Source organism: Desulfoplanes formicivorans, assembly GCF_001748225.1.
Lineage (GTDB): Bacteria > Desulfobacterota > Desulfovibrionia > Desulfovibrionales > Desulfomicrobiaceae > Desulfoplanes > Desulfoplanes formicivorans.
Map to the genome: position 1 here is coordinate 228,524 of NZ_BDFE01000004.1, position 41,370 is coordinate 269,893.

Consider the following 41,370-nt stretch of genomic DNA (forward strand, 5'->3'; position numbering starts at 1 on the left):
CACGGCCTTACGCGTACTCAGGCCAAAATTGAAATCGTCCTCAACGTCCTTGGAAAGCTTCCCGGCCAGGTCACCGAGCTCCACAGACTGGGGCGCAGTATGGCGGGGACGGACCTTCACGGTGACTTCATAGTTGCCCACGTCACCAGAGACCGCAGTCACCTCGGCCAGGGTAAAACACTTCACGTTGGGGTTCTTTTTCAGTCGCTGGAATTGGATTTCCAGTCCGCATGACGGAGGACACAATTTGGGGAAATATTTGTTCAGCTGCGAAACGCGGCCACCAAGAAAAGGGCTCTTTTCAACAAGAAACACCTCGTGACCCACTTCTGCAGCCTCCAGTGCGGCGGTAATCCCACTGAATCCCCCACCAATTACTAAAATGCTGCTTGTAGACATTATCTTCCTCCAGGGGAACAATCTTATGCATCCATAACACGAACAAAATGGCCTAGGCCGAAACTAGAACCCTGATGTCATAGCTTTGGCATAGACCATTTCATGAACATAAAATAACTGCGGGCCATAACGGCCCGCAGTTATTTAACATGCCCTATTAATCAGGGATGACCTGGTAGTAAGGCCGCTTGAAGACAACGGTCTCACCGGTAGCAGGATTGTACTTGGAGTTACAGAAGCATTTCCACTTGGCATCGTCAAGAGCCATGAAGTCTGCACGATAGTAGAAACCGGGGTAACGGGTTTCCTTACGGAACATGATGTGCTGCATGTGCAAACGAACGGTCCACAGACGATGGTAGTTTTCCCAGCAGCGCAGCAGTTCGTGCAGGTCACGAGCAGCCAGCTTCATGGAGTCTTCTTCGAGCATATCCAGAAGTTCGAAACCGGTCTTCAGGGAATTCTCGGAGCAGATGTAGTTTGTGGCGATACCTCCACCATATTCATCAGTGGCCTTGATCAGGCGCATCATGAAGTTCTTGGGGCTGATGAAGTTGGGGTTGACCACGCAGTCAGTGGAAGCACCTTCGTTCTCGGTGTAATTGTACCAGGGCTGGTAGATTTCCTTGGCCAGGTCTTCAACCTTTTCCTTGACGGTGGGCTTGAAGTCCTTGTGATCCACAACCCAGCGAACCAGCTGCTTACCGGCGATACGGCCTTCAGCGTGGGAACCGGAAGAGAACTTGTGACCGGAAGCACCAACACCATCAGCACAGGTGAACAGACCGTTAACGGTGGTCATACGGTTGTAGACCTTGCCGTTGTCGGCTTTGACCTTGTACTCGTCGGGTACCCAGTCCTCGTCAGGACCGGAAGTCCAGATACCACAACAACCGGAATGAGAACCGAGCAGGTAAGGTTCGGAAGGAGCAAGCTCGGAACCCTTCTTCTCGGGCTCGATGTTCATGGCAGCCCACAGGTTGGCCTGACCGACACACATATCCAGGAAGTCTTCCCAGGCTTCGGCTTCAAGCTGCTTCTGCTCGGGCTCGGTCATGGTGGAGAAAGTGGTCTGCAGGGCGGTGGCGGTGTCCATGTAGATGGGACCGCGGCCGTCGCGCATTTCACGAAGCATCATGTGGTTACGCAGACAGGTGGGGATGATGTTGCCCTTGGCATAACCGCGCTTCTCGTACGGAGCGAGCATGGCAGCATTCTTGACACAGTAGTCCTCACCAAAGGCGTTGGTTGCCTTGGCCTTGAACAGCAGGAACCATGCGCCAACAGGACCGTAACCGTCCTTGAAACGACAGGGGACGAAACGGTTTTCCATCATGGTCATTTCAGCGCCGACCTGAGCACACATGGTGTAGGTGGAACCGGCGTTCCATACGGGGTACCATGCACGACCAAGACCTTCACCCGTGGACCGGGGACGGTATACGTTAACAGCACCACCACAGGCTACCAGCATGGCGTTGGTCTTGAACAGAACAACCTTGTTCTCACGAACGGAGAAACCTACGGCACCGGCAATGCGGTTGGGCTCGTTGGCATCCAGGAGCAGCTTAACGATGAACATACGTTCCATGTAACGGTCTTCACCCAAAGCGTTCTTGGCTGCTTCAGCAACGATACACTTGTAGGATTCACCGTTGATCATGATCTGCCACTTACCTTCATTGACGGGGGCGTCGCCATTGCGCAGGGATTTGCCCTTGGCCTTGGCTTTGGCACCGTTGAGGATCTTACCGTCGTCGTCACGAATCCAGATGGGCAGACCCCATTCTTCGAACATCTTGACGCTGTTATCAACGTGACGGCCGACGTCAAAAATCAAGTCGTCGCGAACCAGGTGCATGAGGTCGGTACGGACCATGCGGACGTAGTCATCGGGATCGTTCTTGCCCATGTAGGTGTTGATGGCGGACAGACCCTGAGCAACAGCACCGGAGCGTTCAAGGGCAGCCTTGTCCACGAGGAAAATCTTGATGTCGCCACCGACCTTGTCGGCCCAGCGAACGGCTTCAACAGCCGCGCCACAGCAACCCATACCACCACCAACCAGCAGGATATCGACTTCCTTTTCTTCAACAGTAGGCTCAGCGAGAGCGATCCCTCTGGGCTCTTCTTTTACAGGAATACGAGGCATTTTTGCTCCTCCTTGAATGTATTAAAGATAAAACGAATTAAATTCCCCGGGCGCGACTACTTGTGAGCGGCGGAAACCCAGGTTTCGCTGAGATCGGCTTCTTCAACGTCGAACTTCTTGTTCAGAACTTCCTTGGGAGTGACAATCTCGGTCTCGTTGAACATGAGGCTGTCTTCGAGGTCACTGCCTTCGGGCTTCCCTTCATAAGGCTTGATGGAACCTTCGGGAGTGGTCCGGATGGGGAATTTGAAACGTTTTACCTGACCATTGCGGAACTGAATGGTCCACATGATGTCTTCAGCGCTCCGCATGGGGATGGAGGTACCACCCATGGGTGCGAAGTCGGCATAAGGACGAGCAGTGATCGCGCCCTGGGGACAGATCTTGACGCAGGAATAACATTCCCAGCAACCCTCGGGTTCCTGGTTGTAAGCCTTCATCTCGTCAGGATCGAGAATCATCAGATCGTTGGGGCAGACGTACATGCAGGCAGTCTTTTCGCCGCCCTTACAGCCGTCACACTTTTCCGGGTTTACATAGGTTGGCATAATTTCCTCCTACTATAGAGTTTGTTAACACATAACCACGTTGCCGCTTAGCAAGCCTTGGGTGAGTGTTAGAGACAGACTCGAAAATTTCGGCCTCCCCCTCCATTACCCTCAACTACGTTTGAAAGCGGAATTATCAAGCCGCCCATAGCGTGTCAAGGAGAAAGTGAAAAAAATCGCAAAGTAGTTTTTCCAACTCTGACAACGCTTTCAACCAGCAGCTTTTTCAATCCATGCCACCAGGTTGCCTCCCGGGAACATGGGGATTGACAAGGGGAGAGATCACCACGATCTCTCCCCATTTGTATGACATTGTTACAAGACAGTCTATTTCATGTCGGCGCCCGAGGCGGCCTTCTGCATCTTGACCTCAACCTTTTCGGTCAGGTTCTCGTAGTAATCGCGCAGAATGACCAGGACTTCGTCACGACCAAAGTGATCGGGAACATCCTTGCCTTCGGAAAGGGCCTTACGCAGCTTGGTTCCCGAAAGGATGACGCGGTCTTCCTTGGTGTGGGGGCAGGTTCTCATGGAGGCCATGCCGTCACACTTGAAGCAGTAGAACGTCCAGTCGATCTTCAGGGGCTGACACTGAAGGGCCTTGCCCGGATCCGGACAGCCGTCCTTGACATAGGGAATGCGATCGAAAATTTCCTGGGCCTCGAACAGACCGTAGAAATCGCCGACACCGGCATGGTCACGACCGATGATCATTCTGTTGACACCGTAGTTCTGACGGAAGGTAGCGTGGAGCAGGCCTTCGCGGGGACCGGCATAACGCATATCCAGAGGATAACCGCCCTGAACGATGTTGTCCTTGACAAAGTAGTTGTCGATCAAGGTGTCAATACATTTGATGCGGACTTCAGCCGGGATGTCGCCGGGCTTCAGGTTGCCGATGAGAGAGTGGATGAAAACGCCGTCACACACTTCAATGGCGATCTTGGCCAGGAATTCGTGGGAACGATGCATGGGGTTGCGCAGCTGCAAAGCGGCAACCGTGGACCAGCCGCGCTCTTCGAAAATGGCACGGGCTTCGGCAGGAGTCATGTAGCAGCCAGGGAACCTTTCGCGGTAATCGCCTTCGGAGAGAACCTTGACCGGACCGGCAATGTTGAACTCTTTCTGAGCCATGACCATCTTGACGCCGGGATGATCTTCAAGGGCAACCTTCATGAAATCGCCCTGAGAGTCTTCACCATGACCCTTGAAGACCTTTTCGCACTCGTAGAGCTTGTCGGCTTCGGTCATCTCGTATTTTTCTTCAACCTTCATGGTGGCCATCATGACATCTTTCTTGGGATCCCACAGAGCGACCTCATCGCCTTCCTTAATCTCGGCGGCGTCTTCAGCGGAAATGTCCAAGGTGATGGGAATGGGCCAGAAGGTCCCGTCAGTCAGCGTGAAATTGTCACAAACGCTCTTCCAGTCGGCTTTGTTCATGAAACCGGTCAGGGGGCTGAACCCGCCGATACCCATCATGATCAAGTCACCCTTTGCCCGGGGGGAGATGGCGATACGCTTGAGGCCTTCGGCCTTTTTCTGCTCGGCTACAAGTTCGTCACCTTCAAGAAGAGCACAAACCAAACCTTTACCACCATGTGGTGCAACCAATGCCATAATTGAACCTCCTTTCAATGTGGGACATGTGTATGTCTGTATCGACGTCAGCAAATAAAGCGACTCCTGTTTACAGCGAAAGGGAATCGATTTCAAGCATTTTGTGAATTTTTTATCATGTTCAGACTAACCATTTGAAAATACACTATTTATGCCTTCACGAGTTCCCGTTCACCATCCAGGTACCGCACCGATGTAAGCAACGCGGATGCCAGGTCATACATGGATTTAACCTGCCGGAATACCTGTGTTGGCCATCCCGGCCTTGTTCGCCTTTTCACAACTCGGCCCCTTCCATTTGACACCCTGTAAAGGAATCTGACATCTTACACGGCGACATGGCCGGAAAACCGCGTTCATGGCAACAAAACAGTTGAGTTTCGGGCTTGTTATCATTAGTATGCACATTTATCACATCCCATTTTCAGGCGGTCTCCATGAACCCTTCCCAACGAACCAATACCATGTCTCTTTCCCAAGAGATTGAACTGCTGGATGCACAAATCGCCGAGCTGGTGGGTGAACGAACCCGGCTGCTGGCCAAGGCCGCTGGATCGCGCAAGCGCAAGCGGGTTTCCGTGATTGATGCGACCCAGGAAAAACGCTTGTGGGCCATCTGGAGCAAGGCCTTTGAAAAAGAGGGCCTGGACAAGGCCAATCTGCGCAAGCTCTTCCTCATCATCAACTCCCTTGCGTACGCCCAGGCCGAACACAAGGGCGGCAAATCCCGCGGCGCCTTTTGCATGTACCCGCGCAAACAGCCCCTGCAGATCGATATCCAGGGCCCCCGGGACACCCTGCAGACGCGCATGGCCATTGCCCTGGCCGTCAATTGTTCATCATCCTTCACCCTGCGTCATTTTCAGACCAGTGACGTGAATATCGAGCTGATCAAGGCCCTCAACCAGGCCGGAGCATCCCTTGCCTGGGACCAGACGACCTTCAAGAGCCGGCCCTCCCGGGATTTCTCCATGGATGGCAAGGTCATTTTTTGTGGCAGTTCCCTGTTCAATTTCTACCTGCTGATGTGCCAGGGACTGACCAAACCCGGTCAGATCAAATTTACCGGCACCTCAAGTACCAAGCTGTTCGACTTGCGCGCCGTGCAGAAATTTCTCCCGCAGCTGGGAGCCAGGCTGACCATTATCGACCCCCATGCCAACGGGCTACCCGTGCGCTTTGAAACGGCCGGACACCTGCCCGACAGCGTGGAAGTCCCCTGGGATGTGGAATCATCCTTTATCATTGCCCTGGCCGTCAGCGCCCCCCTTTTCCCCAAGGGAATCGCCCTGACCCTCAAAAACAAGGATCTGGCCCGGGAGGTGGCCGACGCTGTTGCCCCCATCCTCGGCCAGTTCGACATCCCCCTGCATGTGGACCAAAACCGCATAGCCATCTCTCCCAAAGCGCCCCGGTGCAAAACCAACCAGGTCACCATCCCCATTGACCGATCTCTGGGAAGTTACCTGCTGGCCCTGCCCTTTTTCAGGGGCGGCAAGGCCCAATTGCGCGGACAATGGATCGAGCAGTCGGATCAGCACCTGTCCATAGCCTCCACATTCACGGAATTCGGCATTGACCTGCATACCACCGAGCAAGGGGTGGAGTCTTCCTGTGAGGGACGTCCTGCCGGGGTGTATGTAGACGTATCCAAACGCCAGTTTCTGCTTCCCCTGGTCACGGCCATGTGTCTTGGCGTGACCCAGAACGCGACCATCAAATGCGATCCCCTGACCAGTGAGCTCAACCATGTGGAAGATTTTCTCGGCTTCCTCGGGGTTGATCACACCATCACCAACGACCGCATTGATATTCGCCCCCTGTCTTCACGGACAACACCGCCGGCCGATGCCTGGGAAAGCCCATCCCCCTTGTGGACCGTGGCCTATGTCATGGCCTCCTTTGTCGTGCCGGGCATCTGTCTGGCCAATCCCGGTGAACTCACGGCCATCTGGCCGGACTTCTGGATCACATTCAACAACCTTCCCCGGCCGCAGGATGTCATGCGGTCCAAGCCAACCGGTTCTCCCAAGGTTTCCCATGAGCCCAAACGCAAACGAATCAAAATTACCAACAATTGAAGAGCTTGAAGCAGAAATAGCCGATTTGACCCAACAACAGGCCGCCTGCCAGGCCAAGGCCAGCGAGTTGATGACCAAGGAAGATCCCGCCCGCGGGATCTTCCATCATCAGGAGATATTCCAGCTCAAACAGGATGCCTTGCGCCTCAAAACCGAAATCCTGTTTCGAAAAAACAAGATTGCCCGGTTGCGTTTCGACCAATAAACGCCCACCGTTCTTGTGCAGACGCTTCCATGGCCTGTCAGATCATCCATCAGGGACATGTTCTGCCTGACCGTCCTGCATGGAATCCCTTGCACAACAAAGCGGCCAACATCAAGGAAAGGCCATGCCCCGCACATTGACCCAGAAAATCATAGCCGATCACCTGGTTGCCGGCGAGATGCGTTCCGGACAGGAGATCTCCCTTACAATCGATCAGACCCTGACCCAGGACGCCACAGGCACCATGGCCTATCTGCAGCTTGAGGCCATGGGAGTTGACCGTGTCAAGACCGACCTTTCTGTGAGCTATGTGGACCACAACACCTTGCAGATGGGCTTTAAAAACCCGGATGACCACCGGTTTCTCCAATCCGTTGCCGCCCGCTACGGGATAGTTTTCTCACCGCCTGGCACAGGCATCTGCCACCAGCTCCATCTGGAAAATTTTGCCAAACCCGGAACCACTCTTATTGGTTCCGACAGCCATACGCCAACGGCCGGGGGCATCGGCGCCCTGGCCATGGGAGCCGGAGGCCTTTCCGTTGCCCTGGCCATGGCCGGACATCCCTATACCCTGCCCATGCCCAAGGTGTTTCGCATTTATCTGCGCGGTCGCCTTCAGGGATTTGCAACAGCCAAGGACATCATCCTGCATCTTCTGGGTGAGCTCTCGGTCAAGGGAGGTGTTGGTGCGGTCATGGAATACGACGGGCCGGGCGTAGCCACCTTGAGCGTGCCCGAACGGGCCACCATCACCAACATGGGGGCAGAACTGGGTGCAACAGGCTCGGTCTTCCCTTCGGACGACAATACCCGCTCCTTTTTGCGCTCCATGGGTCGTGAACAGGATTTTGTCCCTTTGCGTGCTGATGAAGACGCCGTGTACGACCGGGAGATCATCATTGATCTTGACAAGCTGGAACCGCTCGTGGCTGCCCCCCACATGCCCGACAAGGTGGTGCCTGTACGGGAACTGGCCGGGCTCAAGGTGGATCAGGTGGCCATTGGTTCGTGCACCAATTCCTCCTACGCCGACCTGACCCAGGTGGCGACCATCTTCAGGGGCCGCATAACAGCCAAGACCACAGACGTACTCATTGCCCCGGGTTCCAGGCAGGTGCTTAAACTGCTCCTGAGAAACGGGCTGCTCGAACCGATCATTGATGCGGGCGGCCGCCTTCTGGAATGCGCCTGCGGTCCGTGCATTGGCATGGGCGGTTCTCCCTGCTCCGCCGGGGTGAGCGTTCGCACCTTTAACCGCAATTTCGAAGGCCGCAGTGCCACCCTTGATGCCCAGGTGTACCTGGCAAGCCCGGTCACGGCAGCCTACTGCGCCCTGCACGGTGCCTTCACCGATCCGGCCACATGGGGTACCGAAATCATCCGTCCCGATCTTCCCCAAGACATTCCCTCCATCAGGGACATGTTCATTTTCCCGCCGGAAAACGGTCATGAGGTTTCCATTGTTCGCGGGCCCAACATCGTGCCTTTGGAAACCTTCCCGCCTCTGCCAGATAATCTCACTCTGCCCGTGACCCTCAAGGTGGGGGACAATATCACCACGGACCACATCCTTCCGGGTGGCGCGGAAATCACCTCCCTGCGTTCCAACATCCCGGCCATCAGTGAGTTCGTGTTCTCCCGAACGGACAAGGAATTTGTCCGCCGGGCCAGAAAGGCCAAGGAGAGCATCATTGTGGGAGGAGAAAACTACGGGCAGGGCTCCAGCCGGGAACACGCGGCCCTGGCTCCCAGACACCTGGGGATTCGTCTTGTCCTTGCCAGGTCCTTTGCCCGCATTCACATGGCCAACCTGATCAATTTCGGCATTCTGCCCCTCATCTTTGCCAGGCCAGACGATTATGATCTAGTGGCCCCGGGCTCGACCATTTCGTTATCCACAGGCCACATCCAGCCGGGACAGCCCATACCCGCCCGGCTGGATACCGGGACCACGATTTCCCTGATCCACGAGTTGACCGACAAGGACATTGCCATTATCAGGGTTGGCGGCCTGCTCAACTTTGTTAAAGCATCAACCTCATAACGTGTAGCCAGCATCTTTTTGCCCGTTTCCAAGACATGGGCGTCCATGGAATGTCCAAGGATGTTCATGTCTTGGATTACATATTTTTCGACAACCGCCATTTTGGAGAAACAATGCTCGATATCATCCGTCAGCACTCGCAATCATGGGGGGTCAAGCTCCTGTTCGGACTCATCGTCTTGGTCTTCGTGTTCTGGGGCGTGGGCAGCTTCAACAATAACAGTGCCAATGTCCTGGCCAAGGTCAACGATCAGACCATCACCATCCAGGATTTTTTGCAGGAATATGAAAAGCGCCTTGAAAACCTCCGGCAGCAACGCCCCAATCTGTCCTCCGAGGACATCCGGGCCATGCATTTCAAAAAGCAGGTTTTCGACGCCATGATCAACCAGGAGCTTCTCCTGCAACTGGCCAAGCAGGAAGGGATCACGGTTTCCGACGTGGAGCTTCGCAACGCCATCATGCACATGCCGGTCTTTTTGAACGAGACCGAACAGTTCGACAAGGACCGCTACCAGTCTCTGCTGCGAGCCAACCGCATGACACCGGCCCAGTTCGAGACGGGCTTTGCCCAGGATCTCAAAACCCGCAAGGTCCAGGAGTACCTCTCCCTTGCAGGCACGGTGAGTGAACAGGAAGCCAAGGATTTCTTTTTGTTTGCCAGGGAACAGGCCCGCATTGACTACATCCTGTTCAACCAGGCCGATTATCTTGACCAGGTCAAGCCCACCGAGGAACAGATCACAACATATTATAACGCCCACAAAGATGAGTTTGCCGTTCCGGCCAAGATCAAAATCGACTATCTGCGCCTGGAACCCGAAACCCTGGCGGGCCGGGAGGATATTCCCGAATCCGCCATCAAGGCCTATTACGAGGCCCACAAAAGCGAATTCAGGCAGGAAGAACAGATCAAGGCCAGGCATATCCTCATCAAGGTTGCCCAGGATGCCGACCACAAGGACGTGGCAAAGGCCCAGGCCAAAATGGAAGACATCCTTGCCCGCTACAAAAAGGGAACTCCCTTTGCCGAGCTGGCAACCACCTTTTCCCAGGGCCCGAGCCGGGCTCAGGGAGGCGATCTGGGATGGTTTCCACGGGGACGCATGGTGCCTGCCTTTGAACAGGCCGCTTTTGCCCTGCAAAAAGGAGAAGTGAGCGAACCCGTAAGAACCCCCTTTGGCTTCCACCTGATCCAGGTGGAAGATCGCAAGCCCGAAGGGATCAGCCCCCTGGACAAAGTGCATGACGACATCCGCGTCCACCTGGCCAAGGAACAGGCTGCCGATACCATTCAGGACGTTGTGGACCAGGCCCTGGAAATGATCATCACGGGCGAGGATCTTGCGCACGTGGGCGAAGAACTGGGCTTGGCCGTCCAGACAACAGAGTTCTTCACCCAGACCACGGGTCCGGCAAGCCTCAAGCTTTCTGCCGATGCAGTGGACACCCTGTTTGGGCTCATGAAAGACGAGACAACCCAAGCGCCCATTCTGCTGGAAGACGGATATCTTCTGGCCAAAAAGGTGGCTGAAGAGCCGGCCCATACCCTGGAACTGGGCAAGGCCAAACCTCAAATCATTTCGGCCCTCAAGCAGGATGGAGCCCGGGCCATTGCCCTGGAAAAGGCCAAACAGGCCCTGGCCGACCTGCTTGCCCACCCCCACAAGGATATGGGCCACAAAGTGCAGACCAGCGAATCCTTTGGCAGGCAGGGCTTTATCCCGGGACTGGGCATGAACCCGGAGCTGGTTGAAAAGGTCTTTGCTACCACGGACACTACCTGGCTGGACACGACCTTTCCCGTGACCAATGGGGTTGTGCTGGCACGTTTGAACCAGCGCATCAAACCCGACACCGACGCCTGGGACAAGGAAGCCTCCTACTGGACCATGACCCTGGAACAGGCCCGCAAGCAGGAACTGCTCTCTGCCCTGCTCAACTCCCTGCGAGCCAAGTCACACGTTGAAATCATGAATGAACGGGTTCTTGAAAACTGATTGCACCCTGTAAGATACACTCATAAACAAACCGCGGCAGACATGGACCATGTCTGCCGCGGTTTGTTTATGAAAAGCCGAATTTTGACCGATATGCGCTCAGGCAGAAATATCGATCCAGGTAATCCGGGGAAGAGCATCAGGCACCATCTCCAGCATGGCCATGCCCGGCAACCCATCCCTAGGAGCCAGCAGGGAACCGGGATTGAGTACCAAAGGACCGTCAGGGATACTCCGCTCATCCCGTTTATGGGTATGCCCGTACAGAATGAGGTCATATCCCGGTCCAAACCAGTCAGCAACGGTCTTCCAGACAAGCTCACGTGGCCCCCACCCATGAGCAGCTCCCATCCTGCAACCTTCCAATGTCAGGGTACGGGTTGCGGGAACATCCATGGCCCACAAGCCCCCATCGCAATTGCCACGCACGCTGTAGAACCGTGGATGCTGATGGAAAAAATCAACCATCTCCTCACCCACCATATCCCCAAGATGAATAAGCACATCCGCTCCGGCCATATGCCGCCGGTACAAAGCCTCCAACCTGCTGTCAGGGGAGTGAAGATGGGTATCAGAAACGACAGCCACACGCATGGCACAATCTCCTCAAATCATGGTTCAAACAAGGATAGGACACATAACCCCGCCATATCACCCGGACACGGACATATCGTCAAGAAAAGGTTGGAATAAGTAGGCAGTACTCAGTACGCAGTGCGCAGTAAAAAGACCCCGTGGGTTTTGGGTACTCTCTGCCTTTCTTCGCGCCCTTGGCGTCCTTCGCGGTAGAAAAAATAGATTAACCGCGAAGGGTACGAAGGAACGCGAAGGAAAAATACATGAGGTGGACCCATAATATTGGAACATATTCCTCTTTGTCCCTCAGTGCATTGAGCGGTAAAAAACCGCCCAGCTCACAAGGAACGCCATGCCAGAATCCTTCACCGTTTCCAGGGCGCAGTAAAAAATTCTGTGCCTTCTTGAAAAGTTCTTGCCTTTCTTCGCGCCCTTCGCGTCCTTCGCGGTAGAAAAAAAAGATTAACCGCGAAGGGTACGAAGGAACGCGAAGGAAAAATACATGAGGTGGACCCATAACGTTGGAACATATTCCTCTTTGTCCCTCAGTGCATTGAGCGGTAAAAAACCACCCAGCTCACAAGGAACGCCATGCCAGAATCCTTCACCGTTTCCAGGGCGCAGTAAAAAATTCTGTGCTTTCCTGAAAGGGTCTTGCCTCTCTTCGCGCCCTTGGCGCTCTTCGCGGTAAAAGATAAAAAGGTAACCACGAAGGACGGCAAGGGACGCCAAGAAAAATACATATACGGCCAAGCAGTAATTTTTTTCTTTCTTCGCAGCATCGTTAATTCATGGACCATTTTGATCCCAAAGTGGTACCAATTTGGGATCAAATTGGGACTGTTTTATGGATCAAAATGGTCCCAAAATTTTTCTAAAATAAGTGGAGGTAACACTACAAGCAAAAAAGCGTTACCTCTACTATTTTGCAGTTCAAGTAACATACACAGTAGAAATTTTTTGAAATTTTTTAAAGTGAAGGTAACACATGATAAAGAGTATATTTTGTCAAGCGTTAGTTATGACAAAGGGATGAAATTTTTAAAGCATACAGTGCACCAAAAAAATTTGCGGCGTTTTTGAAAATTCTTTGCCTTTCTTCGCGCCCTTTGGTCCCTTCGCGGTGAAAAAAAGAAAGTGAACCGCCCAGCTCACCCAAAACGTCAAGAAGGACTTCTTGTCCACACCCAGCATCCAAAGCATTTTCAGTTCTCACGTTCATAGAGAAAGACATTCAGTGATTTTTTGAAAAGTTCTTGCCTTTCTTCGCGCCCTTCGAGCCCTTCGCGGTAAAAAGAAATGGAAACCACAAAGAACGCCAAGGGACGCCAAGAAAAATACATATACGGCCAAGCAGTAATTTTTCTTTCTTCGCAGCATCGTTAATTCATGGACCAATTTGGGATCAAATTGGGACTGTTTTATTGATCAAAATGGTCCCAAAATTTTTCCAAAATAAGTGGAGGTAACACTACAACCAAAAAAGCGTTACCTCTACTATTTTGTAGTTCAAGTAACATACACAGTAGAAATTTTTTGAAATTTTTTAAAGTAGAGGTAACACATGATAAAGAGTATATTTTGTCAAGTGTTAGTTATGACAAAGAAATGAAGTTTTTAAAGTACGTTAGATGAATCAGAGCAAGACCTGGACCATAGCGTTCATAACGTTTTAGCAAACAAACCATGAAGGCCTGGCAGAAATATACATCTGCCAGGCCATTTGTTTTTCATAGAAAGGGACAATGCTTACGGATGGATCTAATATTGTAAACAAGTGGTACACAATGAAAGTTAACCAGCTAATATATATCTTTAAAAAAATTGAAGCATCCCAAATGGTATGTTCATCGTATCAATAGCATTTGCCTTCCAAGAAACAGGAGAACCTGCAAGGCACTTCTGCCTAATTGAGGATGAATGCAACATTAAGAATGATCAGATGAAAAGAGTTTGAGTTTGGATTCAATAGACTGGATGCGTTTTTCAATATTCTCAAAACGAATTGTAATGTCTTCATCAGCAACCAAAGGCTTTTCGTCGTCAAAAAGATCGTGGACAGATACATCAAGAGCGTGAGCTAATTTTTCAAGAGTGGCAAGAGTGCAACGCGAAATTTCGGAATCTTTGCGTGCTTTGAGGATAGTAACATTATTAACTCCTGACCGTTGCTCCAAGGCTCTGATTGTCATGCCCTTCGCTTTCATAAGATGTTCAAGCTTGCTTTTCAGCATGGCGACTCCAAATTAATTTAGCAAAATATCATATTATAGCTTGACAAATTTGTCTTAGTTTATTATGTTCTTTTTGTTGCTACGGAAAAGGAACATTCTTCAAGGAGGAAAAAATGAGAAAAGCTTTGTCAAAGTTGGATGCGGGCTTGGAAGAGGTAAAAGCAGCACTTGTCAATATTGCCTTCAGACTCGATCGACTGCCTGCCGACATAGAAATGCCAGAGCTTTGCAAAGAACTTGACCGCACGATCATGGACATCTCAGATGCTTGCGCTCTGCTCGATGCCCAACGTGTCATCTTTTACCACCAGGCAAACGCTAGCAGAGGGTGAGTCTATGAAAAACAAGACAAAACAAACTATAAAAAGACATCCTTGTCAAAGTCAACAAATCGGGAATTTGGCCATGGCACTTTCCTGTGCCCAAAGCGCAATGGGGTTTGCTAAAAAAGATTCCGTCAATACGACATATTCGTCACGCTATTCTACCCTGGCGTCTTGCCTTGATGCCTGTCGAAAATCTCTCACAGATAATTGTCTTGCAATAGTACAAACCGTCCAGACTGACAACGATGGAAGAGTTCATCTTTTTACCCGGCTCATTCATGGCCGAAGCGGAGAATGGATTGAAAGCGACTATCCCATTGAGTGTTCGATGAAAAATCCTCAAACTTTCGGCTCTGCGCTAACGTATGCACGACGTTATTCTTTGTGCGCAATGATAGGTATAGCGTCAGAAGACGATGACGGAGAACAAGCAACCCATTACAATGATACAGTTGAAAAGAAAGGAGGTGAATGCACAACGCGCAAAAACGAAATAAAAAACGGCAAATGCAATGAAAAAGGAGAAGATATTGCAACAAAAAAGCAAATTGAAACCATTGAACAAATGGCTCGGGAACGAAATTTGGATGTACTTGAAGTTATGAAAAAAATTTTTGATCCGAGTATAAACAAAATTGAACGCTTATCAAAAATACAAGCGTCAAAGCTGATCAGTTGGATGTCCCAGTACCAAGGCAAGGATTCCCTGGAAAAGGCAGTTTAATTTGTTCACATTAACAGAAGAGGTTAAAGTAATGCAAGATATCAATAGATATAGTACACGTCGAACTTTTGAATATCAGAACAATGAAGATTTGAACGAATTCAAACGAAAGATGCAGCAGGAGACAAAAAATATATCTCAAAAATCCAAGATCACGATCGACTTGATGGACTTGAATCAACTGTTGGAAAAAATCAACAAGAACAATATAGTATACAGGATTGTCATGACTCCCAACCACGCAAGGAAGCACGCTTGGGGTTGTATGGATCTGATGGACCACATGAAATCGATCGAAGAAAAATACATGGCTTGCCGTTTCTTCCATCTTGTAGAAACGGGCGCTCAACAGTGGCCGCAACTTAAACTATTCGCCAAGGCTTTTTTTAACAAATCGGAATCTACCAAAACACTAACAACTACAAAAAATTGATAATTCAATGCATCAAGAGCTTATAAAACCTCAAACCACATCAGGAACGTTATGAAAAAGAAAAGACCTCGAATTGCCCCTGAAGTAAGGTATGATGCCGTTATGGACCTTATCCGCAACAAGGACACCCTGAAAAATGTCGCAAGACGGAACAATATGTCTACATCAAGCCTTTGGAATTACTACACTGATGTAGATGCGGCCATCAAAAAAGTAGTTGGACTGGATGATTGCGATTCTTCATGTAAAACAAGTCGAAACATGAAGTCTACAAACAATATCGAGAGGAATAAAGTAAAATTAAATACAGCTACTACAATACAACAAAAGGCACCAAACGAGATCATTATCCGTATTAATATTTGCCAATCTGATCAGTAAATATATCAGATTGACCAAAACACGATCATTTTGAATTAAAATCATTTTGATCCAAAGTAGATATAAAAATTTGATTGTTTTTATGGATCAAAATGAAATCAAATTGGCTGAAAATGATAGAAGTAACACCATTTCATGAAACATGTTACTTCTATCATTTTTTTGTTGATATATACTAAAGTAGGCAGGAACTCAAGTACACAGAACTCAGTGCGCAGGACACTAAAAAGTGCACAGTGCGCAGTAGGCAGGGCGCAGTAAAAAATTCTGTGCGTTCTTGAAAAGTTCTTGCCTTTCTTCGCGCCCTTCGCGCCCTTCGCGGTAAAAAAAGGATCGAACCACGAAGGGCGGCAAGGAACGCCAAGGGAAATACACGTACTTCCAAAAAGTTGTTTTTGCCCCTCTTAGCAATGGTGATTCATGGATTATTTTGATCCCAAATTGGTACCAAATTGGGATCAATTTGGGACTTTTTTATGGACAAAAATGGTCCCAAAATTTTTCCAAAACAAGTGGAGGTAACACTACAGGTAAAAAAACGTTACCTCTACTATTTTGCAGTTCAAGTAACAACTAAAGGGCGCAGTACTCAGTGCGCAGGGCGCAGAAAAAAAACCTCATGGGCTTTGGGAAGTCTCTGCCTTTCTTCGCGCCCTTCGCGCTCTTTGCGGTAAAAAAAGAAATGTAACCACGAAGGACGAAAAGGAACGCTAAGGAAACCACTCCAACCGCCTGTCTTCATGGGCAATTTATCCCATGCTTCCTACCAAAAATATCCTCCCAACATCCTTGTTTTTCACTGTGCCCTGCGTACTGCGCACTGTCTACAACCAGTGCATGCACTGGTTGTATGACAATTCCAAAATCCCTTGACAGTTTTTTCTTCCAGGACTAGCCGTTCAGATTCTGAACCATCCATGTTTTCCATGCATCCTGCACACTTCAGATGCTCTGATAACCTGAACCCCCCATCATCAATCATGATCACCTATTCAGATCTGAAAAACAAAAAAACATCCCTTGCCATTGTTGGCCTGGGCTATGTGGGCCTGCCCCTGGCCGTTGCCTTTGCCGAACATTTGGATGTCATCGGTTTTGACATCAATGCAGACCGTATTGCCCAGCTCAAGGCTGGTGTCGATCATACGTTGGAAGTGGACAATGTCCGCTTGCAAAAGGTTTCCATGGAGTTCACCTCGGACCCTGAAGCCCTGAAGCGTGCCAAAATCATCATTGTTGCCGTGCCCACGCCCATTGATAAAAATCGCCGGCCTGATCTTTCCCCGGTTGTGGGAGCCTCCACCCTGGTGGGCAAACATCTTTCCAAAGATTGCGTTGTGATCTACGAATCCACGGTCTATCCCGGGGTAACTGAAGAGGTATGCGGCCCCATCCTGGAAAAGGAATCCGGCCTGGTCTGCGGCAAAGATTTTTTTCTGGGCTACTCGCCCGAACGCATCAACCCCGGTGACAAGGTGCACACCCTGCAGACCATCACCAAGGTGGTTGCCAGCCAGAATTCCGGGATCACCGAGCTGCTGGACCAGCTCTACTCCTCCGTGGTCCGGGCAGGTACTCACAGAGCATCCTCCATCAAGGTGGCTGAGGCGGCCAAGGTTATCGAGAACACCCAGCGGGACCTGAACATCGCCCTTATGAACGAACTTTCCCAAATTTTTGCCTTGATGAGCATTGATACCCTGGAGGTCCTGGAAGCCGCAGGCACCAAGTGGAATTTTCTCCCCTTCCGGCCCGGTCTAGTGGGCGGACACTGCATAGGCGTGGACCCCTATTACCTGACCTTCAAGGCCGAAGAACTGGGCTAGCATCCCCAGGTCATCCTCTCGGGAAGGCGGATCAACGATTCCATGGGCTCATACGTGGCCCGGACCATGATCAAAAAGATGATCCGCAGAAGCTGTGCCATCAAGGGGTCCAGAATCGGGATGCTGGGCCTGACCTTCAAGGAGAACTGCCCGGATCTGCGTAATACCCGGGTCACGGATATCATTGCCGAATTGGAAGAATTCGGGTGCGAGGTTCTGGTACACGATGCCTATGCCGACAAAAAAGAAGCCAGAAAATATTACGGCATTGATCTGAACTCACTGGAGGAACTCAAAGAATTGGACGGCCTCATCATTGCCGTGGCCCATGATGCGTACAAGCATATGGACATGGACCAGCTTGCAGGCATGTTCAAGAACCCGGACAAAATAATCATCGGCGATATCAAGGGAATGCTCGACCGGGAAGAGGCTGATGAGCACAACATGTGCACTTGGCGACTGTAATCAGCCAGCCAGCGAGCAGACAGGGGAAAAAGTACGCAGGGCATAAAGTACTCAGGACGCAGAGAAGAGAATTCATGTGGTTCTTGGGAAGTCTTTGTCCCTCTTCGCGCCCTTGGCGCCCTTCGCGGTAAAAAAAGAAATGGAACCACGAAGGGCACGAAGGAACGCGAAGGGAAATACCTGTACTTCCAGGTAGTTACTTTTTGCCCCTCTTCACGGTTTTTCTATTTTCACGATAAGAACGCAAAGGAATGGCTGCCCCAAAAAACACGCTCAACACCCGAACCGTGAAGGTTTTTTCTGCGCCCTGCGTACTGTGTACTGCGCACTCATTCTTGACACTTCTTTATTTCAGGGCTAGCCGTTCAGATCCTGAACTACCCATGTTTCTTCTGAACACCCAGGTCGATGCCACGCATCACACAATCTACACAATTCAAGCTCCAAGGATACATCATGTTCCCAACCATCAAGGATCGTAAAATCAAAATTGCTGTAGTCGGTTGTGGTCGGATCTCAAAAAATCATTTCGGTTCCATTGAAAAACACCAGGATAACATGGAACTCGTCGGCATTTGCGATACCAATCGGGAGGTCCTGGCTGCGCATGAAAACAGGCTCGGTGTGCAGGGATATGCCAATCTGGACGACATGCTCAAGGAATCTGATGCGGACCTGATTTCTATCTGCACGCCCTCGGGATTTCATTCAGAGCAGGTTATCCAGTGCGCCAAAGCGGGTAAACATGTGATGACGGAAAAGCCCATGGCAACCCGCTGGCGGGATGCGCTCAACATGGTCCATGCCTGCGACCACGCGCGAAGAAGGCTTTTCGTGGTCAAACAGAACCGACGCAATGCCACTTTGCAGCTTCTCAAACGTGCTGTGGAAGAAAAACGGTTCGGCCGCATTTATATGGTTCACCTCAACGTGTTCTGGACGCGTCCTCAGGCCTATTATGACCAGGGTGCCTGGCGCGGGACCTGGGAACTGGATGGAGGCGCATTCATGAACCAAGCTTCCCATTATGTTGATCTTCTGGAATGGCTCATCGGCCCCATTGCCGATATCCAGGCCATGACCGGTACCCTGGCCCGGGATATTGAAGTGGAAGACACCGGTGTCATGAATGTACGCTGGAGAAACGGCGCCTTGGGATCCATGTCTGTAACCATGCTCACCTACCCCAAGAATTATGAAGGTTCGATTACCATTCTGGGAGAAAAAGGCACGGTGCGCATTGGCGGCGTTGCCGTGAACGACATCCAGACCTGGGAGTTTGAAGAAAAAAAGGACTATGACGCCCAGGTCAAGGAAGCCAACTATCAGACCACCTCTGTCTACGGTTTCGGACACCCCTTGTACTATAAGAATGTCATTGATGTCTTGAGAGGCGAAGCCGAGCCGGAAACCGACGGAAGGGAAGGACTGAAGAGTGTGGAAGTGCTCATTGCCGCCTATCTGTCAGCTAGGGACGGGAAGACTGTTTCTTTACCACTAGAATATTAAAGGCATTTGCCCACGGAACACACGGAAAGACACGGAAAAAGGCTTTTTTTAATTCCGCGTGTTCCGTGGACCCCCAAAATATGCTTACTCTTGAACAGGAAACGTATAACATCCTTGGAGCCTGTTTTCAGGTGTACACCACCATGGGGTGCGGATTTCTGGAGGCTGTGTATCAGGAGTGTCTTGAGATCGAGTTCCGAAAACGAGCTATTCCGTTTATTTCTCAACCTGCCTTGGAATTGAGATATGATGGAGTTCTCCTGCAACAGAAGTACATACCCGATTTTGTTGTTTATGACGAAGTCATTGTAGAGATAAAGGCGGTGTCAGAACTTGCAAGCGAACATAAAGCCCAGTTGCTGAATTATCTCCATGCGACAAATCTGGAAGTAGGTTTGCTCGTCAATTTCGGGCACTATCCCAAGGTAGAGTATAAGCGGATGATCCTTTAAAGAATTTTGCCAACGTAACACCCGGAAAAAGGCTTTTTTTATTCCGCGTGTTCCGTGTGTTCCGTGGGCCCCAAAATATGCTTACTCTTGAAAAAGAAACATATAACATCCTTGGAGCCTGTTTTCAGGTGTACACGACCATGGGATGTGGATTTCTGGAGGCTGTGTATCAGGAGTGCCTTGAAATTGAGTTTCGAAAGCGGGATATTCCGTTTATTTCTCAACCTGTCTTGGAGTTGAAATATGATGGTCTGCTCCTGCAACAGAAGTACATACCCGATTTTGTTGTTTATGACGAAGTCATTGTAGAGATAAAGGCGGTGTCGGAACTTGCAAGCGAACATAAAGCCCAGTTGCTGAATTATCTCCATGCGACAAATCTGGAAGTAGGTTTGCTCGTCAATTTCGGGCACTATCCCAAGGTAGAGTATAAGCGGATGATCCTTTAAAGAATTTTGCCAACGTAACACCCGGAAAAAGGCTTTTTTTTAATTCCGCGTGTTCCGTGTGTTCCGTGGGCCCAAAAATATCATGAAAAATTACACAGTACACAAATCAGCGATAGTAGATGAAGGCGCAACCATTGGCGAAGGTTCCCGTATATGGCATTTTGCCCATGTCTGTTCCGGGGCTGTCATCGGCAAGGGGTGTTCCCTGGGACAAAACGTGTTTGTGGGCAACAAGGTGACCATTGGGAATAATGTCAAGATCCAGAACAATGTCTCGGTTTATGACAATGTCTTGCTTGAAGATGACGTCTTCTGCGGACCGTCCATGGTATTCACCAATGTGTACAATCCCCGGTCTGCCATTTCCAGAAAATCCGAATATCGCAATACATTGGTACGCAAGGGAGCTACCCTTGGGGCCAATGCAACCATTGTGTGCGGAGTAACCATTGGAAAATATGCCTTTATAGGAGCCGGGGCCGTGATCAACAAACATGTCCCGGATTTCGCTCTCATGGTCGGCGTCCCGGCAAGACAGATCGGCTGGATGAGCCGGTATGGAGAAAGGCTAGATCTTCCTTTGGAAGGAAACGCCGAGACCACCTGCCCGCATACAGGTGACAGGTATCAGCTTGAAAACGGTAAATGCAGGATACTAGAATAATGATAGCCCACGGAACGCACGGAAAGACACGGAATTCAAAAAAAACCCTTTTCCGTGTGTTCCGTGGACCCAGAAGCAGTTGTCTTAAAACCTAACTCTTAAAACTTAAAACCGATCCCCATGAATATCCCCTTACTGGATCTCAAGGCACAATATGCCACGATAAAGGACGAAATCGACGCTGCTGTCGCCGATGTGTTTGCTTCCCAATACTTCATCAATGGCCCCAAGGTAGCCGAACTGGAAAAGGCAGTCGCTGCCTATTCCCAATGTGCTCATGCATGCGGGGTATCTTCCGGGTCCGATGCCCTGCTTATCGCCCTCATGGTGGAAGGCATCGGCGCAGGGGATGAGGTTATCACCACCCCTTACACCTTCTTTGCCACTGCCGGAGCCATTGCCCGCGTGGGGGCCACGCCGGTATTTGTGGACATCGATCCGGTCACCTACAATATTGATCCGGAAAAGATCCCCGCCGCCATCACCGACCGCACACGCGCCATCATCCCGGTCCACCTCTACGGCCAGATGGCCGACATGACTCCCATCCTTGATCTCGTCAAATCAGTAAACCTGCAACGAGAAACCAAAAACAAAAAACCAATCCATTTGATTGAAGATGCCGCCCAGGCCATTGGCGCCGAGTACAAAGGACACCGCGCCGGCTCCCTTGGAGACTACGGATGTTTTTCCTTTTTTCCTTCCAAAAACCTTGGCGGTGCCGGTGATGGCGGTATGGTCACATGCCAGGACAAAGACAAGGCAGAGAAGCTGCAGATTTTCCGCTCCCACGGTTCCAGACCCAAATATTTTCACAAATGGATCGGCGGCAACTTTCGGCTGGACGCTCTGCAGGCTGCGGTGCTGCGGGTCAAGCTCAACCACCTGGACGCCTGGACAGCCAAACGCCAGCATAACGCTGCAAGATACAACCGGCTCTTTGCGGCATCCGGTCTTGAGATAGCATTTACAGCGGATGTTGATTGGGCATCTTATGACCGTCCCCAAGTTGTTCTGCCTTCTGCCGTTCAGGACCGACATATCTACAATCAGTACGTCATCCGGGTTCAGAACAGGGATGGATTACGCGCCTTTTTGAAGGACAATGGCATCGGCAATGAAGTCTATTATCCGGTTTCGCTGCATATGCAGGAGTGTTTTTCGTATCTTGGATATGGAGAAGGTGATCTTCCGCAGAGCGAGCAGGCCGCGCAAGAAACCGTTGCATTGCCGGTGTATCCGGAACTGAATGATGCAATGGCTGAGCAGGTGATAGAAAAGGTTAAGGCGTTTTTAGTTGAGCAAAAGATTTAGCTACTGTTGGGGGGCAGACCCCGCGGCTCTTTAAAAATTTTCGACAGGTTAACTATATGAAAAAAAACAAAAGTAAGAATTTAGATGCCGCAAATAAATATAACGAAACGGAATATTGGGACACCCGATCTTCATCGAGCTATAATTACGTAAGCGTCCAAGCAACCCCATCTACCCATACCAGGCGTCTATAGGGTAGATATGAAAAAAACCTGCTCCGAACTATACGGAACAGGCTTTGTGATAGGGGCTTGGTGAGTGTTCTCAAGCGTACGCAGGCAGGGTTTCCCGGGTGAAGTTTTTGGGGAGGAGCTTTTGCAAATCCTCTTTGGTGTGCGCCGCCGGCAGCATTTCAAACAGGTGCCTGATATACGCATATGGTTCAAGCCCATTGGCTTTGGCGGTCTCGATCAGGGAAAAATAAATTGCGCTGGCACGGGCACCATTGGGAGATCCTGCGAACAGCCAGTTCTTTCTTCCTACGGCCAATGGCCTGATAGCATTTTCAGTCAGGTTGTTATCGGGACGCAGAATTCCGTCCTCGGTATAGCGGATCAATCGATCCCACTGTCCGAGGGCATAAGAGATTGCCTCGTAGAGAAGACTTTTGGGCGGAGTCGTTGAAATTCTTTCATCCAGCAATATTTTGATCTTATTCAGAATGGGGACGGCCTTTTCCTGGCGAAGCTCACGAATCTGTTCAGGAGACATTCCTTGTTCTTTGGCAAGATTTTCGAGCCGGTAAAGATCCCGGATATGATTCAGGACGGTTTGAGCCGTGCTTGCCTTGATTTTTGCTCCTTTTTTCTTTTTCAGGGGTTTGATGACCTCAAAGAATTTCCGACGGGCATGCACGAGACAGCCCAGATGCACGATACCTTCTCGGCTTCCGAGCTCGTCGTAGCCTGTATAGCCGTCTGTCTGGATATATCCGCGGTAGTCGGGACCGACGAATCGAGTCGGAACCTCCTTGGACCTTGAAGGGTCATATTGAAAGACAACAGAAGGCCTCTGCAGATCTCCTCCTCTGAAGATCCACATGTAGGATTTGGTCGTGTTTTTCTTACCTGGTTCTTTGAGTACTTGCAGCGGCGTTTCATCCATATTGATAAGAGGACCGGAGCGGATGTCCTGGATGAGAAGATCAACAAGAGGCTTGCACTGCTCGGCCACGGAGATAGCCCATGCGGCCATCGTAGATCGAGGTATTTCAGCACCCAGGCGTAGGAACTGAAGGTGCTGCCTGTAGAAAGGCAGGCCGTCGGCGAACTTGGAGATGATGATGTGTGCCATGAGTCCTGAAGTTGCGACGTCTTTGGGGATCAACTGCTCAGGGGGACGAGCGATCTTTACAGCGCCCGAGGAGTCTTCCACGCCCTCGCACTTCCGGCAGGCATATTTGGGACGGATAATGCGTATGATGCGGATAATGGCGGGGACATAGTCGAGTTTTTCAGAGACATCTTCCCCGATACGTGTCAGTTGTGCGCCACACTCGCAAATTTTTTGTTCTTCGGGGATGTCGATTATCTGTTCGATTCTGGGAATATCAGGTGACAGCTTCCTGCGGCCTTTCTTTCTACGCCGTTTATGTACTTGCACTGTTACTTCCTCTTCCTGACTATTGTCTTCAGAAGCAACAGTATTTTTCAAGAAAGGAAGAGTACACTGATCTTTTTCAAATTTTTTAATTTTTTCAGAAGAACTTCCAAATAAACTTTTTTGAAATATTAACATCTTCTTTTCTAGAAAAGAAATGTGCTGTTGAAAATCTAAAAGGATTTTCTTCAGCTCTTTAGGGTCATCTGGAAGTTCGTCGATGTTCATAACGACGAATTTACTAATAAATATACATACAAATTGCAAGTAGTTTGATAGATTATGTTATATTTTTGTAGTTTAGATCGGAATGTGCATGTACTGTAAAAGGATCAATCCCATCAAGTAGCCACAGAAGTTCTTTTCTGTTTATAGATTCTATTTGCGATTTGTTTTTTGGCCACTTGAATCGATGCTTTTCCAAACGTTTTTGCCATAGACAAAACCCATTCCTGTCCCAGTATAGAATTTTAATGATTGTCGTTGATCTATTGCAAAATACAAAGAGATGTCCGGAGAACGGATCAAGCTCAAGAACACCCTGAACCATTATGGACAGGCCGTTAATGGCTTTTCTCATATCTGTGCTTCCGGGAGCGAGATAGACTTTCGTGTCGGCTCCGAGTGGGATCATGGTACCCGCTCCAAAACCTCAAGAACCTGTTCCAGGGTTTCAGAATGAAAACCTTCATGGATATCTATACGGTATCGGCCACGTGCGTTCAGAGAAATCAACGCTGATGACTTTGCCTGCTCGGAGGATGGACCTGCGACAGAGATTGCAACGGGGATCAGTTCTTGCGGCTGAATCTTGATATGGCCAGACGCAGACAGCTCTTTTTTCCAGTATCTGAACGTTGAGATCCCCAAACCTTGATTTCGGCAGAACTCCTGCTGGGTAAGACCGCTTTTTTCCCAGGCCTCAACAGCGGCTGACCAAAAGCTGACTTTCTCTTTTCGTTTTTTGGGGATGTTACATCGGCGGGATTGGCTCATGCGTGATTCCTCCTGATTATGTTGGAAGAATCTTTATCGCACACCAATTTAGATGGGGGAAGAAGGGGTTTGCTGGACGCTTACATAATTACAAAAACGAAACTTTTTATACTACAACGCCAATTCCTTTTTACTACAAAAGAAGAAACATAGTACTAAAAAAATTTTTAAAAAATTTAACAAATTGTGTACATGTGTGTGATTTTGGTTGTGGTGATGGCTTTTATATTTCTTTTTTAAACTCAGCAAGCAAACGTTATACTCTATATGGAATTGATATTTCACAAGGAATGATCAATATAGCTCAAAAAAAATGTCCTTTCGCTAATTTTATAGTATCAAACAATGTATCCACGAATCAACAAAAATTTGATGCAGTTTATTCTATTGCTGTATTTGCACATATTCTAAGCGACGAACAAATAAAAAAATACTTAAAAATATTTACAATTCTTTACCTTCAAAAGGAAAATTTATTTTATTTGAACAGACGGGTCCGAAAAACCGATCTGGTACTACTTGGTGTAGAAGAAAATTTGATGAATATATTGAGTTCGCTATACAAAATAATTTTTATCTTTATGATTATTACTTCATTTGTTTCCCTGCTCATCGTTTTTTTGAAAAAAAAAAAAAAAAATCGTTCCTTTGATTTTTAAATTTTTTTATAAAGGAAAAAATCACAAAGAACGATGCATAAATGCCAATCGGTCACCTCTTTTTAGATTTATAAGTCATATCTTTTTATTACTGTCCGGCAATGGACTTGGTCATGACCCTAGAAAAAAAGAAGGTAACACACTGTATATTTTTAAAAAACCATAAAAATTCATGAAAACAAAACACAACATTCCAGTAATCATTTTTGGAAGCCATATTGCCGCATATGGTGCTATAAAAGGGTTCATTACTAAAAAAGTTACTATATATATTGTTTGTCCTACAGGAAAAGGCATCGCAACGAAATCAAGATTTGTAAAAAAAACGTTAGTACTAGACCCAGACGACCCTCTTTTTATCAGTAAGGTATCAAATTTTTTGCATGAAATCGGAGGACATGCTGTTGCGATGGTTGCCGGAACGGACGAGTATCTAGATATACTATCTCAAAATATCGACAAATTCCCTGAAGGACTAAAATTTACCTTTTCAGACTGGAATATAGTTTCACAAGTTAGGCGTAAAATATTAACATACAAAAAATGTGAAGAGCTCGGCATTGGTTACCCTAAAACATTTTATATTCGGTCTAAAAATGAATTACTAAAAAACATCAGTGATATTGAAAAGATATTGCCTGTAATTTTAAAATCAGAAAAATCCAGCAAGCTTTTAAAAGAATATCATTTGAAAGGGGTTATCGCGCACTCTTCCGATGATATTTTGAGAGCATATCATAAATATTCTGGTTTTTATAACGAATTATTAATTTCCGAGTATATCCCTGGAGACGAGAGTTCTTTGGTAAACTTAATAGGAGTGAGCGACCGCAAAGGAGATTCGGTCGAAATTTTCATGAATAGAAAGGTAAGAATAGCTAGAGAATTCCTTTCGTGCACTTTAATGGAAGATTACTATTCGAATGAACTTTTGCAACAAAGTGTAATGTTAATAAAAGGGATGAAATATTTTGGTTATTTTAACCCTGAATTTAAAATCGACCCTCGCGACGGGCAGTTAAAACTAATGGAAATAAATGGCCGTATCACCCTTTCTAATTCACATGCCCTTTTAGCGGGGTTAAATTTGCCATATGCAATGTATTTGGTAGCTCTTGATTCATATCCTAATGAGCTTAAAATTTATCGCCAACGAGGAAGACTCCTTTGGTGGGAACCTCTAGGTGACATTGTTTCATCTCTAAAAATGATAAAACATAACAAATTGAACATATTTTCATTCTTTAAAAGCTTGGTTGCAACTAAATATATTTTCGAACCATTTTGTATAAAAGATCCATGGGTAGGGTTTTTATGGTTAGGCCATTTTGCACTTCATGCAATTAAAAAATTGATTAAAATATGAAACCGATAGCAGTGATTGGAGCAGGAAATTCAGGATTGGCGATGGCTGCGCATTTAGCGTTAGAAGGTCATCCGGTTCATCTTTGGAACCGAACAGAAAAAAATATCTCTCAGCTATCTAGGACAAAAACGATACATTGTTCAGGGGTAATATCAGGTAAAGCTAAAATCAAACTCGTAACGGATAATTTATGTCGAGCATTGGAAGGAGTCGAACTGATCCTCATAACAACTCCAGCGAATTCTCACAGACAACTGGCTCAACAGCTATCTCCATTTATTCAATCCGACCACAAAATTTTATTAAATCCTGGAAGAACTTTTGGAGCTTTAGAATTTGAATATATTTTTAAAAAAAATCTAAACAAAAAAAATATTCCTATAGCGGAATCTCAAACAATTATATATACATGTAGAAAAACAAATGAAGATTCTGTTAACATCTTAGCATTCAAGCAGCCCGTATGGATTGCGTCTAAATGCCGAGATCAATCAGAAGAAATTATTCAGAGCCTGCCCTTTTGCTTAAGACAACACTTTATCCCGATAGATTCTTTATTAAAAACATCCCTTGGAAATGTAGGGCCCGTTTTGCATTGCGCGCCAGTCTTACTCAATACAGGATGGATAGAAAATAAAAAAACAATATTTAAATATTATTACGATGGAATAACAATAACGATCGCTAATTATATCGAAAAAATTGACGAGATTCGTGTCGGGATAGGTCGCAATATAGGAGTTGAATTGGAGGATGTAGCAACATGGATGCAAAGAAGCTATCAAGTTAAGGGAGATAATCTTTTTCAATGTATCCAAAATAATAACTTCTACAAGACAATTGATGCTCCTCAAAATCTTCATCACCGTTATCTATTCGAAGATATTCCGTGTGGGCTAGTACCTTTTGAGGATCTAGGAATAGCCCTGGGAGTCAACGTTTCACTAATTACCCACCTCATCAATTTTGCTTGTTCGTTGATGAATTTTGATTTCAGGAAAAATGGCCGAACCCTTGACCGCATAGGAATTTCCAAGCGGGCTCTCAATGACCTTAAATAACAATTCATACCAACATAAAATTTTTTTTGGTGCTCTTTTCATGCTAACCGGAGGGCTGGGGAAAAACATAATTGCCTTCGGTGTTAATTTGATTCTAGCACGCCTTTTAACTCCTAGTGATTTTGGATCTGTTGCTATTGTTGTATCCATAATTAGCATTTTGAAAATATTTGCAGAACTTGGCACCTCTGTAGCGCTTGTTCAAAGAAAAACCATTACTCTGAAAATAAAAGACAGTGCCTTTACAGCTACACTTGTTGTAACGTTAACTTTTATTATCATTCTCTGGATATCAGCTAATACTATATCAAATTATTTCAACAATAAAGTTCTTAAAGATTTAATTCACATCGCGGCTTTTAGCTATGTTTTTTTGGGTATATTTTCTCTATACAGAAGCCTTCTCCTTAGGGACTTACGGTATAAAGCCATTTCTGTTATTGAATTCATAGGCGTAATCATATCATCAGTAGTTACGGTTTCTCTAGCGTGTTTCAATATTGGGCCAAGCAGTATTGTATGGGGACAACTTGCCTCGGCCGGGTGTCTTCTTTTTCTTGGATTCGCTCTGACCCGCTATGTCCCTAAGAGCCTCGGTGATTGGTCCAGCTTAAAAGAACTTTTTAGCTTTGGCATCTGGGTATCTCTTAGCCGAGTATTAGGCAATGCATCTGGCCAATTTGATAAATTCATCATAGGCAAACTCATTGATCCCGGGACATTAGGCGGCTATTATCTGGCCCAAAAAATTGTAATGATCCTTCCTTCTATTTTCACAGGGGTAATTGATCAGGTGATGCTGCCAATATATTCCCAATGGCAAGATAGCCCCAGTCGAATTGAAAAAGGTTATTGGAAAGGACTACGCATATCCGCTTTACTTGTTTTACCCGCCATGGCACTTCTGGCAGCAATCGCTCATCCCTTAATATACCTTTTACTGGGACAAGCTTGGTGCAATATAGTCCCGTTGATCCAAATATTTTGTATATTTGGTGCCATACAGGGACTGGGAGGAGGCATCTTTGGTTCAGTCATATATGCATCAGGAAAACCCCAAACGATGATCCTTGTTAATGCGTTTAGAATCATAATGCTTCCGTTGTGTGTTTTTATTGGAAGTTTTTCCGGAATACTAGGTATTTCATACGGAATGGTAGCCTTTGGAATTATCGGACGATTATTTAATCAGTACATCTTAACTCGTATATTCAACTTTAAATTTTCACTTTTTTTTTCAACAATTGCACTCCCGATAACCATAAATATTGTTATTTATTTTCTCACGATAAAGATCTCTTTGCTGTCAAATAATCTAATCTTATCATTATTTATATCTTCTTTATTTTTTACTCTATGCTATATTGTCACTATATGTATTTTATTTACAGATGATTTTTTGTTTATAAAAAACTCACTTTTAACTAGACGTTAAGCATATCATTATGAATAAAAAAATAATGGGATGCAGCATTGGTAATTGCGTACATGTTGCAGGAGTTGCGAACTTTTTTAGACTTGCTGATACTCGCGGATTTGATACTATTTTACTAGGGGCTGCTGTTTCTCCCGATCGTCTGGCGAATGAAGTTTTTACCCAAAAACCGGATATATTATGTGTCGGATATCGATTGACTCCGGAAAATGGTCAAAAAATACTGTTACGACTTATTCGTCTTTTACAAAATTATACTTTGCCTATTAAAAAGATTTTTGGCGGCACTCCAAAGACAGTTGCGCTAGCGAAACAGCTAGATTTTTTTGATTATTTTTTTATTGGAGAGGAAAGTATTGATCGCCTTGAATCTGTTTTTTCTTGGCTTAAGGGAGGAGATTTCCCTGCGGTTAACTCTCTTGCTACAAAACGACGCCCGGCAGTACAACTGGCACTTGATTCTCTCCCAATGATAAATAATCAAGGGATGCAGATGCCCTTGCTCCGTCATCATTTCGGTTTACCACGCATGCAAGACACCATTGATGGCGTGACGAGAATTGCCGAATCCGAGGCGCTCGATATAATTTCATTGGCTCCAGACCAAAATGCACAAGAATTTTTTTTCCGACCTGAAGAACAAAATTCTTCCCTAAACGGTGCTGGAGGTTTTCCTGTCCGAAATAAAAGTGAACTGCTTGAACTCAACCTTGCTCGAAAATATGGAAATTACCCATATTTAAAAATATACTCAGGAACTCAGGATCTTTTATCGTGGGCGCAATTAAGTTGCGAAACCATTGACAACGCGTGGGGGACTATTCCACTTTGTTGGTATAGTGAACTTGACGGACGCTCAAAAAGGCCACTTGAGACAGCCATCACTGAAAATATTGATGTCATAAAATGGTACGCATCCGTTGGTAAACCAGTTGAAATCAATGAAGCCCATCATTGGTCCCTTCGAGATGCTCCAGATGTCATTGCGATTGTAATGGCTTATATCGCAGCTTATATAGCCAAAAAAAGTGGTGTGAAGCAATATATCGCACAATATATGTTCAACAACCCAAGCTTTACATCCATGCCGCATGATATCGCCAAGATGGCGGTTAAAACAATGCTTGTTCAATCACTTGAGGACGATTCTTTCAGGACATATCGACAGCTGCGTGCGGGATTAGCTCATTTTTCAATAGACTTGGATGTGGCTAAAGGACAAATTGGCGCGGCCACATCAATGATGATGGCATTCAACCCCCACATCCTTCATGTCGTTGGATTCACCGAAGGCGATCACGCAGCAAACGCCGAAGAGGTTATCGAAAGTTGTAAAATTACTCGTGGCGTCATTAAAAATATATCTTATGGCTTACCTAATATATTTGCAGATAAAAACATTAAAAACAAAGCGATATCATTATTTAAGCAATCCCAAATATTATTAAATGCCATAAGGTTATTTGGCTATAAAATTGGCAGCGAAGACCCCTTATCCGATCCTAAAGTTATATCAGAATCGATCAAAAAAGGTATCCTAGATGCACCGCATTTGCGTGGACAACCTTGTGCCCTAGGGTCAATAAAAACATTACCATGGGATGGGGGATGTGTTGCTACTGATCAGAATGGTAATGCTATTTCTGAACAGCAACGGCTTGCCGCACCGATGAGACAATTAGGAATTGACCCTAGAGAGCTATTAGATTTTGATCCCCTTTTTGGTAAATTTTCCCTACCTCAACTCACAATATCATAAATTGGCTTTAATAACCACTCATGATAACAATTTTTTCATCCCCAACCTGCCAACCCGAGCGCGAGTACATTTGCCACGTACTCTTCAAAGAATTTCTTGGGCTGGAATATCGCATCACATTTTCAGACCAACATTTTTGGACAATTCAGGAAAGCAATGGATACGCACTCATCCTTCCTGACCATCTTTTCCAGGTACCTCAAAACAAATGGCTTACACCGGATTCCCTTCCATCCCAGCCCCTCCAGATCTGGGACACCAGCGCTGCGGGAATCCATTGCCCTCTTGTCAGCCCTAAAATCCCGATCATTTATGGTGATTTGGAATTTCCATCCAAGTTCCCCTTTTTAAACCCCAAACCCGAAAAACACTACATTCTCCCCATCGATATTCTTGGTTCTGCCTTCTTCATGCTCACCCGCTACGAAGAAGTGGTAAAAACAGATAGGGATGAACATGGTCGTTTTCCAGCAACAGCCAGCCTGGCATTTCAAGAAGGATTTCTCGATAGGCCGATTGTTAATGAGTATCTTGAAATACTTTGGTTTTATCTGAAAAAAATCACGAAAAACGAAAAACGAAAAACGAAAAAATTCGCCGTAATCCCTACTCACGATGTAGACGTTCCGTATCGATATCGATTTGTCCCCCCGTGGAAAATCGCTAAGACCTTGGCTGGCGACTTGGTCAAACGAAAAAGTCCTCGTCTTTTTTGTGAAAATGTATGGAACATCGTTACCAGTAAAAAAGATCCATACGATAATTTTGACCTAATCATGGACATTTCCGAGCGGGCAGGTCTGGCTTCTTCGTTTTATTTTATGGCGGGAGGAAAGACGAGATTTGATTCGCCCTATCCTCTTGATCATCCGGCATTACAAGACATTATTCAATCAATTCATGATCGCGGACATCATGTCGGCTTCCATCCGAGCTATGCAGCTGGGTTAGATAAGAGAATCTGGAAGGAGGAGATGAGCACCTTGCGCAGAGCCGCTGGTGACATCCCCTTGGTGGGCGGGCGAGAACACTATCTGCGCTTCAAAACTCCGGAAACCTGGCGATATTGGGCTGAGTCTGAAATGCCGTATGACTCCACCCTGAGCTTTGCCGATATGGCGGGTTTTCGTTGTGGGGTATGTTATCCGTTTCCGGTTTTCGATGTGGAGAAGCGGCAGTTGCTCGATCTGATGGAACGGCCCCTGATCATGATGGAATGCACGGTTATTGACGAACGGTACATGAATCTTGGAGCCACGGAAGCAGCGGAAAAGTACATGCAGGTGCTCAAGGAGCGATGCATGATATTTAATGGTGAGTATGTTGTGCTCTGGCACAATACAAGGTTTGTGGATGATGAAGAGATAGGTTTGTATAAAGAATTGATTGAAGCATGAATTTTTCTATTCAAAAATTGATTTGAAATAGTTTCGAATTATAAATGACTCCAAAATGGCCGGTGTTATGCGTCCACCTTAAAATACCGAAGGCCAAAAAATATAATCAATACCTGCAAGCACATATAGGTCAGCTGAATTATGAAAATTCTTACCATTGTTGGTGCCCGGCCCCAGTTCATCAAGGCGGCCATGGTCAGTCGGGCGATTATCGCCCATAATGAACAATTGGATTCCGATAATCGTAACGTTATCACTGAAGTCATCCTTCATACCGGCCAGCACTATGACGACAACATGAGCCGAATTTTCTTCGACCAAATGGGCATCCCCAAACCTGCCTGCAATCTGCAAGTCGGCTCGGGAACGCATGGAGATACTACAGGCAAAATGCTTGGCGGTATCGAGAAAGTGATTCTTGATGAAGAACCGGACTGGGTTCTGGTCTACGGGGATACTAATTCCACTCTGGCCGGAGCTCTAGCCGCCTCCAAGCTCCATGTTCCGGTTGCCCATGTGGAAGCGGGACTTCGATCTTTTAACAAAAAAATGCCGGAAGAAATCAACCGCATCCTGACAGACCATGTTTCATCACTTCTTTTTTGTCCTACCACCACTGCTGTCAAAAATCTCGCCAACGAAGGAATTACAGACAATGTGCATCATGTGGGCGACGTAATGTATGATGCGGCATTAGTGTTTGGAGAAATTGCAGAAAAACAGTCGAAAATTCTTTGTCAGTTATCTCTTTTGCCCAAATCTTATTATTTGGCAACGGTTCACAGAGCGGAAAATACGGATAACTTTGAGCGTCTGAAAAATATTTTTGACGCATTTTGCGAGATCGCGACTGAAGATTGCCCGATCATTCTCCCGCTTCATCCAAGAACAAAAAAGGCTCTTCTAAAGATTGGCCTTGCCGTTGAAAAAGACTGTTTGACTGATAATATTGAATTCTCGACTCCCTTGGAATTTGCCAATCCACATGTGAAGGCTACTCAACCGATTTCCTTTTTGGACATGGTTATGCTTGAAAAAAATGCGAAAGCCATCATGACCGATTCTGGAGGAGTCCAAAAGGAAGCGTATTTCCACAAAGTTCCTTGTGTGACATTGCGGGATGAAACAGAGTGGGTGGAGACGGTTGATGCGGGGTGGAATAAGCTTGTTGGTGCTGACAAACATATGATTATGGAAGAATGTATGGCTGAAGATATTTCGTTACGTGTTTATCATCTTTATGGTAAGGGAAATGGAGGGGAGCAAATTGTCTCCTCTTTGTTCTGTTAAGAGAATAGCTATGAAAATACTAATCATTACTCATTATTTTCCTCCAATGAATTCTATTGCATCATTGCGTCCATATTCCTGGGCAAAGTACTGGTCGAGAGCAGGGCATGATGTGACAGTTCTAACGACAAAAAAAAACAATAGCTGTAGTAATTTAAATCTAGAAAATAATGGATTTGACATTATTCGTTCTAACTTTAAATTTATTAATAATTTAAGAAGTAGTGGCAAAGTAATAGGTGAAAACAAAAAGAATATAAGTTATCGCAGTTTAACATTTTTAAAAAATAAATTAAAAAGGATAAGCTATAAAACAGGTTGTTTTTTATGGGACTGTAGAATTCCTAATATATTTCATTTTTGGGTAAATGATGCTGTAGAAAAAATTAAATATTCAAACAAAACATTTGATGTCGCTGTTTCTACATTTGCACCGTATGCAACGTTCGATATTGGATATAAACTAAAATCCATGGGGATCGTAAAAAAACTAGTGCTTGATTACCGTGATTTATGGTTAGATAGCCACATGTTTAAAGGTATTTTTCCGTTTCAAATTTATGAAAAAAAATTAGAAAAGAAATATATTTCAGAAGCGAACATTGTGGTAACTGTTAGTAAGCCTCTTAGTTCCATTTTACAAAACAAATATCCTGATGCTCGTGTAGAAACTATTGAAAATGGTTTTGACAACGAAGATATTGAAAATATATCTCCAGAGCCTTACTGGAATGATGATAAAATAAGAATTGTATATACAGGAAGTATTTATCCCGGCAAACGAGATCCAAGTCCTCTATTTAAGGCTATTAATGGTTTGAAAACAAGAAAAAATTATAATTTTCTGCTAAAAAAACTTGAAATACTGTTTGTCGGAGGGAGTTGTAAAAATATTGAAGAACTCGCTTTCAAATATGGTATTCACGAACATGTGAAATATGGCGGTTTTTTACCTCGTGAAGATGCACTGCGAATGCAGCGAGATGCCCACGTATTGCTTTTTTTAGAGTTTGAAGCTCCGGGGGTAGATGGAATTTTAACAGGAAAACTTTTTGAATATCTTGCATCAGGAACTGAAATTTGGGGGGTGGGAGTTACTGAAAAAAGCTCCTCCGGACACCTCATTAAAGAGGCAGGGGCAGGAAAACTATTCGGTAAAAATTGCGATTTGATTGAAAAATCTATTTTGGAGTTGTTGGTATCAGAACTCAAACCGAAATTGAAAGTGAATAAGAAGGTTATTAATCGGTATGACCGGGAAATGCTCGCGGAAAGGTTAATCCATTTGGTGCAATAGAGGAATCCGATACCCACTGATCCTTTTTGATTCTAAGTGTGTTGTAACGTTTTTCAACTGCCATCCTGGATTCCGGAGATTTATAACGAATCGGTAGTGGCCGGTTAAGGACTTGCGTGTCCGATTGTATGAGGATCACCATTGCGAGTATCAGCAAGCTTACCTTCTGTTTCCCTGAGTACATCCTGAATTATGCAATGGGCGGCCTGCCCCTTCGAACTGATTTTTGCACCATCAGCATATTCTAAAAGGCTGAAACTGTTTCGTTGGCAAAATTGGATTAAAAAAATTATACACAATAAGTAAATGATTCCCCGCTGTTTCAATCCCTACCCTTCTTAAAACAGTAAGTGATCAATTTATTTCGCAGGATTCAATCCCTATGCTTCTAAAATCTCGTGTAGGCATCATCCTCGCCGGTGGTTCAGGTACTCGCTTGTACCCCCTTACTCAAGGGATCAGCAAACAGCTGATGCCCATTTATGACAAGCCCATGATTTATTACCCACTGAGCACGTTAATGCTGGCAGGGATCAGGGATATTCTTGTCATTTCAACCCCGTCAGATCTGCCCTTGTACAGACGTCTTCTGGGTGACGGCTCACAATGGGGGCTTTCGTTATCCTATGTCGAACAGCCATCCCCGGATGGTCTGGCCCAGGCGTTTCTCATCGGGGAATCATTTATTGGCGATTCCCCCTGTGCTTTGGTCTTGGGCGATAATATCTTTTATGGCCACAGCCTCCCCAAGGGATTGAAGACTGCGACTGAGCGCAAACAGGGGGCAACGATCTTCGGATATCATGTATCCAACCCGACGGCTTACGGCGTTGCGGAATTCGATCCAGCCGGAAATGTCATTTCTCTGGAAGAAAAACCCGTCAGGCCCAAGTCCAATTTCGCAATAACCGGGCTCTATTTTTATGACAATCAGGTTGTGGACATTGCCAAGTCCATCACCCCCTCTGCACGGGGAGAACTTGAAATTACGGATGTGAACAGACGCTATCTGGAAAGGGAGCAGCTTCACATGGAATTTTTGAGCCGCGGGTGCGCATGGCTGGATACCGGGACTCATGACAATCTGCTTGCTGCTGCCCTTTTTGTGCAGACCTTGGAAAAACGCCAGGGGCTCAAGATTGCCTGTCCCGAAGAGATCGCCTTCAGACAGGGATTTATCACTGCAGATGACCTGGTGCGTCAGGCCGAACCGCTACGCAAGAGCGGATACGGGGAGTACCTGCTTGGACTCCTCAATCAGGAGAATCCTTCATGAAATGTATACCTACAGGCATCCCTGATGTCCTAATTCTTGAACCCCGCATCTTTGGAGACAACAGGGGTTTTTTCATGGAAACCTGGAATCGCAGGGACTTTGCCCAGCTGGGCATTGATCGGGATTTTGTCCAGGATAATCACAGCCAATCACGCAAGGGCATCCTGCGCGGCCTGCATTATCAGATCCGACATCCCCAGGGAAAGCTGGTTCGTGTTATTCGGGGAGAAGTGTTTGATGTGGCTGTTGATATCCGCAAGCATTCCCCTACCTTCGGCAAGTGGGAGGGCGTGATTCTTTCCGAAGAAAACAGACGTATGCTCTGGATTCCTCCAGGATTTGCCCATGGCTTTTATGTGACCAGCGAGACAGCAGAATTCGTATACAAGTGCACAGATTTCTACGCGCCTCAGTATGAACGTTCCATCATCTGGAATGATCCGGATATCGGCATTGACTGGCCTTTGGATGGGGAGGAACCAGTGCTTTCGGAAAAGGATCAAAACGGGACATGTTTTGCCCAGGCTGAGGTGTTTGAAAGATAAACCAGAAAAGGTACGAGCTAACTGTTTAACAATGTCCTCAAGTCTGTAGCAGGATCACACTCTGTAAATTTGACTATTTGTGGACCATTTTTCTACCTGTTGCCGCAATAAACACTTACAAGGTAAATAAAGTTGATCGATATCATCACTGTTAACTGGAACGCTGGCTATCAACTCAAAGAATGTCTGGAGTCCGTTATCGCCAACAACAAAAACGAAGTATCCCGTATTATCGTGGTGGATAATGGATCAACAGACAATTCAGCCAATGAAGTTGAAAAGTTACCCAATGTTGAGGTCATCCGCACTGGCCAGAACCTTGGCTTTGCAGCGGCCTGCAATATTGGCGCGAAGGCTGGTCAGTCACCCTACATACTTTTTCTGAACCCGGATACACGGCTTGAACCAGAGTCCCTCTCTATACCTCTGGCCTTTATGGAAAACCCCGAAAACAAGAAAGTCGGTATTTGCGGTATCCAACTTGTTGACGAACAAGGCAAGGTAAGTCGGACTTGTGCACGTTTTCCTACGTTAGGGCGCCTGTTGTCCTCCGCTCTGGGGTTCGATAAATTGCCGGGGTTGAAGGGCCGTGGAGTTCATATGGCTGACTGGGACCATTGCACGACAACTCGTGTTGGTCACGTTATGGGAGCGTTTTATTTTATACGACGTGAAACATTTGAACTCGCTGGTGGATTTGATGAACGTTTCTTCGTTTATCTGGAGGATGTTGATCTATCAAAACGGGTGGCCCAAATTGGCTGGGATATTTGGTACTTAACTCAATCCCGAGCCTATCATGCCGGTGGGGGTACATCACGACAGGTAAAGGCGCGTCGCCTTTTTTATTCATTGCGCAGTCGTTTGCTTTACGCTTTTAAGCATTTTCCTGTCTGGCAAGCGTGGCTGTTGATATTCATCACGAATGCAATCGAACCGTTTACCCGTTCCGTCTGGTGTTTGATGCGTGGTGATGTCGTTGGAGTTAAGAACACTTTTGAGGCGTACCGTATGCTTTGGCGTTCTATGGGACATATTTTGCGAGGCGATGGGCGATACAATCCATGAAAGTACTTCTACTCTCTCGATACGGACCTCTTGGTGCTAGCTCACGCGTTCGTTTCCTGCAGTACCTACCCTATTTTGAGTCGCAAGGTATTGAAGTCAGGGTAAAGCCGTTACTGTCGGATGCATATGTTAAGGCGCTGTATAATGGATGCTTCTGTTTGCACGAAGTACTTCAAGGATACACAACACGCATACTGGCTATGCTCACGGCTCGATATTTTGATGTTGTGATCATTGAGAAAGAACTTTTTCCCTTCATGCCTGCCATCGCAGAACGCATCCTGAAATTTACTCGCGTTCCTTACGTTGTTGATTACGATGATGCCTTATTTCACCGTTACGATTGCCACCCTAACCATTGGGTTAGACGGCTGTTGGGAAAAAAAATCGATACAGTGATGCGTCATGCGAAATGTGTGATTGCTGGCAATCAATATTTAGCCGACCGGGCAAAAAAAGCCGGTGCCCCAAAAGTTGAAATCATCCCTACAGTAGTTGATACGGATCGCTATCAGCCAAGGCCACGATCAAACCCAAACGAATTAACAGTAGGGTGGATAGGCACTCCGAAAACCAGCCGATACTTACAGCCCCTTTTGCCGGTGTTTGCATCCCTCAAACAGAAATTTTCAGTTCGGTTTGTAGCGGTAGGAGCCAACCATGAAGATTTCGAAGGGACACCTGTCGATGTCTGGCCATGGTCGGAGGATTCAGAAGTGGCTTCAGTGCAACAGTTTGATATTGGCATTATGCCACTGGTTGATTCTCCTTGGGAACGAGGCAAGTGTGGGTATAAATTGATTCAGTATATGGCTTGTGGCCTGCCCGTAGTAGCATCGCCTGTGGGAGTAAATCGAGAAATTGTCAAAGATGGCGAAAACGGTTTTTTGGCGGATTCAGTTGATGATTGGGCTGAAGCGTTGACTACAATACTTAAGGCAAATCTGTCGCAAATCAAAAATTTCGGCAATAAAGGGCGTAAGCTAGTTGTTAACAGGTATTCATTGCAAGCCCAAGCCTCTAGGTTTTGCGCTGTGGTAAAAGAGGCAAAAAACTAATGTGTGGTATTACCGGTTTCTGGGCTCCAGACACAATCATTGCCCCCAATGCTGCCGTACAAATGGCACAGCGTATCGTGTCCCGTGGTCCGGATGATTCGGGCGTATGGTTTGACAAGAGCCTTGGCTTGGCCCTTGCCCACCGTCGATTGTCCATTATTGACCTGACTCCAGCAGGTCACCAGCCTATGCGCTCCCCTTGTGGGCGGTATGTGCTGGTGTATAACGGCGAAATTTACAATCACCAGGATCTGCGCAAGGAACTGGAGCAGGAAGGTGGTGCTTTTGCCTGGAAAGGCCATTCGGACACGGAAACACTACTCGCGGCCCTGCGGCACTGGGGGATACAAGGCGCACTGGAACGACTAAACGGCATGTTTGCCTTTGCGCTCTGGGATGCGGTTGATCGCACCTTGTATCTGGCCCGTGATCGCATGGGCGAAAAGCCACTCTATTATGGACGCAGTGGTGATGTCTTCCTTTTTGGTTCCGAACTCAAGGCGTTGACAGCCCATCCAGACTGTCAGGGTGAGGTGGATAGAAATGCCCTTGCCCTGTACCTGCGCCACAATTGTGTGCCATCTCCGTGGAGCATTTATAAGGGCATTTACAAACTGCCACCAGCTCACTTTGTGACGATACGAGAAGGTGGCAAGAATATAGGCACACCAGTATGCTACTGGAACCTGGGACAGATTGCGGAACAGGGCGCATCCAAGGCTGATGGTGATGCCCGACAAATGATTGACGAGCTGGATTCGCTGCTGCGAGACGCCATTGGCCAACGCATGATGGCGGATGTGCCCTTGGGGGCCTTTCTGTCCGGAGGTTATGATTCCACCACCGTGGCGGCTCTGATGCAGACCCAAAGTGACCGTCCGATCAAAACATTTTCCATCGGATTCCACGACGCTGACTTCAACGAGGCACAGCATGCGCGAGCAGTAGCGGAACATCTGGGAACCGACCATACCGAACTGTATGTCACCCCAGAAGAGACCATGGCAGTGATTCCCAAATTGCCGGTTATCTACGATGAACCCTTTGCCGACTCTTCCCAGATTCCCACCTTTCTGGTCAGTCAGCTGGCGCGCCAGCAGGTTACCGTAGCTCTTTCTGGCGATGGAGGTGATGAGCTTTTCTGTGGCTATAACCGTTATGCTATGGGCTATCAGATATGGAATAAACTGCGTTACCTGCCTAGACCTTTACGGCAAATGTTATCTACAGTGTTAAACCATGCTCCGGGCCATACTTTGGATGCCATTCAACATCGATTGCCAAATCGGTTTAAAGTATCAAATCTCGCGGATCGTTTACCAAAGCTGGCGGATGTTCTGTCGTATCAGGATGGTCAATCCTTTTATCGACGATTGATTTCACACTTCAAAACACCCGATGACATCGTTCCAGGTGCAACCGAGCCGGACACAATTCTTTGTTGGCCTGAACGCTTGCCGAAGCTATCCGGTTTACGTGAGCAGATGATGTACCTGGACCAGATGACCTACCTGCCGGACGATATCCTCACCAAGGTAGACCGGGCCAGTATGGCGGTAAGTCTGGAAGCGCGGGTGCCCCTGCTGGATCACCGGCTGGTGGAATTCGCTTGGCGGGTACCTACGAAGTTTAAGTATCGCAATGGACAGGGTAAATGGTTGCTCCGCCAGGTCCTTTATCGTTACGTACCACGTGAACTCATGGAGCGACCCAAGCAGGGCTTCGGCGTGCCCATAGAACATTGGCTGCGGGGCCCCCTGCGGGATTGGGCTGAAGAATTATTGGATGAGCACCGGTTACGCGAAGAGGGCTTCTTTAATCCTGCGCCCATCAGAACAATGTGGAAAGAGCATGTTACCGGGAAAAGGCGGTGGCACTATTATCTTTGGGATATTTTAATGTTTCAGCAATGGCTTAACACCGTTTCCTCAAGTCTGTAGCAGGACCAGGATCAGATTTTGGTTGCCACATGAATTCCACACAAAACATCAACAAACACGAAATATCTACCGCGAAAACGTTTGCATTTTCCTCCTCCAAAATCTTTGGGATGGTTTTTATATGATTTGACTGCAAAAACTCTCTACAATAACGAAAAATTACTACCTATACTATTTACAAAATATACAAAATTTAGTATATATTATCGAAATTAA

Annotated in this window: 36 protein-coding genes and 1 pseudogene (1 of these 37 running past the window's edge); 27 read left to right on the forward strand and 10 right to left on the reverse strand. The window is 46.9% G+C overall.

Going from position 1 to position 41,370, the window contains the following annotated elements; genetic code table 11:
- From DPF_RS01455 to sat, 4 genes are all read right to left on the reverse strand, one after another.
- Positions 1-399 carry the beginning of a CoB--CoM heterodisulfide reductase iron-sulfur subunit A family protein gene (locus tag DPF_RS01455; RefSeq protein ID WP_069857081.1) on the reverse strand. It extends 837 nt beyond the left edge of the window, so the window shows 399 of its 1,236 coding nt (coding positions 1-399); its start codon is at positions 397-399; its stop codon lies beyond the left edge, outside the window.
- A gap of 157 nt (positions 400-556) precedes the next feature.
- The gene (gene aprA, locus DPF_RS01460) at positions 557-2,551 is read right to left on the reverse strand and encodes an adenylyl-sulfate reductase subunit alpha (RefSeq protein WP_069857082.1); all 1,995 of its coding nucleotides are present in this window, start codon (positions 2,549-2,551) and stop codon (positions 557-559) included.
- Positions 2,552-2,607: 56 nt separating this feature from the next.
- Complete coding sequence (gene aprB / locus DPF_RS01465; protein ID WP_069857083.1) at positions 2,608-3,099, reverse strand: adenylyl-sulfate reductase subunit beta; 492 nt, start codon at positions 3,097-3,099, stop codon at positions 2,608-2,610.
- Positions 3,100-3,426: 327 nt separating this feature from the next.
- Positions 3,427-4,722: a sulfate adenylyltransferase gene (gene sat, locus DPF_RS01470; RefSeq protein WP_088178297.1), complete on the reverse strand. Its 1,296-nt coding sequence runs from the start codon at positions 4,720-4,722 to the stop codon at positions 3,427-3,429.
- 434 nt (positions 4,723-5,156) lie between these two features.
- Here sat and DPF_RS01475 point away from each other — a divergent pair, with 434 nt between their 5' ends.
- The 4 genes from DPF_RS01475 (at position 5,157) to DPF_RS01490 (ending at position 11,052) form a co-directional block, all read left to right on the forward strand.
- Positions 5,157-6,800, forward strand: coding sequence for a chorismate mutase (locus tag DPF_RS01475; RefSeq protein ID WP_069857085.1), 1,644 nt, complete (start codon positions 5,157-5,159; stop codon positions 6,798-6,800).
- A gap of 25 nt (positions 6,801-6,825) precedes the next feature.
- Positions 6,826-7,005 (forward strand): hypothetical protein, encoded by a 180-nt coding sequence (locus DPF_RS01480; RefSeq protein ID WP_231702104.1) that lies wholly within the window; start codon positions 6,826-6,828, stop codon positions 7,003-7,005.
- 124 nt (positions 7,006-7,129) lie between these two features.
- On the forward strand, positions 7,130-9,052 hold the full coding sequence (locus DPF_RS01485; RefSeq protein WP_069857087.1) for an aconitate hydratase: 1,923 nt from the start codon (positions 7,130-7,132) through the stop codon (positions 9,050-9,052).
- Between the two features lie 113 nt (positions 9,053-9,165).
- Positions 9,166-11,052 (forward strand): SurA N-terminal domain-containing protein, encoded by a 1,887-nt coding sequence (locus DPF_RS01490; RefSeq protein WP_069857134.1) that lies wholly within the window; start codon positions 9,166-9,168, stop codon positions 11,050-11,052.
- Between the two features lie 99 nt (positions 11,053-11,151).
- Here the strand turns inward: DPF_RS01490 and DPF_RS01495 are convergent, their stop codons facing one another.
- The 3 genes from DPF_RS01495 to DPF_RS01505 all read right to left on the reverse strand — a co-directional run bounded on the left by DPF_RS01495 (position 11,152) and on the right by DPF_RS01505 (position 13,862).
- Entirely contained in the window at positions 11,152-11,646 is a 495-nt protein-coding gene (locus DPF_RS01495) for a metallophosphoesterase family protein (protein WP_069857088.1), read from the reverse strand.
- Between the two features lie 527 nt (positions 11,647-12,173).
- The gene (locus DPF_RS01500) at positions 12,174-12,410 is read right to left on the reverse strand and encodes a hypothetical protein (RefSeq protein ID WP_069857089.1); all 237 of its coding nucleotides are present in this window, start codon (positions 12,408-12,410) and stop codon (positions 12,174-12,176) included.
- 1,146 nt (positions 12,411-13,556) lie between these two features.
- Entirely contained in the window at positions 13,557-13,862 is a 306-nt protein-coding gene (locus tag DPF_RS01505; protein ID WP_069857090.1) for a helix-turn-helix domain-containing protein, read from the reverse strand.
- A 113-nt stretch (positions 13,863-13,975) separates the two neighbouring features.
- Here DPF_RS01505 and DPF_RS13850 point away from each other — a divergent pair, with 113 nt between their 5' ends.
- The 10 genes and pseudogenes from DPF_RS13850 (at position 13,976) to DPF_RS01555 (ending at position 22,408) form a co-directional block, all read left to right on the forward strand.
- Positions 13,976-14,194, forward strand: coding sequence for a hypothetical protein (locus DPF_RS13850; protein ID WP_069857091.1), 219 nt, complete (start codon positions 13,976-13,978; stop codon positions 14,192-14,194).
- Positions 14,195-14,198: 4 nt separating this feature from the next.
- Complete coding sequence (locus DPF_RS13630; protein ID WP_176724134.1) at positions 14,199-14,912, forward strand: ERF family protein; 714 nt, start codon at positions 14,199-14,201, stop codon at positions 14,910-14,912.
- A 31-nt stretch (positions 14,913-14,943) separates the two neighbouring features.
- Positions 14,944-15,345: a hypothetical protein gene (locus tag DPF_RS01520; protein WP_141721032.1), complete on the forward strand. Its 402-nt coding sequence runs from the start codon at positions 14,944-14,946 to the stop codon at positions 15,343-15,345.
- Between the two features lie 51 nt (positions 15,346-15,396).
- A complete protein-coding gene (locus tag DPF_RS01525; RefSeq protein WP_069857094.1) occupies positions 15,397-15,726 on the forward strand; it encodes a hypothetical protein in 330 nt (109 codons plus the stop codon).
- Positions 15,727-16,706: 980 nt separating this feature from the next.
- Positions 16,707-18,020, forward strand: a pseudogene (locus DPF_RS01530) (nucleotide sugar dehydrogenase).
- Positions 18,021-18,476: 456 nt separating this feature from the next.
- On the forward strand, positions 18,477-19,529 hold the full coding sequence (locus tag DPF_RS01535; protein ID WP_069857095.1) for a Gfo/Idh/MocA family protein: 1,053 nt from the start codon (positions 18,477-18,479) through the stop codon (positions 19,527-19,529).
- Between the two features lie 80 nt (positions 19,530-19,609).
- The gene (locus DPF_RS01540; RefSeq protein WP_069857096.1) at positions 19,610-19,981 is read left to right on the forward strand and encodes a GxxExxY protein; all 372 of its coding nucleotides are present in this window, start codon (positions 19,610-19,612) and stop codon (positions 19,979-19,981) included.
- 77 nt (positions 19,982-20,058) lie between these two features.
- The gene (locus tag DPF_RS01545) at positions 20,059-20,430 is read left to right on the forward strand and encodes a GxxExxY protein (protein ID WP_069857135.1); all 372 of its coding nucleotides are present in this window, start codon (positions 20,059-20,061) and stop codon (positions 20,428-20,430) included.
- Between the two features lie 82 nt (positions 20,431-20,512).
- The gene (locus DPF_RS01550; RefSeq protein ID WP_069857136.1) at positions 20,513-21,094 is read left to right on the forward strand and encodes an N-acetyltransferase; all 582 of its coding nucleotides are present in this window, start codon (positions 20,513-20,515) and stop codon (positions 21,092-21,094) included.
- A gap of 120 nt (positions 21,095-21,214) precedes the next feature.
- A complete protein-coding gene (locus DPF_RS01555; RefSeq protein ID WP_069857097.1) occupies positions 21,215-22,408 on the forward strand; it encodes a DegT/DnrJ/EryC1/StrS family aminotransferase in 1,194 nt (397 codons plus the stop codon).
- A gap of 264 nt (positions 22,409-22,672) precedes the next feature.
- On the opposite strand, the gene tnpC is transcribed toward DPF_RS01555, so the two are convergent.
- Genes tnpC through tnpA form a run of 3 tightly spaced genes read right to left on the reverse strand, consistent with a single transcriptional unit; the run spans position 22,673 to position 25,003 of the window.
- Positions 22,673-24,235: an IS66 family transposase gene (gene tnpC / locus DPF_RS01560; RefSeq protein ID WP_069857137.1), complete on the reverse strand. Its 1,563-nt coding sequence runs from the start codon at positions 24,233-24,235 to the stop codon at positions 22,673-22,675.
- A 52-nt stretch (positions 24,236-24,287) separates the two neighbouring features.
- Positions 24,288-24,641 (reverse strand): IS66 family insertion sequence element accessory protein TnpB, encoded by a 354-nt coding sequence (tnpB, locus tag DPF_RS14415; RefSeq protein ID WP_069857098.1) that lies wholly within the window; start codon positions 24,639-24,641, stop codon positions 24,288-24,290.
- Positions 24,638-25,003, reverse strand: coding sequence for an IS66 family insertion sequence element accessory protein TnpA (gene tnpA / locus DPF_RS01570; protein ID WP_069857099.1), 366 nt, complete (start codon positions 25,001-25,003; stop codon positions 24,638-24,640). Before tnpA ends, tnpB begins: the two co-directional genes overlap by 4 nt.
- Positions 25,004-25,005: 2 nt before the next feature.
- Here tnpA and DPF_RS13635 point away from each other — a divergent pair, with 2 nt between their 5' ends.
- From DPF_RS13635 to asnB, 13 genes are all read left to right on the forward strand, one after another.
- Positions 25,006-25,662, forward strand: a complete 657-nt coding sequence (locus DPF_RS13635) for a class I SAM-dependent methyltransferase (protein WP_176724135.1) — start codon at positions 25,006-25,008, stop codon at positions 25,660-25,662.
- A gap of 172 nt (positions 25,663-25,834) precedes the next feature.
- Positions 25,835-27,028 (forward strand): carboxylate--amine ligase, encoded by a 1,194-nt coding sequence (locus DPF_RS01580; protein WP_069857101.1) that lies wholly within the window; start codon positions 25,835-25,837, stop codon positions 27,026-27,028.
- Positions 27,025-28,089 carry an NAD/NADP-dependent octopine/nopaline dehydrogenase family protein gene (locus DPF_RS01585; protein WP_069857102.1) on the forward strand — a complete coding sequence of 355 codons (1,065 nt, stop codon included), beginning with the start codon at positions 27,025-27,027 and terminating at the stop codon, positions 28,087-28,089. Before DPF_RS01580 ends, DPF_RS01585 begins: the two co-directional genes overlap by 4 nt.
- Positions 28,076-29,524 (forward strand): lipopolysaccharide biosynthesis protein, encoded by a 1,449-nt coding sequence (locus DPF_RS01590; protein WP_069857103.1) that lies wholly within the window; start codon positions 28,076-28,078, stop codon positions 29,522-29,524. The genes DPF_RS01585 and DPF_RS01590 overlap by 14 nt, the downstream gene beginning before the upstream one ends.
- A 10-nt stretch (positions 29,525-29,534) precedes the next feature.
- Positions 29,535-31,283, forward strand: coding sequence for a hypothetical protein (locus DPF_RS01595; protein ID WP_069857104.1), 1,749 nt, complete (start codon positions 29,535-29,537; stop codon positions 31,281-31,283).
- A 20-nt stretch (positions 31,284-31,303) separates the two neighbouring features.
- Positions 31,304-32,680, forward strand: coding sequence for a polysaccharide deacetylase family protein (locus tag DPF_RS01600; RefSeq protein ID WP_069857105.1), 1,377 nt, complete (start codon positions 31,304-31,306; stop codon positions 32,678-32,680).
- A gap of 141 nt (positions 32,681-32,821) precedes the next feature.
- Complete coding sequence (gene wecB, locus DPF_RS01605; protein ID WP_069857106.1) at positions 32,822-33,970, forward strand: non-hydrolyzing UDP-N-acetylglucosamine 2-epimerase; 1,149 nt, start codon at positions 32,822-32,824, stop codon at positions 33,968-33,970.
- 10 nt (positions 33,971-33,980) lie between these two features.
- Positions 33,981-35,267: a glycosyltransferase family protein gene (locus DPF_RS13855; RefSeq protein WP_069857107.1), complete on the forward strand. Its 1,287-nt coding sequence runs from the start codon at positions 33,981-33,983 to the stop codon at positions 35,265-35,267.
- 382 nt (positions 35,268-35,649) lie between these two features.
- A complete protein-coding gene (rfbA, locus tag DPF_RS01615) occupies positions 35,650-36,543 on the forward strand; it encodes a glucose-1-phosphate thymidylyltransferase RfbA (protein WP_069857108.1) in 894 nt (297 codons plus the stop codon).
- Positions 36,540-37,088: a dTDP-4-dehydrorhamnose 3,5-epimerase gene (gene rfbC, locus DPF_RS01620; RefSeq protein ID WP_069857109.1), complete on the forward strand. Its 549-nt coding sequence runs from the start codon at positions 36,540-36,542 to the stop codon at positions 37,086-37,088. The genes rfbA and rfbC overlap by 4 nt, the downstream gene beginning before the upstream one ends.
- Positions 37,089-37,220: 132 nt before the next feature.
- On the forward strand, positions 37,221-38,156 hold the full coding sequence (locus DPF_RS01625; protein ID WP_069857110.1) for a glycosyltransferase family 2 protein: 936 nt from the start codon (positions 37,221-37,223) through the stop codon (positions 38,154-38,156).
- Positions 38,153-39,214 (forward strand): glycosyltransferase family 4 protein, encoded by a 1,062-nt coding sequence (locus tag DPF_RS01630; protein WP_083254393.1) that lies wholly within the window; start codon positions 38,153-38,155, stop codon positions 39,212-39,214. Before DPF_RS01625 ends, DPF_RS01630 begins: the two co-directional genes overlap by 4 nt.
- Entirely contained in the window at positions 39,214-41,154 is a 1,941-nt protein-coding gene (asnB, locus tag DPF_RS01635; protein ID WP_069857112.1) for an asparagine synthase (glutamine-hydrolyzing), read from the forward strand. Before DPF_RS01630 ends, asnB begins: the two co-directional genes overlap by 1 nt.
- Positions 41,155-41,370 lie beyond the last annotated feature (216 nt).

Coding starts and splice junctions, on each gene's coding strand:
- aprA (WP_069857082.1), bottom strand. CDS start 2,551: ATGCCTCGTATTCCTGTAAAAGAAGAGCCCAGAGGGATCGCTCTCGCT.
- aprB (WP_069857083.1), bottom strand. CDS start 3,099: ATGCCAACCTATGTAAACCCGGAAAAGTGTGACGGCTGTAAGGGCGGC.
- DPF_RS01475 (WP_069857085.1), top strand. CDS start 5,157: ATGAACCCTTCCCAACGAACCAATACCATGTCTCTTTCCCAAGAGATT.
- DPF_RS01485 (WP_069857087.1), top strand. CDS start 7,130: ATGCCCCGCACATTGACCCAGAAAATCATAGCCGATCACCTGGTTGCC.
- DPF_RS01490 (WP_069857134.1), top strand. CDS start 9,166: ATGCTCGATATCATCCGTCAGCACTCGCAATCATGGGGGGTCAAGCTC.
- DPF_RS01495 (WP_069857088.1), bottom strand. CDS start 11,646: ATGCGTGTGGCTGTCGTTTCTGATACCCATCTTCACTCCCCTGACAGC.
- DPF_RS01500 (WP_069857089.1), bottom strand. CDS start 12,410: ATGCTGCGAAGAAAGAAAAAAATTACTGCTTGGCCGTATATGTATTTT.
- DPF_RS01505 (WP_069857090.1), bottom strand. CDS start 13,862: ATGCTGAAAAGCAAGCTTGAACATCTTATGAAAGCGAAGGGCATGACA.
- DPF_RS13850 (WP_069857091.1), top strand. CDS start 13,976: ATGAGAAAAGCTTTGTCAAAGTTGGATGCGGGCTTGGAAGAGGTAAAA.
- DPF_RS13630 (WP_176724134.1), top strand. CDS start 14,199: ATGAAAAACAAGACAAAACAAACTATAAAAAGACATCCTTGTCAAAGT.
- DPF_RS01520 (WP_141721032.1), top strand. CDS start 14,944: ATGCAAGATATCAATAGATATAGTACACGTCGAACTTTTGAATATCAG.
- DPF_RS01525 (WP_069857094.1), top strand. CDS start 15,397: ATGAAAAAGAAAAGACCTCGAATTGCCCCTGAAGTAAGGTATGATGCC.
- DPF_RS01535 (WP_069857095.1), top strand. CDS start 18,477: ATGTTCCCAACCATCAAGGATCGTAAAATCAAAATTGCTGTAGTCGGT.
- DPF_RS01540 (WP_069857096.1), top strand. CDS start 19,610: ATGCTTACTCTTGAACAGGAAACGTATAACATCCTTGGAGCCTGTTTT.
- DPF_RS01545 (WP_069857135.1), top strand. CDS start 20,059: ATGCTTACTCTTGAAAAAGAAACATATAACATCCTTGGAGCCTGTTTT.
- DPF_RS01550 (WP_069857136.1), top strand. CDS start 20,513: ATGAAAAATTACACAGTACACAAATCAGCGATAGTAGATGAAGGCGCA.
- DPF_RS01555 (WP_069857097.1), top strand. CDS start 21,215: ATGAATATCCCCTTACTGGATCTCAAGGCACAATATGCCACGATAAAG.
- tnpC (WP_069857137.1), bottom strand. CDS start 24,235: ATGAACATCGACGAACTTCCAGATGACCCTAAAGAGCTGAAGAAAATC.
- tnpB (WP_069857098.1), bottom strand. CDS start 24,641: ATGATCCCACTCGGAGCCGACACGAAAGTCTATCTCGCTCCCGGAAGC.
- tnpA (WP_069857099.1), bottom strand. CDS start 25,003: ATGAGCCAATCCCGCCGATGTAACATCCCCAAAAAACGAAAAGAGAAA.
- DPF_RS01580 (WP_069857101.1), top strand. CDS start 25,835: ATGAAAACAAAACACAACATTCCAGTAATCATTTTTGGAAGCCATATT.
- DPF_RS01585 (WP_069857102.1), top strand. CDS start 27,025: ATGAAACCGATAGCAGTGATTGGAGCAGGAAATTCAGGATTGGCGATG.
- DPF_RS01590 (WP_069857103.1), top strand. CDS start 28,076: ATGACCTTAAATAACAATTCATACCAACATAAAATTTTTTTTGGTGCT.
- DPF_RS01595 (WP_069857104.1), top strand. CDS start 29,535: ATGAATAAAAAAATAATGGGATGCAGCATTGGTAATTGCGTACATGTT.
- DPF_RS01600 (WP_069857105.1), top strand. CDS start 31,304: ATGATAACAATTTTTTCATCCCCAACCTGCCAACCCGAGCGCGAGTAC.
- wecB (WP_069857106.1), top strand. CDS start 32,822: ATGAAAATTCTTACCATTGTTGGTGCCCGGCCCCAGTTCATCAAGGCG.
- DPF_RS13855 (WP_069857107.1), top strand. CDS start 33,981: ATGAAAATACTAATCATTACTCATTATTTTCCTCCAATGAATTCTATT.
- rfbA (WP_069857108.1), top strand. CDS start 35,650: ATGCTTCTAAAATCTCGTGTAGGCATCATCCTCGCCGGTGGTTCAGGT.
- rfbC (WP_069857109.1), top strand. CDS start 36,540: ATGAAATGTATACCTACAGGCATCCCTGATGTCCTAATTCTTGAACCC.
- DPF_RS01630 (WP_083254393.1), top strand. CDS start 38,153: ATGAAAGTACTTCTACTCTCTCGATACGGACCTCTTGGTGCTAGCTCA.
- asnB (WP_069857112.1), top strand. CDS start 39,214: ATGTGTGGTATTACCGGTTTCTGGGCTCCAGACACAATCATTGCCCCC.